General features: G+C 65.5%; 53 protein-coding genes and 1 pseudogene (1 of these 54 running past the window's edge). 29 read left to right on the top strand and 25 right to left on the bottom strand.

The window, feature by feature from the left end; translation table 11 throughout:
- The 3 genes from Y887_RS03135 to Y887_RS03125 form a co-directional block, all read right to left on the bottom strand.
- Positions 1-149 carry the beginning of a methyl-accepting chemotaxis protein gene (locus tag Y887_RS03135; RefSeq protein WP_046962960.1) on the bottom strand. Its footprint begins 1951 nt before the window's first position, so the window shows 149 of its 2100 coding nt (coding positions 1-149); the start codon lies at positions 147-149; the stop codon falls past the left edge of the window.
- Positions 146-643 carry a hypothetical protein gene (locus tag Y887_RS03130; protein ID WP_046962959.1) on the bottom strand — a complete coding sequence of 166 codons (498 nt, stop codon included), beginning with the start codon at positions 641-643 and terminating at the stop codon, positions 146-148. The genes Y887_RS03135 and Y887_RS03130 overlap by 4 nt, the downstream gene beginning before the upstream one ends.
- A gap of 479 nt (positions 644-1122) precedes the next feature.
- Positions 1123-1560 carry a winged helix-turn-helix transcriptional regulator gene (locus Y887_RS03125; protein ID WP_046962958.1) on the bottom strand — a complete coding sequence of 146 codons (438 nt, stop codon included), beginning with the start codon at positions 1558-1560 and terminating at the stop codon, positions 1123-1125.
- Between the two features lie 135 nt (positions 1561-1695).
- Between Y887_RS03125 and Y887_RS03120 the strand changes: the two genes are divergently transcribed.
- From Y887_RS03120 to Y887_RS03100, 5 genes are all read left to right on the top strand, one after another.
- Positions 1696-2583, top strand: a complete 888-nt coding sequence (locus Y887_RS03120; protein ID WP_046962957.1) for an SDR family oxidoreductase — start codon at positions 1696-1698, stop codon at positions 2581-2583.
- A 521-nt stretch (positions 2584-3104) separates the two neighbouring features.
- Positions 3105-4556: an OprO/OprP family phosphate-selective porin gene (locus Y887_RS03115; RefSeq protein ID WP_046962956.1), complete on the top strand. Its 1452-nt coding sequence runs from the start codon at positions 3105-3107 to the stop codon at positions 4554-4556.
- Positions 4557-5092: 536 nt separating this feature from the next.
- A complete protein-coding gene (locus tag Y887_RS18220) occupies positions 5093-5488 on the top strand; it encodes a hypothetical protein (RefSeq protein ID WP_052764926.1) in 396 nt (131 codons plus the stop codon).
- A gap of 201 nt (positions 5489-5689) precedes the next feature.
- On the top strand, positions 5690-6322 hold the full coding sequence (locus Y887_RS03105) for a dihydrofolate reductase family protein (protein WP_046962955.1): 633 nt from the start codon (positions 5690-5692) through the stop codon (positions 6320-6322).
- 8 nt (positions 6323-6330) lie between these two features.
- On the top strand, positions 6331-6804 hold the full coding sequence (locus Y887_RS03100; RefSeq protein WP_084725911.1) for a DUF4259 domain-containing protein: 474 nt from the start codon (positions 6331-6333) through the stop codon (positions 6802-6804).
- Between the two features lie 383 nt (positions 6805-7187).
- Here the strand turns inward: Y887_RS03100 and Y887_RS03095 are convergent, their stop codons facing one another.
- The 3 genes from Y887_RS03095 to Y887_RS03085 form a co-directional block, all read right to left on the bottom strand.
- The gene (locus tag Y887_RS03095; RefSeq protein ID WP_046962953.1) at positions 7188-8186 is read right to left on the bottom strand and encodes an NADP-dependent oxidoreductase; all 999 of its coding nucleotides are present in this window, start codon (positions 8184-8186) and stop codon (positions 7188-7190) included.
- Positions 8187-8244: 58 nt separating this feature from the next.
- Complete coding sequence (locus tag Y887_RS03090) at positions 8245-9084, bottom strand: oxidoreductase (protein WP_245879403.1); 840 nt, start codon at positions 9082-9084, stop codon at positions 8245-8247.
- 179 nt (positions 9085-9263) lie between these two features.
- Positions 9264-9857: a TetR/AcrR family transcriptional regulator gene (locus tag Y887_RS03085; protein WP_248827412.1), complete on the bottom strand. Its 594-nt coding sequence runs from the start codon at positions 9855-9857 to the stop codon at positions 9264-9266.
- Positions 9858-10442: 585 nt separating this feature from the next.
- On the opposite strand from Y887_RS03085, the gene Y887_RS03080 reads away from it, so the two are divergent.
- Both Y887_RS03080 and Y887_RS03075 read left to right on the top strand, forming a co-directional pair.
- Positions 10443-11378 (top strand): NAD(P)-dependent alcohol dehydrogenase, encoded by a 936-nt coding sequence (locus Y887_RS03080; RefSeq protein WP_046962950.1) that lies wholly within the window; start codon positions 10443-10445, stop codon positions 11376-11378.
- Positions 11329-12078: a helix-turn-helix transcriptional regulator gene (locus Y887_RS03075; protein ID WP_211256969.1), complete on the top strand. Its 750-nt coding sequence runs from the start codon at positions 11329-11331 to the stop codon at positions 12076-12078. Before Y887_RS03080 ends, Y887_RS03075 begins: the two co-directional genes overlap by 50 nt.
- Before the next feature lie 101 nt (positions 12079-12179).
- Here Y887_RS03075 and Y887_RS03070 read toward each other — a convergent pair whose 3' ends face one another.
- The gene (locus Y887_RS03070; protein WP_046962948.1) at positions 12180-12917 is read right to left on the bottom strand and encodes an SDR family oxidoreductase; all 738 of its coding nucleotides are present in this window, start codon (positions 12915-12917) and stop codon (positions 12180-12182) included.
- A gap of 754 nt (positions 12918-13671) precedes the next feature.
- Between Y887_RS03070 and kdgT the strand changes: the two genes are divergently transcribed.
- Positions 13672-14646 (top strand): 2-keto-3-deoxygluconate transporter, encoded by a 975-nt coding sequence (gene kdgT / locus Y887_RS03065; protein ID WP_046962947.1) that lies wholly within the window; start codon positions 13672-13674, stop codon positions 14644-14646.
- A 61-nt stretch (positions 14647-14707) separates the two neighbouring features.
- Here kdgT and Y887_RS03060 read toward each other — a convergent pair whose 3' ends face one another.
- The 3 genes from Y887_RS03060 to msuE all read right to left on the bottom strand — a co-directional run bounded on the left by Y887_RS03060 (position 14708) and on the right by msuE (position 17516).
- Positions 14708-15739 carry a methionine synthase gene (locus Y887_RS03060; protein ID WP_046962946.1) on the bottom strand — a complete coding sequence of 344 codons (1032 nt, stop codon included), beginning with the start codon at positions 15737-15739 and terminating at the stop codon, positions 14708-14710.
- A gap of 28 nt (positions 15740-15767) precedes the next feature.
- Positions 15768-16751, bottom strand: a complete 984-nt coding sequence (locus tag Y887_RS03055) for a DUF1852 domain-containing protein (RefSeq protein WP_046962945.1) — start codon at positions 16749-16751, stop codon at positions 15768-15770.
- Between the two features lie 168 nt (positions 16752-16919).
- A complete protein-coding gene (gene msuE / locus Y887_RS03050; protein WP_046962944.1) occupies positions 16920-17516 on the bottom strand; it encodes an FMN reductase in 597 nt (198 codons plus the stop codon).
- Between the two features lie 97 nt (positions 17517-17613).
- On the opposite strand from msuE, the gene Y887_RS03045 reads away from it, so the two are divergent.
- The 4 genes from Y887_RS03045 to Y887_RS03030 all read left to right on the top strand — a co-directional run bounded on the left by Y887_RS03045 (position 17614) and on the right by Y887_RS03030 (position 22411).
- Complete coding sequence (locus Y887_RS03045) at positions 17614-18528, top strand: LysR family transcriptional regulator (RefSeq protein WP_046962943.1); 915 nt, start codon at positions 17614-17616, stop codon at positions 18526-18528.
- Positions 18528-19193 carry an epoxyqueuosine reductase QueH gene (locus tag Y887_RS03040; RefSeq protein ID WP_046962942.1) on the top strand — a complete coding sequence of 222 codons (666 nt, stop codon included), beginning with the start codon at positions 18528-18530 and terminating at the stop codon, positions 19191-19193. Before Y887_RS03045 ends, Y887_RS03040 begins: the two co-directional genes overlap by 1 nt.
- A gap of 114 nt (positions 19194-19307) precedes the next feature.
- Positions 19308-20174, top strand: coding sequence for a methylenetetrahydrofolate reductase (locus Y887_RS03035; protein ID WP_046962941.1), 867 nt, complete (start codon positions 19308-19310; stop codon positions 20172-20174).
- Between the two features lie 284 nt (positions 20175-20458).
- Positions 20459-22411, top strand: coding sequence for a choice-of-anchor X domain-containing protein (locus tag Y887_RS03030; protein WP_046962940.1), 1953 nt, complete (start codon positions 20459-20461; stop codon positions 22409-22411).
- A gap of 62 nt (positions 22412-22473) precedes the next feature.
- Here Y887_RS03030 and Y887_RS18550 read toward each other — a convergent pair whose 3' ends face one another.
- The 7 genes from Y887_RS18550 to Y887_RS03000 form a co-directional block, all read right to left on the bottom strand.
- A complete protein-coding gene (locus tag Y887_RS18550; protein WP_084725910.1) occupies positions 22474-22821 on the bottom strand; it encodes an HIRAN domain-containing protein in 348 nt (115 codons plus the stop codon).
- A 153-nt stretch (positions 22822-22974) separates the two neighbouring features.
- A complete protein-coding gene (purU, locus tag Y887_RS03025) occupies positions 22975-23826 on the bottom strand; it encodes a formyltetrahydrofolate deformylase (protein ID WP_046962939.1) in 852 nt (283 codons plus the stop codon).
- A gap of 217 nt (positions 23827-24043) precedes the next feature.
- Complete coding sequence (locus Y887_RS03020; RefSeq protein WP_046962938.1) at positions 24044-24436, bottom strand: XVIPCD domain-containing protein; 393 nt, start codon at positions 24434-24436, stop codon at positions 24044-24046.
- A gap of 206 nt (positions 24437-24642) precedes the next feature.
- Complete coding sequence (locus Y887_RS03015; protein ID WP_046962937.1) at positions 24643-25518, bottom strand: NAD(P)-dependent oxidoreductase; 876 nt, start codon at positions 25516-25518, stop codon at positions 24643-24645.
- A 56-nt stretch (positions 25519-25574) separates the two neighbouring features.
- Positions 25575-26672, bottom strand: coding sequence for an NADH:flavin oxidoreductase/NADH oxidase (locus Y887_RS03010; protein WP_104611913.1), 1098 nt, complete (start codon positions 26670-26672; stop codon positions 25575-25577).
- 81 nt (positions 26673-26753) lie between these two features.
- Positions 26754-27635: an NAD-dependent protein deacetylase gene (locus Y887_RS03005; RefSeq protein ID WP_046962935.1), complete on the bottom strand. Its 882-nt coding sequence runs from the start codon at positions 27633-27635 to the stop codon at positions 26754-26756.
- A 271-nt stretch (positions 27636-27906) separates the two neighbouring features.
- Positions 27907-28833 carry an alpha/beta fold hydrolase gene (locus Y887_RS03000; protein WP_046962934.1) on the bottom strand — a complete coding sequence of 309 codons (927 nt, stop codon included), beginning with the start codon at positions 28831-28833 and terminating at the stop codon, positions 27907-27909.
- Positions 28834-28922: 89 nt separating this feature from the next.
- Between Y887_RS03000 and Y887_RS02995 the strand changes: the two genes are divergently transcribed.
- Positions 28923-29351 (top strand): MerR family transcriptional regulator, encoded by a 429-nt coding sequence (locus tag Y887_RS02995; protein ID WP_046962933.1) that lies wholly within the window; start codon positions 28923-28925, stop codon positions 29349-29351.
- Positions 29352-29445: 94 nt separating this feature from the next.
- Here the strand turns inward: Y887_RS02995 and Y887_RS02990 are convergent, their stop codons facing one another.
- Positions 29446-29826: a VOC family protein gene (locus tag Y887_RS02990; protein WP_046962932.1), complete on the bottom strand. Its 381-nt coding sequence runs from the start codon at positions 29824-29826 to the stop codon at positions 29446-29448.
- A 1-nt stretch (position 29827) separates the two neighbouring features.
- Entirely contained in the window at positions 29828-31102 is a 1275-nt protein-coding gene (locus Y887_RS02985; RefSeq protein ID WP_046962931.1) for an MFS transporter, read from the bottom strand.
- 97 nt (positions 31103-31199) lie between these two features.
- On the opposite strand from Y887_RS02985, the gene Y887_RS02980 reads away from it, so the two are divergent.
- The gene (locus Y887_RS02980; RefSeq protein WP_046962974.1) at positions 31200-32108 is read left to right on the top strand and encodes a LysR family transcriptional regulator; all 909 of its coding nucleotides are present in this window, start codon (positions 31200-31202) and stop codon (positions 32106-32108) included.
- A gap of 605 nt (positions 32109-32713) precedes the next feature.
- Positions 32714-33382: a VOC family protein gene (locus Y887_RS02975; RefSeq protein ID WP_046962930.1), complete on the top strand. Its 669-nt coding sequence runs from the start codon at positions 32714-32716 to the stop codon at positions 33380-33382.
- A 233-nt stretch (positions 33383-33615) separates the two neighbouring features.
- Here the strand turns inward: Y887_RS02975 and Y887_RS02970 are convergent, their stop codons facing one another.
- Both Y887_RS02970 and Y887_RS02965 read right to left on the bottom strand, forming a co-directional pair.
- The gene (locus Y887_RS02970; RefSeq protein WP_046962929.1) at positions 33616-34422 is read right to left on the bottom strand and encodes a TatD family hydrolase; all 807 of its coding nucleotides are present in this window, start codon (positions 34420-34422) and stop codon (positions 33616-33618) included.
- A gap of 272 nt (positions 34423-34694) precedes the next feature.
- Positions 34695-35612, bottom strand: a complete 918-nt coding sequence (locus Y887_RS02965) for a LysR family transcriptional regulator (protein ID WP_046962928.1) — start codon at positions 35610-35612, stop codon at positions 34695-34697.
- A gap of 126 nt (positions 35613-35738) precedes the next feature.
- On the opposite strand from Y887_RS02965, the gene Y887_RS02960 reads away from it, so the two are divergent.
- The 12 genes and pseudogenes from Y887_RS02960 to Y887_RS02920 all read left to right on the top strand — a co-directional run bounded on the left by Y887_RS02960 (position 35739) and on the right by Y887_RS02920 (position 48972).
- Positions 35739-36791 (top strand): Rieske 2Fe-2S domain-containing protein, encoded by a 1053-nt coding sequence (locus Y887_RS02960; protein WP_046962927.1) that lies wholly within the window; start codon positions 35739-35741, stop codon positions 36789-36791.
- A 17-nt stretch (positions 36792-36808) separates the two neighbouring features.
- Positions 36809-37768 carry a PDR/VanB family oxidoreductase gene (locus Y887_RS02955; RefSeq protein ID WP_046962926.1) on the top strand — a complete coding sequence of 320 codons (960 nt, stop codon included), beginning with the start codon at positions 36809-36811 and terminating at the stop codon, positions 37766-37768.
- A gap of 397 nt (positions 37769-38165) precedes the next feature.
- Positions 38166-39478 (top strand): annotated as a pseudogene (locus tag Y887_RS02950) (NCS2 family permease).
- 105 nt (positions 39479-39583) lie between these two features.
- A complete protein-coding gene (locus Y887_RS02945; RefSeq protein WP_046962925.1) occupies positions 39584-41128 on the top strand; it encodes an adenosine deaminase family protein in 1545 nt (514 codons plus the stop codon).
- A gap of 352 nt (positions 41129-41480) precedes the next feature.
- Positions 41481-42941, top strand: a complete 1461-nt coding sequence (locus tag Y887_RS02940) for an AtzE family amidohydrolase (RefSeq protein ID WP_046962924.1) — start codon at positions 41481-41483, stop codon at positions 42939-42941.
- On the top strand, positions 42941-44521 hold the full coding sequence (locus Y887_RS02935; RefSeq protein ID WP_046962923.1) for a gamma-glutamyltransferase family protein: 1581 nt from the start codon (positions 42941-42943) through the stop codon (positions 44519-44521). The genes Y887_RS02940 and Y887_RS02935 overlap by 1 nt, the downstream gene beginning before the upstream one ends.
- A gap of 211 nt (positions 44522-44732) precedes the next feature.
- Positions 44733-44966, top strand: a complete 234-nt coding sequence (locus tag Y887_RS20055) for a hypothetical protein (protein WP_146093392.1) — start codon at positions 44733-44735, stop codon at positions 44964-44966.
- Positions 44967-45251 carry a hypothetical protein gene (locus Y887_RS02930; RefSeq protein ID WP_046962922.1) on the top strand — a complete coding sequence of 95 codons (285 nt, stop codon included), beginning with the start codon at positions 44967-44969 and terminating at the stop codon, positions 45249-45251. It begins immediately after the preceding gene.
- Between the two features lie 6 nt (positions 45252-45257).
- Positions 45258-45623: a hypothetical protein gene (locus tag Y887_RS20050; RefSeq protein WP_146093393.1), complete on the top strand. Its 366-nt coding sequence runs from the start codon at positions 45258-45260 to the stop codon at positions 45621-45623.
- Between the two features lie 261 nt (positions 45624-45884).
- Positions 45885-46178: a hypothetical protein gene (locus Y887_RS20045; protein WP_146093394.1), complete on the top strand. Its 294-nt coding sequence runs from the start codon at positions 45885-45887 to the stop codon at positions 46176-46178.
- Positions 46179-46522: 344 nt separating this feature from the next.
- Positions 46523-46981 carry a gas vesicle accessory protein GvpU gene (gene gvpU / locus Y887_RS02925; protein WP_046962921.1) on the top strand — a complete coding sequence of 153 codons (459 nt, stop codon included), beginning with the start codon at positions 46523-46525 and terminating at the stop codon, positions 46979-46981.
- 398 nt (positions 46982-47379) lie between these two features.
- Positions 47380-48972, top strand: a complete 1593-nt coding sequence (locus tag Y887_RS02920; RefSeq protein WP_046962920.1) for a hypothetical protein — start codon at positions 47380-47382, stop codon at positions 48970-48972.
- A gap of 150 nt (positions 48973-49122) precedes the next feature.
- Here Y887_RS02920 and Y887_RS02915 read toward each other — a convergent pair whose 3' ends face one another.
- On the bottom strand, positions 49123-51627 hold the full coding sequence (locus Y887_RS02915; RefSeq protein ID WP_046962919.1) for a S9 family peptidase: 2505 nt from the start codon (positions 51625-51627) through the stop codon (positions 49123-49125).
- A 114-nt stretch (positions 51628-51741) separates the two neighbouring features.
- Positions 51742-52629: an alpha/beta fold hydrolase gene (locus tag Y887_RS02910; RefSeq protein ID WP_046962973.1), complete on the bottom strand. Its 888-nt coding sequence runs from the start codon at positions 52627-52629 to the stop codon at positions 51742-51744.
- Positions 52630-52994: 365 nt separating this feature from the next.
- Between Y887_RS02910 and Y887_RS02900 the strand changes: the two genes are divergently transcribed.
- Together Y887_RS02900 and Y887_RS02895 are read left to right on the top strand one after the other, a co-directional pair.
- Complete coding sequence (locus Y887_RS02900) at positions 52995-53885, top strand: LysR family transcriptional regulator (RefSeq protein WP_046962917.1); 891 nt, start codon at positions 52995-52997, stop codon at positions 53883-53885.
- A gap of 137 nt (positions 53886-54022) precedes the next feature.
- Positions 54023-54472 (top strand): nuclear transport factor 2 family protein, encoded by a 450-nt coding sequence (locus Y887_RS02895; RefSeq protein ID WP_104611798.1) that lies wholly within the window; start codon positions 54023-54025, stop codon positions 54470-54472.
- Between the two features lie 150 nt (positions 54473-54622).
- Here the strand turns inward: Y887_RS02895 and Y887_RS02890 are convergent, their stop codons facing one another.
- Complete coding sequence (locus tag Y887_RS02890) at positions 54623-55822, bottom strand: MFS transporter (RefSeq protein WP_046962916.1); 1200 nt, start codon at positions 55820-55822, stop codon at positions 54623-54625.
- A gap of 511 nt (positions 55823-56333) precedes the next feature.
- Entirely contained in the window at positions 56334-57227 is an 894-nt protein-coding gene (locus Y887_RS02885; RefSeq protein WP_046962915.1) for a LysR family transcriptional regulator, read from the bottom strand.
- Between the last annotated feature and the right edge of the window lie 294 nt (positions 57228-57521).

The following is a 57521-nucleotide window of genomic DNA, read 5'->3' as shown; positions in this document are numbered from 1 at the left end:
AACGTGGTCCATTGGCCCTGGCTCCAGGCCAATGCCAGCGAGCCTGCGCTCTGCAGCACCGCCAGCCACAGGAACAACCGGTCGGCCTTGATGGCCAGACGCGTGGCGTAGTTGGAGGTCGGCGGCGCCAAGGCGGACAGTTCGATCATGACAACGACTCCACGGCACACGGACAAGGGGAGGCCACCGCAGTACTTGTCGCGCGGCGTAATACGTCAGGCAGCCAGCGCGACCATGCCGCCGCGCCGGCAGCCCCGCAGACCGCGCCGCCGTCCGCGGGACCGGCATAGCGCGGTTGACCGTCGGCACCGAGCAGCCACACCGCGTAACCGCTGCCATGCAGGGCCGGGCTGTCGAGCAGCCGCACCTGGCCGCCGCGGGCGCGCACCGCCGCGCTGAGCACCGCCCAGGCGCGATCGGACGCGAGATCGGTACAGGCGCAGGCGCCCACCACGCCGATCAACATCGGTGCCGGCTGCGCGGCCGGCAGGCTCGCCTGGACCTGCGCCCAGGCGCTGCCCAGATCACCGGCCTGCGCGCGCGGGGTTGTCCAGGCCACGGCGATCCAGCCGCACCACAGCGCGAGCAGGGCAGCGCCCAGGGTGCGTCGCGACGCGGAGGACAGGCTGCCGAAGATGGGCATGGAGGATTGGCTCGGCGAGATAAGGTGAGCCCTTATCGGACGCGGCGGTTTGCGCTTGAGCCAGCTTGCGATTGAAGTTTGCGATGGTTGCGATAGCCGGAAGCGTGGCCATTGCGCTGCAAGGGTTTGCCGCTCTGCGGAGCGCTATCGAGGCCATCAGGCGTTTAGCTGACGCGGGATTTTGTGAGTACGCGTTCACACAATCGCGGCTGACCGCCTCCGTATGAAACACTGCTGCATGCGGGAGCGTCGTCGTCCTGCGCCGGTCATCCCTGATGCGCCGTTGCGGCCGCAGGTGCCACCATGAGTCGGCCCTTGGCCCTGCCATGCGCCACCGCAGCTGAGCGCTGGCAGCACGGTGCGCATCCCAGCCGGCCACTTGACGCTTTGCGGCAGCCGGCAGTCACCGCGCTTGGCAGAGACCAGCGGCAGCCATCCCGCTGCGCCGTCTGGCCGTCAGCGCAACGGCAACTGTCGCCTTACGCCTGCGCCATGGCCTCGTCGGCATCCAGCGCGACATGCGGCTGCTGCGCACGATCGAACCGTTCGCGGGCGGCGCGGATGCCGGCATGGTTTTCGCCGGCCCAGTTGAGCAGTTGCGAGACCGGGCCGAGCAGGGCGACGCCAAGCTTGGACAGTGCGTATTCCACGCTGGGCGGCTTGGTGGCGTAGACCTTGCGGGTGATCATGCCGTTGCGCTCGAGGTTGCGCAGGGTCTGGGTCAGCATCCGCTTGGAGATGTCCGGCACGGCGCGCTGGATGGCGCTGAAGCGGGACGGACCGGGGATCAGCGTCAACAGGATCAGCAAGGTCCACTTGTCGCCGATCTGATCGAGCACATCGCGCACGGGGCACTTGGTGGCATCGAAGGGGCCTTCCAGGGAGGGCGGCGGTGGGAACAAGGCAATCGCATTCACTGGGGTATCTCACAGTAACCAGGGGGAGTAAAACTGCCTCCTTGCGAAGGACCGGGCGGTCCTGACAATAGGCTCGCTGACCACAAGGTCTAGATACTAGACCAAACCTCTTCTCTAAACCTATTGGAGCACAACATGGCACATGCCTCCCCCCTGATTCTTGTCACCGGCGCCAGCGGGCAGCTGGGCGCGCTGGTCGTCGACGCACTGCTGAACCATGTGCCTGCCAGCCGCATCGTAGCAACGGCCCGCGATACTGCGTCACTCGCCGAGTTCGCAAAACGCGACATCACGGTGCGTCAGGCTGACTACGCCGACCCGCACAGCCTGGACCTGGCGTTTGCGGGCGTCGGCCGGGTGTTGCTGGTGTCGTCCAACGCGGTGGGCGCGCGCGTGGAGCAGCATCGCAATGTGATCGACGCGGCCAAGCGTGCGGGCGTGGAGCTGCTCGCCTACACCAGCGTCCTGCATGCCGATACCAGCACGCTGTCGCTGGCCGACGAGCATGTGGTCACCGAGGGGTTGCTGCGCGAGAGCGGCGTGCCGCATGTGCTGCTGCGCAACGGCTGGTACACCGAGAACTACACCGGCTCGATCGCGGCCGAAGTGGCGCACGGCGGGGCGATGGGCAGTGCAGGCGAGGGCAAGATCAGCGCTGCCACACGTGCCGACTATGCAGCGGCCGCAGCCGCGGTGCTGGCCTCGGATGCACCGCAGGCCGGGCAGGTCTATGAGCTGGCCGGCGATACCGCCTTCACGATGGCCGAGTACGCAGCAGAGGTCTCTCGGCAGGCAGGCAAGCCGGTTGCTTACCATGACCTGCCCGAAGCCGACTATGCCGCAGCGCTGGTGCAGGTGGGCGTGCCTGCCGGGTTTGCGCAGGTGCTGGCGCAGTGCTCGGCGTCCTCGCGCGGCGGCAGCCTGTTCGACGACAGCCACACCCTGAGCCGCTTGATCGGCCGCCCCACCACGCCATTGCGCGACGCCGTGGCGGCAGCGCTGGCAGCACAGCCGGCAGGGTGAGCCAGGGCCGGCCGCAAGACGCAGCGATGCGTTGAACGGCCGGCGGCGAAGACATCCAACGCCATGCCCGTCGGGTATGGCGTTTTTTTTTTGGCCAGTGCCTGTGCGATGCGGGTGACGCACTCGGTGGGACTGGTTGGGCACGGCGGTCGTGCCGACCGGGCATGGCGTCGCTTTGCAGTTGCCGCCCGCTGCGGGCTGGGCGGCCGTGCCACATAGGCATCAGGGCTGACAGCCTGGCCCGGGCTCCCGCCGTCGCGGGTCCCCACCCCCTTCTCGGCATGGCTGGCGTCGCCAGACTGACATCTACCGGACACGCGGTTGACACAGTCGCCGGTCGGTTGCCGACCCGGATGTCACCAAAATGACATCAAACCTAAATATAACTGCACCCCATCGCTGCTACGGCAGCAGTGCGGAGCGCCATGACGGTGCCCGGCGCCTGGCCGCACGCGCCCCCTGCGAGGGCGCCCTGACTGGCCACGCCACCGCCGCCCAGTTTCCCTTGCCGAGCCGTGTCCATGAAAAAACGCAATCTCGCCACCGTCCTGTGCGCCCTCAGCGCGACCGCCAGCGGCAGCACGCTGGCTGCCGAGCTGGAGTTGTACGTCGACCGCAAGACCAAGCAGATCTTCGCCGAGCCGGCGCCCGGGCGTGACAAGCTGGGCACCTTTGTGCAGGTGGACGAAAACGGCAAGCTACCGGCCTCGGCGATGCCTGCCGCGCCGGCGCAGGCCCTGCCACCGGCACCTGGCGCAACCGTGCCCGCCGATACCGCCATCGCGCAGGCCTCCCCTGCACCGGCGCCTGCCGCCGCACCGGCCAAGGCGGCCGATGCCGGCAAGAAGTGGTACGACAAGCTGAGCCTGCGTGGCTACACCCAGATCCGCTACAACCAGGGGATTGGCGGCGATGCGCAGGACTTGCGTGCGCCGGGCGATCGCTTCATCGGCAACGACCAGAGCCTGGGCATCCGGCGTGCGCGCCTGGTGCTGAGCGGCGATCTCAACGAGCACGTGTCGCTGTATTTCCAGCCGGATTTTGCGAGCACGCCGACCGGTTCCACCACCTCCAACTTCGCGCAGCTGCGCGATGCGTACGCCGACATCTTCTTCGACAAGAAGCGCGAGTACCGCGTGCGTGTGGGGCAGTCGAAGATGCCTTACGGCTGGGAAAACCTGCAGTCCAGCCAGAACCGCCTCACCCTGGATCGCGCCGATGCGCTCAACTCGGGCCTGCGCGACGAGCGCGATATCGGTGCGGTGTTCTATTACAGCCCCACCGTGGCCAAGGCCCGCTTCCAGGACCTGGTCAAATCCGGCTTGAAGGGCTCGGGCGATTACGGTGTCTTGGGCGCGGGCGTGTACAACGGTCAGGGCGCCAACCGCGCCGAGCGTAACGACGGCATGCATGCGGTGGTGCATGCCACCTACCCGTTCAAGTTCGCCAATGGCCAGTACCTGGAAGTGGGCGCCGATGCGTACAGCGGGCGCTTCGTGCCGACCGCTGCGGCGGTGAACATCGGCGGCCGCAGTTTCACCCCGGCCATCACCGACCCCAATGGCTATACCGACCAGCGCGTAGCCGCGCACGTCATTTACTACCCGCAGCCATTCGGCCTGCAGGCCGAGTGGACAGTGGGCCGCGGCCCGGAGCTGGATGTGGCGCAGCGCCGTATCCGTACCCGCTCGCTGAGCGGCGGTTATGTGCAGGCGATGTTCAAGCACGACTTCAATTACGGCACCCTGCTGCCCTACCTGAAATGGCAGACCTACCGCGGCGGCTCCAAGTTCGATACCAATGCGCCGCGCATGCGTCTGGACGAAGTGGAAGCCGGCGTCGAGTGGCAGCCGATGGATGCGCTGGAGCTGGTGTTTGCGTATTCGAAGATGAAGCGCACCGATGTCACCACTGCGCCGTATCCGGTGGTAGAAGGCGATCTGCTGCGGTTGCAGTTGCAGGTCAACTACTGAGGCAGTTCACGCGGCCTGCGCCGCACGCTCCAGATCAACGTTGGGCATGCTGCAACGCTGCCGTGCCGCAACGCAAACGCCCCGCTCCCTGCGGGGCGTTTGCGTTGCGGCGCATGGTGATGCCGATGCGGTGGTGTCACTTGCTGCATGCAGATTGCGTAGATCGCACGCGCCTCAGTCGGCGGTGCCTGGCATCGTGTGCCGGCGTGCCGCTTCGGCACCCCTCCGGCGCCTTCGCAACCGGCTCTGCCACACCGCTTGTCAAAGCGGCCGCGACTGCCTTTTCATCCCTGACGCTCTTCCCGGCTCGCCCTCGCCCTGCGCTCCTGTGTCCATTGCCTGGCCGCCGCGCGTGCACGCTCCCTGGCCGGAACCGCGTCACCGGTGCCTGTGGCATGCTCGCACGCATCGCTGGTCGTGGCGGTCGGCAACGCTCCTGTGCCAACGGTCGATGGCACGGCCTTTTGATTCTTCATTCAGGCCGATCCGCTTCGCGGTGCGGCCCTGCTCGGGCCTCGGACTCCACGGCAGGCAGCATGGCGACCACCAAGACACTCGCAACGTTCGACGACATCCTGTCCATTGCAAAACCGGAGCCGCGCCTGGTTTGCGAGTCGTTGCGCCGCACGATCGTTTCGCTGCACAGCGAGGTTGTCGAGCTTGCATGGCCAAAACTCAAAATCATCAGCTTCGGCATTGGCCCCAGGAAGATGACCGAGCACTATGCCTACATCTCGGTCCACGACGCCTACGTCAACCTGGGCTTCTATCATGGCACCTCGCTTGCGGATCCGCACGGCATCATGCAAGGGACCGGCAAGACACTACGCCATGTCAAGGTTCGAGATGTTTCGACGAGCAGCAGTGCACCCGTCATCGAGCTACTGCAGTTGGCGATCGCCGATCGCAAGCGGCATGCACATCGCGCCTGACCAGCCGCATGGGCGGACGGGCGCGAATCGGTGCGGCACGGCTGCGCGCGAACACGTGGCAACGATCGCCTCGCCAGGGCGTGAGGTTCGCAATTCATCCCCGCCAACCGCGGGGCTAAGCACGCATTCAAGCCGGCGTCGCCTCGCGCGCAGGCTGACGTCCGACGGTCGGCGATACACAGGCATCTGAGAGGTGAAACCATGAGCAAGGTATTCGTCAGTATCGGCCTGAGCCTTGATGGCTACATGGCGCCGGAGGGCATGACCATGGACGACCCCGAGTACAATAACTGGGGAGCCAAATGGGGTGCGATGATGGGTTGGCTGATCACATCGCAGTCCTTTCGCCAGAACGTCCTCAAGCTTGCATCGGGCGGTACGACCGGCCCGGTCAACGACATGGTCCGCAGCACCTTCGCACGCATCGGCGCCAACATCATGGGCAAGCGAATGTTCGACCAAGGCGAGGTTGCGTGGCCAGAGGAGGCCCCGTTTCACACACCGGTCTACGTACTGACCCACGAGAAACGCGAGCCCTGGGTGCGCCCCGGCGGAACGACCTTCCACTTCATCAACGACGGGCCGGAACGTGCGCTGGAACTGGCTCGCGAATCGGCAGGCAGCCGTGATGTCCGTATTGCCGGTGGCGCGGCTGTGATCCAGCAGTATCTGACCCTGGGCGTTGTCGACGAGCTGGAGATTGCGTTGGCACCGGTCCTCTTCGGCGGCGGACGACGTCTGTTCGAACACCTTGGCGAGCCCGGGACACAATTGCGTATCGACAAGGTTTTTGACGGGCCTGCGGCCACACACCTACGCTATGTGCGGCAGTGAGCTGAGGCATGCTCATCCATCAGGCGGGACGCCACCACGCGTCTGTTGCCAACCATTCGACCTGGAGAACGTTCATGGGGTGCTGGGGCATCGGTTCTTTTGAAAACGACACGGCTGCAGACTGGGTCTGTGACCTCACCGCGGCTGGCGACTTGTCGCTCGTTCGCGAGGCAGTTGCAGCAGTGCTTGCTGCCGACAGCGCTGTGGATGCGACCGATGCAACGACTGCGTTGGCTGCCATCGAGGTGATCGTTGCAGCCTTGGGACGCCCGACAGCGCAGGCGCTGGATGAGCCGGATGTCGTGGAATGGATCGCAAGGGTGAAGCCGCTCCCTGACGCCCGGCTGGCCAGCGACGCTGCGCAGGCGATCGATCGCATTCTTGGACCAACCTCGGAGTTGCGCGAGCTGTGGGAGGACACCGATGCCTTCGACGACTGGCAAGCGGACGTGCGTGGTTTGCGGTCCCGGCTGCAGGCCTGACGCTTCATGCGATCCGAGGCCGCCTCGCAGCGCGGCGGCGGCGCCAGACGCTCTTGATGCGGCGGCGGCCACCTTCCAGGATCCCTCCCGGCTGTTGCATCTGCCGGGAGGGCATTGGCGGCCCATCCGGACCGCTGGGTCAACCTGGGCGTTGCCGCGTCTGAGTACCTTGCTGACATCCGGGCGGTTAGGCCGGCGGTGTAGCCGGTCCCTGCCTGGTAGTTCCTTCCGGCCGAATTTACGTCGCGACTCGCCTGGCGCACCGGCTAGCCACGCAGGGAGCACAGATGCAAACGGGGTGGGCACCCTGCCCTGCCCGTTGTCGCTTCAACCCATGGCCGCATCGCTACCCCCGATGCTGCAGCAGCACGTAATCGCTGCCGCTACAACGTCACCACGACCTTGCCTTTGACGCGACCGGTGTCTACATGCGCCAGCGCTTCTTGCGCGCGCGCGAGCGGATACACCGTGTCGATCACCGGGCGCAATGCACCGCTGTCGAGCAGCGCTGCCAACGTCCGCAGCTGCGGACCATCGCCGCGCATGAAAAGAAACGTGTAGGACACCTGGCGCTGCCTGGCCTGCGCACGCACCTTGCGGCTGAGCAGGCGCATCACCAGCCTGAGCGGAAACGCCAGGCCCAGCTGCTGCGCGAATGCGGGGGTCGGCGGACCGGACAGCGAGATCAGGCTCCCGCCGGGCTTGAGCAGCTGCAGCGACTTGAGTAGCGTCGGCGTATCCAGGCTATGCAGCACCACGTCGTAATCGCGCACCAGCGCCTGGAAATCCTGCTGCGTGTAGTCGATCACCAGATCGGCACCCAACGACTTGACCAACTCCACATTGGCAGTGCTGGTGGTGGCGGCCACATACGCTCCCAGATGCTTGGCCAGCTGGATCGCGATGGTACCCACGCCGCCGGAGCCGGCATGGATCAACACCTTCTGCCCCGGCTTGAGCGCAGCCGATTCCACCAGTGCCTGCCAGGCGGTCAGGCCGACCAGCGGAAACGATGCGGCCTGCTCCATGCTCAGGCTGGCCGGTTTGGGTGCCACCACTGCCGCATCGATCGCCACGTACTCGGCCAGGGTACCGATGCGGCCCGGCTCGATCTTGGCGAACACCGCATCGCCGACCGCGATGTCGCGCACCGCGGTGCCGACCTGCGTCACCACGCCGGCCACATCGTTGCCCAGCACGAACGGCGTCTTGAACGGCAGCAGCATCTTGAATTCGCCATCGCGCACCTTGGCGTCCAGCGGGTTGAGACTTGCTGCGCTGACCTTGATCAACACATCGTTGGGGCGCAGCTGCGGCATCGGCATGTCGCCGATCCGCACCGGGCCATGTTTCTTGTACTGATCGACGATGACGGCTTTCATGCATGTCCCCCACGGGCGCGTGCGCCCATCTTGGCATCGGTGCGATCGATCCTGCGCATCATGCGCGCGCTCCGGCAGCGGACGCGCCGCTGGCGCGGGCCGGCGATGCGACCTGATCCAGCTTGAGTTCCTTGCGCAGCGCCTTGCCGAGCATGCGGTTGGGCAGCAGGCGACGCAGCAGGCTCAGCTGCCTGGCCACCTTGCCGGCGGTGTAGCGCGCCTTCGGTTGCGGATCCTGTGCTGCCTTCACCACGACCTCGGCCACCACACTCGGCGCATCGGCCTTGCGCATCACGTCAGCGACGTGCGCGGCCAGATGCGTACGCAGGTCACGGTAGATCTCCAGTGGCGCGTCCGGCTGCAGCGAATTGGCATCGAACGGCGTCCTGGTATACGCCGGCTCGATCACCGAGACCCGGATACCCCAATCGCGCAGTTCGTGATCGAGCGATTCGCTATAGCCCTCGACCGCATGCTTGCTGGCCACATACAGCGCCGTGTACGGAATCGGCACCAGCCCCAGCACCGAACCGATGTTGAGGATGCGCCCACCGCCTTGCTTGCGCATCTGGCCGATCACCGCATTGCTCATGCGCACGGTGCCGAAGAAGTTGGTGTCGAACACCGACTGTGCCTGCGCGATGGAGCTTTCCTCCGCGGCGGCGGGCGCGACGCTGAAGCCGGCATTGTTGACCAACAGGTCCAGACGGCCTTCCTTGCGCAGCAGGGTGTCGATGGCAGCGGCCACCGACGCGTCGCTGGTGACATCCAGCGACAGCATCTGCACGCCGGGCGTCGTGGAGCGGCCGCCGCGGCGGCTGGTGCCATAGACGGTATAGCCGGCCTGGGCCAGGTGGGCGGCGGTGGCTTCACCGATGCCGGAGGAGGCTCCGGTCACGAGCGCGATCTTGCGGTTCATAGGTGGCTGTTCTCAGGTGATGTGTGGAAGCAAGCCATGCAGGCGCTGCCGTCGCACGGGTGGTGGTGGAAAGCCGCGGCTGCGGCGGATGGCTGTCTGTACGTCTAAAATATTACGAACATCATATTTTTGACCAAGGACGAACGCGGGTGCATTGCTCAGGCTGCGTCGAAGTGTTCGAGTGCCGCCTTGCGCATCGCCGCCGCTAACGCGGGGTCGTCGACGGCACGCGCCAGCATCAAGGTGCCGGCCATGGCGCACACCGTCACCAGTGCCCGCGCATGCGCCTGCGGCGTTCCCCAGTCCGGCGACTGGCGGGCAGCCAGATCGACCATCTCCTTGATGCGACGGGTTGCCGCCTGGCGTACTGCCGGTGCCTGCCGGTGCATTTCCGAGCCCAGCGCGGCGATCGGACAGCCGGATTCGACGTTGCCGACGTGCCCATCGGAGAGATACGCCCGCATCAGCGCCTGCGCCGCCTGCTCCGGCGGCGCGGCGGCCGCGATCTGCGCGGAGATGGCAACCGTCTGCGCCCCGGCATGGTCGGCAGCCTCGGCCAGCAGCGCCTCGCGCGATGCGAAGTGCGCATAGAAGCCGCCGTGGGTCAGCCCGGCCTCTTTCATGATGTCGGCCACGCCGGTGCCGTCGTAGCCGGTGCGCCGGATCGCGCGCGCAGCGACTTCGACGATGCGTGCATGGCTGTCGGCCTTGCGGCCTGACGCTGCCCGGGGCCGTGACGAGGTCTTTTTCATGATGGTCATCATACATAAGATCGGTCGCGATGGAAGCTGCACCGGCTGCTGTCCGACGAGCGGTAGGAGGCGGGCTCGGGCCATCGCCTGCCTTCAGGAGCCAGAGGCACCCAGGCAGCACACAAGGCAATGGCAGTCGCACGTTTCCGTGAGGCGATGGCCTGGCCGAGCCCGGGTTTGCCGGCCAACCGCATGAGGAAGTCGGGCTTGCGGGCATGCAGTGGAGCCGGCGGCGCTGGCGCCTGCGACCGCTGTTGCGCATTGGCGAACCACTGGAATGCATGGTGCCGGAATCTGTCACCACCGACTCCTACACTGGGCGCCCCATCCGAGGAATGTCCTGGTGACCCTCTTCACCCGCTCCCGCATCAACGCCCCTGCAATCACGCCAGTGCTCGCCGCGCACGCACAGGCACCGATGCCATCGCGTCCAGCCACGTTTGCGTTCTCCAGCGCGGCCTGGCCTGTCGTTGGTCGCCGCACCGGGCCTGCCGCCCATGCCGGCGTTCCAGCCGACCGACCAGGCGTGCATCTCGCCCGCCAGGTCGCCCCTGCACGTTGCGCCGCCATCGGAGCACCGCGCCGATGAAGCGTCTTCAATACAACCGATATGGCGGCCAGGACGTCATGCAGCTGGCCGACGTCGCTCTTGCTGCGCCTGCAAAGGGCCAGGTCGCGGTGAAGGTGAAGTACGCCGCGGTCAATCCGGTCGACTGGAAGATGCGCAACGGCGTCATGAAGATCGTGACCGGTCGGCAGTTTCCGCGTGCGATGGGCATGGATTTCTCGGGCGTGGTGCTTGCGGTGGGCGAAGGCGTCGCCCGCTTCAAGCCAGGCGATGCGGTGTTCGGTCTGGCGCGTTTCAAGCAATGTGGCGCACTGGCCGAGGCGGTGATCACCACCGAAGAGAATCTGGTCAGGAAACCCGACAGCGTCTCCTACGAAAACGCCGCGTGCCTGGGCACGCCCGGAGTCACCGCGTGGAATGGCCTGGTCGACAAGGCTGCGCTGAAGAAAGGCCAGCATGTGTTCGTCAACGGCTGTGCCGGCGCGGTGGGCGAAGCGGCTGTGCAGTTGGCGCAGCTGCTGGGAGCGACGGTGTCCGGGAGTTGCAGCGCTGGATCGATGGAGCGGGCCAGATCGCTGGGCCTGCAACAGGTCTACGATTACAGGGTGACCCGACCAGAGGACATCCGTGAGCGCTTCGACGTCATCTTCGACACCTCCGCCGTCATGAAGGCAGCTGCGGGATTGGCGCTGCTGCGCGACAAGCGCGGCAGCTTGCTGGATCTGGAACCGGACCTGGGAAAGTTCGTCCGCGCCGTGGTGGACCGCCGCTTCAAGCTGGTGTTCTGCAAGCCCTCCGCCGCCATCCTGGCCCACCTCGCCAATGCGGCGGACGCCGGAACCTTCGGTTTGCCGATCGGGGAGATCGTTCCGCTGGAAGGGGCCATCGGCTTGATGAACGCACTTGAATCCGGCCAGAAGCGCCCGGGCAAGGGCCTGGTCAGAATGGACTGACATGTCGCGTAGCCAACGCCTGTTCGATCTATTGCAAGTCTTGCGTCGACATCGGGGAACGGTGTCCGGAAGCACGCTTGCGCAAGAGCTTGGCGTTTCGCTGCGCACGATCCGGCGCGATATCGCGACCCTGCAGGCGATGGGTGCCGATGTCGAGGGAGAGGCAGGCGTGGGATACATCCTGCGACCGGGCTTTGTGCTCCCGCCCCTGGCCTTTACCGAGGAAGAGCTCCGCGCGCTGGTCACCGGCGCGCAGTGGGTCAGCCGCCAGGCCGACGAGGCGATGACCCACGCGGTGCACAATGCGCTGGCAAAAATCGACGGAGTGATCTCGCAAGAGATGCGCCTGGCGCTGGACGACAGTGCGCTGTATATCAGCCGGGGACAGCGGCCAGAATCCATCGTCGACCTTGGCAAGATCCGCAAGGCGCTGCATGCGCAGCGCAAGCTGCGCATCGGCTATACGAGCAAGACCGGTGTGGTGTCCGAGCGCACGATCTGGCCGATCATGCTGGGTCTGGTCGAGGCACGGTGGAAGATCGCCGCATGGTGCGAGGCATGCGGCGATTTCCGCATCTTCCGCACAGAAGCCATCGACAGGATCGAGTATCTGCAGGAGCACTATCAGCGCAATCGCCGCCAGCTGGTGAAGCAATGGCGGGCCAGCGAACGTCATCCCTGCAAACAGGGCGATTGCTGAGGGCTCGAACGTCGGCGCCCCCACCGACCGCTATCGCAGCCAAGACGTCGCTGGTGGCGTTTTGCACGATGCAACCACCACCAGCGACGTTGCCCAACAAACTAGCGGTTATTCATCCGCTCGAACAAGGCTTCACCCAAGCGACGGGTGTCGGCCGAGATCCCGATCAGCACCTCGTCCTGGCCGGCTTCAAGCTGGGCGATCGCCTCCTGGGCGAACTGCTCGGCGGACATCATGTTGCGCGTGGCGGTGCCTGCACTGCGCGTACCGCCCCCCAGACCGGTATCGACGATGGGCGGCGCGATCTCGATCACGCGGACAGTACTGTCCTTCAGCTGGTGACGCAGACTCAGGGTGAAGGAGTGCAGCGCCGCCTTGCTGGCACAGTAGACCGGTACATCGGCCATCGGCGAGAACGCCAGCCCCGAGGTGATGTTGATGATGGCCGCATGCTGTTGCTGCTGCAGCAACGGCAGCAGCTCGGCAATCAGATGGATCGGCGCGGTCAGGTTGATGGCGATTTCCTGGTCGAGATCGGCCACAGCATCGGTGCCGGTGAAATCGCGATGCCGCTGCACACCGGCGTTGTTGATGAGCACGTTGCAGTTCGGATGGTGTACGCGCAGCCAGTGCACCAGTGCATGGCGACTTGCCGTGTCTGCGATATCGCAGACCTGGGTGATCAGCGCTGGCAGCGTGTCCTTGGCCTGGCGTAACGCAGCGGCGCTGCGCCCACAGATGATGACGGTGTTGCCCTGCTCCACCAGCGCGCGTGCGAGCGCAAGGCCGATGCCGGTGGCACCGCCGGTGATCAAGAGGGTGTTTGAGGTGAGATTCATGCGCAATATCCTTCCAGGGTCAGTGGAGGCGCGCCGATGATGGGTCGTGAGAGATCACCGGGCACACCTCGTTCCGGCAAGGCCGGTCTCGGTGTCGCGGATACCCTCGGCGGGAGAGCTGGCCACCCTGATCGGATGGATGACCGGGCTACCATCCGGCCTGCACTCTTTCGACCCCGCAACTGTAGCCAAGCCATGCAACGCAGGCAATTGGGCAGGGCGCAGTGACGAACGGGGGTTCAGCATCGGCACGGTGTCGGCTGCGCTCACCTAGCGCGATCGGCTGGCCGGCGATGGCGCCACGGGACACGAGCATCAGACCGACAGCGCGGGCGTGCACGCGCCGGGAATGACCAGGTGGTTCGCCACCGATGCGCCGCGTGTGCGCCTGGACGCGATGCAAGCCGCTGCCGCATGGCACCCGATACCGGCGGGAACGGGTGTTCGCATCCTCGAAGATGAAACGCCGTGACGTCCCGGCTGCGCCGCCTGCAGTGGTCGAAGACGACCTGCTGCGCTTGCAGTTGCAGAGCAATGATTGCGTCATCGAAGCCTGATTGATCGGGACACACCTGCCGGGCCATCGCACGGCGTATGTGTCTGGGCAGACTGGCATGCACCCCGTTCGCACGCGGCCGCATCGGTTCGCGCCGCACGCAGTTACCCCGCCTGGTGACACCGCATGCTGCGGCAATGGCCGATTGCCGCACGTGTAGACCACGCATGCGCCTGGCCGCGCGTCCCGAGGTGTTGTATGCGCATCAAAGCCACGCTCGATCGACTGCCTGGCGGCATGATGCTGGTCCCCCTGTTACTGGGTGCGCTATGCCACACGCTGTGGCCGACCGCCGGAACCACCTTGGGAAGCTTCAGCAACGGCTTGATCAGCGGCACCATCCCGATTCTGGCGGTGTGGTTCTTTTGCATGGGTGCGACCATCCAGCTACGTGCCACCGGTCAGGTCCTGCGCAAGTCCGGCACGCTGGTGCTGACCAAGATCGGCGTGGCATGGCTGGTGGCGGTGCTGTGTCAATCGCTGCTGCCACCCGGCGGCCTGCCCAGCGGCCCGCTGGCAGGATTGTCGGCGCTGGCGTTGGTGGCTGCCATGGACATGACCAACGGCGGCCTGTATGCCTCGCTGATGCAGCACTACGGCAGCCGCGAAGAAGCCGGCGCAGTGGTACTGATGTCGCTGGAATCCGGCCCCCTGGTGACCATGCTGATCCTGGGCGCCAGCGGTGTCGCCTCGTTCGAGCCGCGCCTGTTCCTCGGCGCCGTGCTGCCGTTGCTGGCGGGACTTGCGCTTGGGAATCTCGACGCGGAGCTACGGGTGTTCTTTGCGCATGCCACGCACACGCTGGTGCCGTTCTTCGGCTTCGCACTCGGCAACACGCTGGACCTGACCACGATCGCCATCACCGGCGTGCATGGCGTGCTGCTGGGCATGGCGGTGGTAGTCATCACCGGTGTACCGCTGATGCTGGCCGATCGCCTGATCGGCGGCGGCAATGGCATCGCAGGCCTGGCCGCCTCCAGCACTGCGGGTGCGGCGGTGGCCACACCGGCATTGATCGCAGCGATGGCGCCGCAGTTCGCAGCGGCCGCACCGGCCGCCACCGCGTTGGTGGCCAGCGCGGTGATCGTCACCTCGTTGCTGGTGCCGCTGCTCACCGCCTGCTATTGGCGCATGCTCAAACGTCGTGCGGCGGAGGCGGCCTCATCGGGCTGAGGGCCCTGCGGAGCACGCCGTCCCACTCCTGCGGCCGGCGATCCACGCAAGCACCCACGCACTACCGCGCCTGCAGTTCTGCACGAATGATCGCTGCGCCTGCACTCAGGGCCGTGAGTTTGCCTCTTGCGATGTGTCGGGCCAGAGGCGCCATCCCGCAGTTGGTGGACGGGTAGAGCTTGTCGGCATCGACAAAACGCAGCGCCTTGCGCAGCGTATCGGCCACCTCTTGCGGTGTTTCGATCGCAGTGCTTGCCACGTCGATGGCTCCGACCATCACCTTCTTGCCGCGTACCAGTTCGATCAGGTCGATCGGCACGTGCGAGTTGTGACACTCCAGCGAGACGATGTCGATCGTGGATGCCTGCAGCTTGGGGAACGACTCTTCGTACTGACGCCACTCCGACCCCAGGGTCTGCTTCCAGTCGGTATTGGCCTTGATGCCGTAGCCATAGCAGATATGGACGGCGGTCTCGCACTTGAGCCCTTCGACCGCCCGTTCGAGGGCGGCAACACCCCAGTCGTTGACCTCGTCGAAGAAGACATTGAAGGCCGGCTCATCGAACTGGATGATATCCACGCCGGCCGCTTCGAGCTCCCTGGCTTCCTGATTGAGGATCGTGGCAAATTCCCATGCCAGCTTTTCGCGGCTTTTATAGTGCGCATCGAACAGGGTATCGATCATCGTCATGGGACCGGGCAGCGCCCATTTGATCGGCTGCCGGGTTTGCTGGCGCAAGAACCTTGCATCGTCGACGAAGACAGGCTTGGGGCGGCTCACCGCGCCAACGACGGTCGGCACGCTGGCATCGTAGCGATTGCGAATCCTGACCGTCTCACGCTTTTCGAAATCCACGCCGCTGAGGTGTTCGATGAAGGTGGTGACGAAATGCTGGCGGGTCTGTTCGCCGTCGCTGACGATATCGATGCCGGCGTGCTGCTGTTCCTGCAGCGACAGGCGCAATGCATCCTGCTTGCCTTCGAGCAGTTCCTCGTCCTGCAGCTTCCAGGGAGACCAGAGTTTCTCCGGCTGCGCGAGCCAGGAGGGCTTGGGCAGGCTACCGGCGGTGGAGGTGGGGAGCAGCTTGTTCATGATGGGCGATGTCTTGGGTGCTGGTTGATCAGAGCGCGTGGCGGGAGGCCCACTGCGCGAGAAGATGTCCGTAGGGCCTGATGAAGTGCTCTTCGGTGAATTTCCCCTGTGTCACCGCGAGCTGACTGCGCTCTTGCCGGTCGTAGACGACCTGGGTCGCCGAATAATCCTGATGGGTCAGGCTTGGCTGGTAGATCGCCCCTGCCGCGGAATTGGCGTTGTAGATTTCCGGCCGGTAGATCTTCTGGAAGGTCTCCATGGTGCTGATGGTGCCGATCAGCTCAAGATTGCTGTAATCGCCGAGCAGGTCGCCGAAAAAGTAAAAAGCCAACGGGGCGACACTGTTGGGAGGCATGAAATAGCGCACCTGCAGGCCCATCTTCTCGAAGTACCGATCCGTCAACGAAAATGCGTCTTGCCTGTATTCGATGCCCAGGATGGGATGCCGGTTTCCCGTTCGGTGATAGACCCTGCTGCTGGAGACGCTGATGCAGATGACAGGCGGCTTGGCGAAACGCGCGCTATACGCCTCCGAGTTCACGAAATGCTTGAACAACTGTCCATGCAGGCTGCCGAAATCGTCCGGGATGCCGAATGCGGACCTGTCCTGGTTGTGGGCGGGCAGCAGGACGCTGAAATCGTAGTCGCGGACGTAGGAGGAAAAGTTGTTGCCTGCGATGCCATCGATGCGCGCGCCGGTCGTTGCGTCGAGGATGTTGGTCTTCAGGATCTCGATCAACGGAAATTCATCGCCCCGTGCGCTGCCGTCAACCGTCATCTGCACCGAGATGATGTCCAGTTCCACCGCGTAGCGGTCGCGCTTGGGGTTATCCCAATGCGCCAGGTCGTTGAAGCGGTTGTTGATCATCGCAAGCGTGTTGCGCAAGTTTTCCTGGCGACGCTCACCCCTGGCGAGGTTGGCAAAGTTCGTGGTGTTGCGCGTATTGCCCGCGGGACGATAGTCCTCGTCGAAGCGGAGGCTCTTGATGCCGAAGGTGAATTCCTGAGTCATTGCGACCTGACGCCTTGTTTCCGGGTTGAGACGGGCGGGCTTGCCTGCACGGGCAGCGATGCCCGCCGGAGGGAAGCCGGGAATCCGGACCGGCAGGCGCTCGCCTGCTGATCCGGTGGCCGGCAAAGGGCTGGTCGGCCCGCCGGCACGCCTGGGGCCGACCAGCCCTCAGGCTGCGGCTACGTTCTTTTCCGCAGCGATGGCGTTTGCCTGCCGCGTCAATGCGATCAGCGGTAGTGCGCGCTGGACCGCCAGCCTGGCGCGCTCGGCCAGTGCCTCGTTGTGCACGCGGTAGTCCAGGAAGTCGCGGTCGGTGGCGTAGACGCCGAGCGGCAACGTGCGCGCCTGGAAGAAGCTGAAAAGTGGCCGCAACTGGTGATCGATCACCAGCGCATGACGTTCACTGCCGCCGGTTGCCGCCAACAGGATGGGCGTGTCGATCAAGGCATCCTGATGAATGAAGTCGAAGAAATGCTTGAACAAGCCGGTAAAGGAGCCGCGATAGACCGGCGTGGTCACCACCACCACGTCAGCCTGCTCCACGGCAGTGAGTTCCTGCTCCACCGTTGCCGGCAGCTGCGCGCGCCAGAGCGCACCGGCGAACTGCGGTGCCAGCGCCCCGAGTTCGATCAGATGCGGCTGGCACGGCACTGCGTCGGCGATCAAGGCCAGCAGATGCTCGGCCAGGGCGACGGCCTTGGAGGGACGTTGCAGCCCGCCGGAGACGGCGACGACGCGGAGCGGGTGTGGCACGGTGACAGTCATGCGGGGCGACCTGGAACGACGAGCCCCGATGCTAGGGCTCGCGTTCGATGAAGTAAAATGGTGTTATTTCAACAATCCATGAATTCGGATCATCTGAATGCTTGAGCGCATCCATCTCACCATCGTCCAGCAGGTCGAGCAGCAAGGCTCGCTGACCGCCGCCGCAGGCGTGCTGAACCTGACCCAGTCGGCGCTGAGCCACAGCATGAAAAAGCTGGAGCAACAGCTGGGCACCGACGTGTGGCTGCGCGAGGGACGCAACCTGCGCCTGACCCAGGCGGGCCAGTATTTGCTGGCGGTCGCCAACCGGGTGCTGCCGCAACTGGATCTTGCCGAAGAGCGCCTGGGCCAGTTCGCGCAGGGCGAACGCGGTGCGCTGCGCATCGGCATGGAATGCCATCCCTGCTACCAGTGGCTGCTCAAGCTGGTGGCGCCCTATCTGGCCACCTGGCCGGATGTGGATGTGGACGTCAAGCAGAAGTTCCAGTTCGGCGGTATCGGCGCGCTGTTCGGCTACGAGATCGATCTGCTGGTCACGCCCGACCCGCTGTACAAGCCCGGGCTGCGGTTCGAGCCGGTGTTCGACTACGAGCAGGTGCTGGTCGTGGCCCGGAGCCACACACTGGCGTCGGCTGCCTACGTCAAGCCCCAGCAACTGACGCGGGAAGTGCTCATCAGCTATCCGGTGGACCTCGAGCGCCTGGACATCTACAGCCAGTTCCTGCTGCCGGCCGGTGTCACGCCCAGGCGCCACAAGGCCATCGAAACCACCGACATCATGATGCAGATGGTGGCCAGTGGCCGCGGCGTGGCCGCCATGCCGCGCTGGCTGGTGGAGGAATACGCCGCCAGGATGGAGGTGGTACCGGTGCGGCTGGGCGCGCGCGGCATCCCCAAGCAGATCTTCCTGGGCGCACGCGAGGCGGATATCGCCATCGACTACCTGCGCGCCTTCATCGAACTGGCCCGCCAGCCTGCCAATGGCATCGCCACGACATCCGGAGCCCACTGATGGATACCACCGCAACCCGCACGCCACTCCCACTGCCTGCCGGCCACGACAAGGTGTTGCTGCATTCCTGCTGCGCGCCGTGCTCCGGCGAGGTGATGGAAGCCATGCTGGCGTCCGGCGTCGACTACACCATCTTCTTCTACAACCCCAACATTCATCCGCGCAAGGAGTACGAGCTGCGCAAGGACGAGAACATCCGCTTTGCCGAGCAGTGCGGCGTGCCCTTCGTCGATGCCGACTATGATCGGGACAACTGGTTCGAGCGGGCCCGCGGGATGGAGAACGAACCCGAACGCGGCGTGCGTTGCACCATGTGCTTTGACATGCGCTTTGAACGCACCGCGCTGTATGCGCATGAGCACGGCTTTCCGGTGATCACCAGCTCCCTGGGCATCTCGCGTTGGAAGAACATGCAGCAGATCAACGACTGCGGCGTGCGCGCTGCGGAGAAGTATCCCGGCTTGATGTACTGGGACTACAACTGGCGCAAGGGCGGCGGTTCCTCGCGCATGGTCGAGATCAGCAAGCGCGAGAACTTCTACCAGCAGGAATACTGCGGCTGCGTCTATTCGCTGCGCGACACCAATCGGCACCGCGTGGAAAGCGGGCGCCATCGCATACAACTGGGCGTGAAATTCTACGGCGATGCGCAACAGGACGATTGACGGCCCGCAGGTCATGACGCCGCCGGGGTTTCAGCGTGCTCCCTGGCGTCCTTTCCGCCCGATCAGGGCTGACGCAGCGGCGCAGCCAATCACCACGACAGGACGGCAACACCCTTGATCGACCCGGACACGCCCAGCCTCGCCGACACCATCACCGAGGCTTATTCGCTGGAGATCAGCGCAAAGGACCTTGCCGGGCTGGCGACAGCGGCGCCTCGGATCATGCGTGGCTCGACCATTGCCATCCCCTACCTGCCCAACCAGGACGACGACGCGCGGCTGGCCGCGGCACGGATGGTGCGCGCGCTCGGCTTCCAGCCGATGCCGCACCTGTCCGCGCGCCGCATCGCCTCGCGCGAGCAGCTGCACGCGTTCGTCAGGCGCGCCGCCCAGGAAGCCGGCGTCGAGCGCTGCCTGGTGATCGCGGGCGATCCGCCTGCTCCGCTCGGGCCGTTTGCGGACAGCTTGTCGCTGATCGATACCGGGATCTTCGAGGACTCCGGCATCCGGACCATCGCCGTGGCGGGGCATCCGGAAGGCCATCCGACCATGAGTACAAGCGAGCGATTGGAGGTACTGGACCGCAAGTGTCGCAGCATCGCCGAGCGCGGCATGGCGCCGCTGATCGTGACCCAATTCGCGTTCGATGCCGACATCGTGCTGGCGTGGCTGGAAGCGCTGCGCGCGCGTGGCATTGCGCATCCCGTGCGTGTGGGCGTTCCCGGTCCTGCGGGCGTCGCGGTGCTCGCACGCTATGCCGCCAGCTGCGGTGTCGGCGCATGCGCATCGATGCTGTCCAAATACGGCATCTCGTTCGGCAAGCTGTTGGGTACTGCAGGGCCGGATCGTTTTGTTGAACGGCTGGCCACTGGCCTGACTGATGCGCACGGCGAGGTCCGCATGCACTTCTATCCCTTCGGCGGCATCGCACAGACTGTCGCGTGGGTGGAGCAGTACCGCTCCCGCTCCGCGCACGTTTAGGCGGGCTGAGGCACGCCGAATTCGGCGCTGTATAGCGACCGCAGACCTGTGAGTTGGAGCAAGCAATGCGTCGTGGACCTCGACATGTCCACGACCTCGATCACAGTCTGTACTTTCTATTCCTGGCAGTTTGTTTGCCGCGCGTGAGGTGCTGCAGCGCACAGCAGACCTGTCACAAGCGCGCGGTATAACCATCGGCGAATCGCGGCGAGGGGGCGCTGCATCCGATGCCGTTGCCATGCGCGGCGGCATCGCTTCTGCAACGTTCAAGGAGAGATGTCGCCATGCCGAAGCCGTCGCTGTTGTCCTTGCTGTGCACCCTGTCGCTGGTCTCCACGCCGCTTGCCGCGGCCGAGCTGCAACCCAAACAACTGGCTGGCCCACCGGAGGAGTTCGCGCAGATGCGCGCACCCGATCCGGCCGAGTCGGCGATCCTGTCCAAGAGCGCCTTGCTGCCGGTGGAGTTGACGCCGGCCGGCAAGTCCGCACGCTGGCAAGGCACCTTGCCGGTGGAAAACGGCCATCTGCGTTTCATGGTGCTGGCCGGCGACCAGCCGTGGGAGGCGGCGGTGACTGCACCACGCGTTGCCGGCGCACGTGCCGCTGCGGTTGCACCGCAACTGCAGGCACAACGCACACTGCTGGGCAGCGCCGAGAGCGGCACCAGCGGCATGCGTTACGCGGTGGAGTCCGCGCAGAACGGCAACTGGGCGCTGACGCTGCAATCGGCGGCGCCGGTGGCGCAACGCGGGTATGTGCTGATGGAAGGCGATGCGCGCACGCAGCTGGCCTCGTACCCGCGCCATCGTCGGCAGCAGGTCGGCCAGTCGCTGACGCTCAACGCGTTGCTCAGCGGCAACGATGCAGCCGGCGCGAGCTTGCTGGCCGCGCAGGCGGGTCAGATCGAGACAGCGAGCCTGCGTGTGATCGACCCGCAAGGCGGCATCCGCACGCTGCCGATGGCCGATGACGGACAGCATGACGATGGCGCTGCCGGCGATGGCGTGTATGGCGGCACGTTCCAACCGACAGCCGAAGGTACCTGGATTGCACAGGTGATCGTGCGCGGTCGCGACCAGGCCGGGCAGCCGTTCGTGCGTACCAGCGAGCATGTGTTGCCGGTGCTGGATACCTCCCTGCGTCTGCTCGGCAACGCGCTCAGCGCACGCGCTGCCGACGGCACCCGGCTCAGCATTGCCTTGCCGGTCGCCGCGCGCGGCAAGGCACCATCGCACTACCGCGTGTTTGGCCAGGTCTGGGGCACCGATGCCAAGGGCAAGGACGTGCCGGTGGCGTGGATCGGCGGCATGCTGACGCCGCAGCAGGGCCAGCTGCCGCTGAGCCTGGACGAACGCTGGATCGCGCGTGCCGGTGCGCGTGCGCCGTTCACGCTGCGCGGGCTGCGCATCGAAGACCCGGATCACTACATTCCGCTGGTACAGGCCGGCGCGCTGCCATTGCAGGTGCCCGCATTGCGACGTGCCAGCATCGCGCGCTCCAGCGCGGCGATCGACGAAAGCATGTGCATGGGGCCGCGCCCATCAACGCTGGCCACCGCGATGGCACAGCCGCAGGCAGCAGGCTCGCAACTGGTGCTGGTGCACGGCTATTGCTCCAACGGCGTGTGGCCGCAGGCGCAGTTCACCAATGCCTCGACATTCCTTGATGCCAAGCAAAACCGCAGCAACGATCAGTTTGCGCAACGCATCGCACAGTTCGCCAGCCAGTGGTCCTCGTTCTCCACGGTGGCGCACAGCCAGGGCGGCATGGCCGCGCTGCATCTGTATGCGTACTACTGGAGCGGCCTGGATAACGCCAGCGGCGGGCGCGTGATGCAGTCGGTGGGTACGCCATACCAGGGCACCAATCTGTCCGGTGTGCTGGCTGCGGTGGGCTCGTGGTTCGGGGTGGGCTGCGGCACCAACACCGACCTCACCTACGACGGCGCCAAGGCCTGGCTGGCCGGCATTCCCGCCGACGCACGCGCCAAGGTCAACTACTACACCACCTCGTTCGCCAAGACCAACTGGTACACCAACGACTACTGCAACGCCGCCTCGGACCTGGTCCTGAACGACCCGGAAGACGGCACCGTGGAGCAGGTCAATGCGCAGCTGCCAGGCGGCGTGAATCGCGGCCACACCACCGGCCAATGCCACACCACCGGCATGCGCGACCCGGCGCAATACCTGGACGCCAACCGCAACGCGGTGATGAACGCCAACGCGGCGAGGTGATGCTCAAAAAGACATGAGCGCACCTGGTGGTCGGCGCGTAGGCGCCGACCACCTGCGGTATCTCAAAATTTGGTGATCCTAAGATTGACGCCTAGTGACCGCTTGCTCTCAGATCCGCCAGTGATTTTAGAAACCACGGCCGCTACTTTCCCACCCTGATCCAGGTGTCTTGCTATTTCAGGTGCAAGGTCTGCGGGGAGATAGCCGATCTGCACGGATGCGGAAAAGAAAATCAGCACCCGTGCGGTAATGAAGACAGCGACGGCATTCGCGTCGTAAGGGTTTGCAGGCTCCCGGTTAAGCACGACAGGCATACCAATCCGACAGAATTTCGCGATATAGGCTTGTCGGGATATTCCATTTGCATTGGAGACCGAGACGCCAACAACCTTGGCATGAAACGTGCCCATGAAAGTTTCCAACTAGTCTTGGATGACTCAAGCAAGGGCCAGGCGCAGGGGTTATGCAGCGGCACTGGGCGTAGTACATCGATCAAGCATTGGATGCGTGCGCCAGTTTTCGCCCAGGTCGCCTTCTCCGTGCACCCTTTTTCGTAATCCTGTTTAGCGAAACACCACAGTGCGGTGCCCGTTGAGCACGATGCGATGTTCGACATGGCGGCGTACCGCGCGCGCCAGCACCAGCGACTCGGTGTCGCTGCCCAGGCGCACCAGGTCGCGCGGGGTCATGGCGTGGTCCACACGGGCGACGTCCTGTTCGATGATGGGGCCTTCGTCCAGGTCTTCGGTGACGTAATGTGCGGTGGCGCCGATGATCTTGACACCGCGCGCGTGCGCCTGGTGGTACGGCTGCGCACCCTTGAAGCTGGGCAGGAAGCTGTGATGGATATTGATCGCGCGCCCGGCCAGCGCGCGACACAGGCCTGGCGAGAGGATCTGCATATAGCGCGCCAGCACCACCAGATCGATGTGCAGGTCATCGACCAGGGCAAGCAGCTGCGCTTCCTGTTCGGCGCGCGTGTCTGCGCTCACAGGCAGATGATGGAAGTCGATGCCGTAGGACGCGGCCAGCGGTGCGAAATCGGCGTGGTTGGAGACCACTGCAGCGATATCCACCGGCAGTTGCCGGCTATGGGTGCGAAACAGCAGGTCGTTGAGACAGTGGCCCTGCTTGCTCACCAGCACCAGCAGCCGCGCGCGGCGACGCGCGTCGTGCAACTGCCATTCCATCTGGAACGCGCCTGCCAACACCGAAAACTGCTGCTCCAGGCTGGCGATATCGGTTGACGGCGGTTTTTCGAAATGCACGCGCAGGAAGAAGCGGCCGCTTTCGTCGTCGCCGAATTGCTGGGCATCGAGGATGTTGCAATCAAGATCGAACAACAGGCCGGTGACGCGGTACACGATACCGGTGCGGTCGGGGCAGGACAGCGTGAGAATGTAGTCGGAGCGCATCGGCGCAATGATAGCCAATGCATGGCACCGCAGGCGCAGTGCTTGCGTCGGTAACTTTTACAGTGCGACGCGGCGCAACGGACAAGGCCGACGCACCGCAGAGAAGCGCAACGACACTTGACCCGCCGTGCTGCGGATCAGCCGATCAGCGCATGGCGGGCGTTGCGCTGGTGGCGTACGGCGCCAAAGGCGATACGCATGCCACTGCCGATGCGGATCAGCGCGGCGGCAGGCGCAGCATCAGCCGGCGATTGATCTCGTCCAGTTGCGCCATCGAGGTCTCCACCGAGGTCTCCATCGCTTCCTGGGTGGTGATGTGCGCACGCAGATGCGCGGGGTCGGAGAGTTCGCCGCGTACCAGGAATACGTTCTCGCCCACCTCGCCGACGTGCCGGCTGAGCACCACGTAATCCACCTGATCGAAGCCGTGCTGCTTGGCCAGCGGCAGCAGGCGCGCGGCCATGCGGACGCTGGCCTCGTCGGTGGGTTTGTCCAGCTCGGCATCGAGCACGCCCACCGCTTCGCGGATCTGTGCAAACAGATAGTGGTCCGGGTGCTCCGGATGGTCCGGACCCACCGGACCCTGGTTGACGACCGGTTCGGCAGTCATCGTGCGCCACCGGCGCAGAGTGGTGCGCGGGGTGTGCGCTCGGTCGAACCGAGCGTGATATGCAGGTGTCGCATCGCATCCTCCCTGGAGCGGCGGCTGTAACGAGCCGGCATTTTAGAAGGTCCGCTGCATGTTCGGGTGAGCAAGAGGCATCGCATGTCGCTTTCGAGGAAAGCGCGCAACGCACCCGCACTCTTGCGTCGCGATCAGGCCTGCCCTGCCCGCCGCGCCGACACCTCTGCCAGCACGGCCCAGTCGGCGTTGCCGTCGCCGTGCGCGATGGCTTGGTCCAGGCTGGCGCGCAACAGTTCGCCCAACGGCATCGGCACCTGCTTGTCGGCGCCGGCCTGGATGGCCAGATCCACATCCTTGCGTCCCAGCGTGGCGGTGAAGCCGGCCGGTGTGTAGTGGCGCTGCATGATGAGCTTGCCGTAGCCCTGGTACGCAGGTGCAGCGAACAAGGTGGTGGTGAGCATGCCCAGGAACTGCGTGGCGTCCACGCCGTGCCCGCGCGCCAGTGCGCTGGCCTCGGCCATGGCGCCGATGGCGCTGGCCAGGCAGAAATTGGCCGCCAGTTTCACTGCGTTGGCCTGCTCCGGGGCATCGCCGATGTGCCAGGTCTTCTGCCCCAGCACATCGAACATCGGCTGCACCCGTGCCAGCGCCGCAGCGTCGCCGGCAGCCAGGATATTGAGCTTGCCGGCCTCGGCCACGTCGACGCGGCCAAGCACCGGCGCGGCGACGTAGGCGATGCCGCGCTCGGCGTGCAGTGCGGTCAACTCGTGCGCCAGCGCCACCGAGATGGTGGCCATGTTGACGTGCACGCTACCGGCCGGCAGTGCATCCAGCACGCCGCCGTCCAGCACGGTCTGACGGACCGCGGCATCGTCGGCCAGCATCGAAAACAACAGCGGGCCGCACGCAGCGCCCACCGGCGCATCCACCACCGTCGCCCCGGCATCGCGCAGGCTGCGCGCGCGTTCTGGCGAACGGTTCCAGACACTTATCTCGAAGCCGCCGCGCAGCAGGTTGTGCGCCATCGGCAGGCCCATCGTGCCCAGTCCCAGAAATCCTATCGGCATGCGTGTGCGTCCTCTTCGATATGACGTCGGTGTCGGTATGACGTCGGTGGCGTGCGTCAGCTGGCGAACACGCCGCGTGCATCGCGCGGTTCGCAGCGCAGATACTGCGGGGCCGGCGTGACCGATGCACCCAGCGCCGCGGCGGCATGCCACGGCCAGCGCGGGTCGTACAGGATGCCGCGTGCCAGCGCGATTGCGTCGGCCTGGCCGTCCTGCAGGATCGCCTCGGCGTGGGCCGGCTCGGTGATCAGGCCCACGCCGATCACCGGCGTGGCGACCTGCGCACGAATCGCCTGCGCAAACGGGATCTGATAGCCGGCCTGCACCGGAATCTGCTGGCGCGGATCGAGCCCCCCGCTGGAGACATGGATGTAATGCGCGCCGCGTGCATCCAGCGCCTTGGACAAGACGAGGCTCTGCTCCAGATCCCAGCCGCCCTCCACCCAATCGGTGGCCGAGATGCGCACGCCGACCGCGATGCGCGCGGACACCGCCGCACGCACTTCATCGAAGATGCGCAGCGTCAAGCGCATGCGGTTTTCCAGCGAACCGCCATATGCATCGTTGCGCTGATTGCTCAGCGGCGACAGGAACTGATGCATCAGATAGCCATGTGCGGCATGCAGCTCGATCAGATCCAGACCCAGGCGTTCGGCGCGGGTTGCCGCAGTGACGAACGCGGCCACCACCGCATCGATCCCGGCCTCATCCAGCGCCTGCGGTGCGGGCTTGCCCGGCTGGAACGGCTGCGCCGAGGCAGACACGGTCTGCCAGCCATGCGCCTGATCGGGGGCGATCGCCTGCCCGCCCTTCCACGGCACATCGGTCGACGCCTTGCGGCCGGCATGCGCCAGCTGGATGCCGATCGGCATCGGCGACCAGCGCCGCACCGACTGCAGCACCGCATCCAGCGCCTGCTCGGTGGCGTCGTCGTACAGGCCCAGATCGGCGTAGCTGATGCGCCCTTCCGGCACCACTGCGGCGGCCTCCAGGATCAACAGGCCAGCACCCGATTGCGACAGCGTGCCCAGGTGGATGCGGTGCCAATCGCTGGCGCGGCCATCCTGCGCGGAGTATTGGCACATCGGCGCGATCACGATGCGGTTGGCGAGCGCGAGCGGGCCGAAGGCGATGGGGGTGAACAACTGGCTCAAGGCAACATCCGGGCGCGGGGTGGGGGTGCCCATTGCACTGCGCCACGCGCCGCCGCACAACCGCTGCGATGGATCACTGCGTCATGCAGAGCGCGCACTGTCGTACCTGGCCGGCGCAGCCTGCAGCGGATCCGGCGGCTGCCGCAGGAAGGCCAGCGCCTGCGCGCACGACTGCTCCACCTTCAGGCTGAGCAACGCGTCGGCGCGGGTACGCCCGAAATTGAGCGCGGCGATCGGCAGGCCGTTGCGCGCGGCGGCCTGCACGAAGCGAAAGCCCGAATACACCATCAGCGACGAGCCCACCACCAGCACCGCATCGGCGGCCTGCAAATGCGCGAAGGCACGCTCCACGCGCTCGCGCGGCACGTTCTCGCCGAAGAACACCACATCCGGCTTGAGCACCCCGCCACACACCGGGCACGGCGGCACCACGAAGGTATCGAAGGCCACATCGTCCAGATCCGCATCACCATCGGGCGCCTGCACCGCGTCCAGCGCGGCCCAGCCGGGGTTGGCCTGCTCAAGCAGGATCTGGAACTCGGTCCGCGGCATGCGCCGCTCGCAGCCCATGCAACGCACCACATCGAGCCGGCCGTGCAGGTCGATCACCGCCTGACTGCCGGCCGCCTGATGCAGGCGATCCACGTTTTGCGTCAGCAGCAGTTCCAGCTGGCCGCGCGCTTCCAGCGCGACCAGTGCGTGATGGGTCGCATTGGGCAGCGCCAGCCCGAAACGCGGCCAGCCCACCAGGCTGCGCGCCCAGTAGCGCTGGCGCGTGGACAGCTCGCCCATGAAGGCCTGGAACGTCACCGGTTGTGGACGCTTCCAGCCGCCTTGCAGATCGCGGTAATCGGGAATGCCCGAGTCGGTGCTGCAACCGGCGCCGGTGAGCACGAACAGGCGCTGGTGGCGCTCGATGAAGTCCTGCAGCGTGTGATCGTCGTGGGCAAGGGCAGCAGTCATGTGGTCATTCCGGAAGCGATGGGATCACTTTGCGCCAACGGCAAGCGGTTCGCCCGCTGCGGCGCGGCGTCGACGGCCGTCACCGTGCGACGTGCGCGACGTGCGTCGCACTGTCGCATGACGCAGGGTCGCCGCAGCGTGCGGATCAAACCGTTGTATGCACGACGCGCCGGACTGGATGCATCCGTGAAGGCGGTACAGTATCAGGCCGTGTCCACGCAGCTGGTTCAGCCCTCCTGTTGCTGCAGGCCACGGGTGCGGTCACTGTCGCTCAGTGTGCAACCCGTGCCTGATCGACAAACTGCAGCAGGTCCCGGTTGAAGCGCACGCTGTCCTCCAGGAATGGCGCGTGCCCTGCATCCGGGTAGAGACGCGTCTGCGCACGCGGTTGCAATTGCCGTGCACGTGCCAGCGTCGGCTCGGCGGTCACCAGCGCATCGCGTGCGCCGTACACCAGCAACACCGGCAGGCGCGTGCGCTGCAGGCCGGCGACATCGATCGACATGCCTTGCACGGCGCGCTGCATGTCCCAGGAGGCCAGCGACGCGTTGGCCAGCAAGGTACCAAATACGGGCGCAGACGGTTGGGTGGCGAAGCACAGCCGCAGGAAGTCGTGTACCGCCTGCAGATGCGTGCGCAGGTCATCGGAGACCAGATCGCGATAGATCGCCGGATGCGAGCCCAGCTGTTCTGCGCGCAATTCGATCACGCCGTCGACATACACCACGCCGCCAAGCCCTTCATCGCCGTGACGTGCGAGGTAGTTTGTGACGACGGCTGCGCCCAGCGACCAACCGACCAGCACCGCGTCGCGCGCCTTTGCCGCTTTCAGCACCGCGTCAAGATCGTCGGCCCAGCGCATGCCATCCCGATAGGCCGACGCTGCAGTCGGCTTGCCGGACAAGCCATGCCCACGCAGGTCATAGGTGATCAATCGATAGTCTTGCAAGCGCGCATCGGCCAGCTGCGCGTCCCAATTGATGCGGCTACCGAGCAGGCCGTGCACGAATACGATTGCCGGAGCATCGCTGGCGCCGTGTTCCTGCACGGCCAGGGTGACGCCATCGGGCGCGGTCACCGTATAACTGCGCGAAGCGGGGGTGACCGCCGCGGCCAAGGTTGAAGAAAGCAGCAACAGGCAAGCCAGCGCGTAGCGCATCGGCTGCATGCCAGTGACCGGGAAGAAGCGAACAGGCATCGGAGTGAGCTCCAGACAATGAGAGCGGCCATCCTCCAGCCTGACACCAATGTGAGGGTCAAGCAGTGCTCGCGCCGTATGCTTGGCGCATGGCAACGCTTCCCGAACCCTCGCTGAGCATTGGCGCACTGGCACTGCAGACCGGCGCCAGCGTGCGCTCGATTCGTCACTACGACGCGCGTGGCCTGCTGACGTCCTCGCGCAGCGCCAATGGCTACCGGGTGTTTCCCGCCGCATGCGTTGCGCAGGTGCGGCAGATCCAGCGGCTGATCGCCACTGGCTTCAGCCTGGACGACATTCTCCGGTTTCCCGATTGCATGCGCTTGGTGGAAGGCGCGCAGATGTGCCCGGAAACCGCACACGTGCATCGCACGCGTCTGCAGCAGATCGAGCGCCAGCTGGCCGATCTGGAGCGGCGGCGTGGGCGCCTGCTGGAAACCCTGGCACAAGGTGCGGCCGATGCGATCGCCGCGCCGCCTTCTGCAGCGCAGACGGCACGCAGCAAGCGGGCACGCTAGCTCGGAAGGGTGAGCGACGGCCATCGCTTCAAGGTGCCTTGCATCGCGCCACCTGCCACGTCGCACAGCGCACACATGGCACGGCAATCGGCCGCTACAGCAGGTTGCTGACCTCGATCAGGTTGCCGTCCGGATCGCGGAAATAGATCGACAGCAACGCACCGGTTGCGCCGGTACGCTGGATTGGCCCCTGCTCGATGCTGACACCGGCGGCGACGATGTGGTCCTGCGCCTGCTGCAGTGGGGTTGTGGTGATCAGGCACAGATCTGCCGACCCGGGCGTCGGCAAACGCGCCTTGGGTTCGAACTCGCGCCCGGCGGCGTGCAGGTTGATCTTCTGTTGGCCGAAGGCCAGCGCACGTCGCCCTTCACCAAAACGCACCACCTGCATGCCGAGCACGCGCGCATAAAACTCGCAGGTGGCTTGCACGTCGGCAACGGTGAGCACCAGATGGTCGAGCCGCTCGATCTGCATGTCATTGCCCACGCGCAGGATGCGGCGCACACCGGCCGTACGGGCGTGCATCATCGGCGCGTTGGCGCAACACATGCGCGGCGGCAAACGCCAGCACCAGCAGGGTCAGGCACATGCCGACCAGCCCGGCCCAACCGCCGTGTTGCCAGAACCAGCCGCCGAGCGCACCGATCACGCTGGAGCCGGCGTAATAGGCCAGCAGATACAGCGAGGCGGCATGACTGCGGTGCGCGCCGCCGAGCCGGCTCACCCAGGCGCTGGCCGCCGAATGTGCGATGAAAAAGCCGATCGTCAGCAATACGATGCCGCCCACCACCAGCGCCAGCACATGCGCCAACGTCAATGCCACGCCGAGCACGCACAGCACGATGCCGGCACTGACCACCGGCCCACGGCCGAAGCGATCCGACGCGGCCCCAGCCACCGATGAGCTGACGATGCCGAACACGTAGGCGCTGAAGATCATGCCGATCTGGCTCTGGCTCAGTCCAAATTCCGGCCCGCCCAAGCGAAACCCGGCGTAGTTGTAGAGGCTGACGAACACGCCCATCAACAGGAACGGCAACGCAAACAACCACGGCAGGTTGCGATCGCGCAGATGCCCCGCCCAGGCACGCAGATGGAACCGCAGGTTGACCCCATGCCGGCGCACGAAATGGCGCGACGGCGGCAGCAGCCACACGAATGCGAAGGCACACAGCAGGTCGAAGCCGCTCAAGAGCGCCAGTGCGGTGCGCCAATCGGTGTGGTCGGTCAGCACGCTCATCATGATGCGCCCGCTCATGCCGCCGAATGCGTTGCCGGCCACGTACAGGCCGGTGGCCGCGCCAAGTTTGTTGGCCGGCAGTTCTTCGCCCAGGTACACCATCGCCACCGCAGGAACGCCGCCCAACGCGATGCCGGACAGGGTGCGCACCGCCACCAGCGCGCCCCAGTGCGGGAGGAACGCCGAGACCAGGTTGAGCACCGCAGCCAGCGCAATGGAGGCGAACATCAAGCCGCGCCGCCCCAGGTTTTCCGAGACCGCACCGGCGCAGAAGATCGCCACCGCCAGCCCGCCGGTGGCCAGCGATAACGGCAACGAGGCGACCGCCGCATCCACGCCGAAGGCACGCGCGAACTCGGGCAATACCGGCTGCACGCTGTAGAGCAGCGAGAAGGTGGCAAAGCCGGCCAGGAACAAGGCCAGCCGGATGCGGCCGCTGGCAGGTGCCGCGATCTCGGGAACGGCGGCAGTGGCCGGCAGGGCGCTGGGGCGGGAGTCGGAAGCAGGCACGGGTATCTGGATGAGACCGGGGACGGCGAGTATTCGCCTGTCACTACCCCCTGTCCAATATATGATGCTGGCAGTTGCCATATATGAAACAGATACCATGGAACTGCGTCACCTGCGCTATTTCCTGGCGGTTGCCGAGGAAGGCAATTTCACCCGTGCCGCTGCCCGGGTCGGTATCGGCCAGCCACCGCTGAGCCAGCAGATCCAGACACTGGAGCGCGAGCTGGGCACGCCGCTGTTCCGCCGCACCCATAGCGGTGCGGAGCTGACGCCAGCCGGCGATGCCTTTCTCGGCGAAGTGCGACGGGTGCTGGCCGATGTGGAGCGCGCCGCCGAAACCGCCAGGCGTGTGGCGCGTGGCGAATCCGGCCGCTTGCGCATGGGCTTCACCGCCTCGGCCGCCTTCAGTCCGGTGGTGCCGCGCCTGATCCGCGATTTCCGACGGCAGTGGCCGCAGGTCGAACTGCTGCTGGAAGAAACCAACACCGCCAGCCTGCTGGTGGGCCTGGCCGATGGCCGCCTGGATGCGGCGTTCGTCCGCTACGGCTTGAGCACGCCACCGGACCTGCTTCTGCTGCGCTTTGCCGATGAGCCGATGAAGATCGCGGTGCCGGCAGCGCATCCGCTGGCCGCCCACAACAGCGCGCCGCTGGCGGCGCTGGCGGGCGAGCCGTTCATCCTGTTTCCGCGCAGCTTCGGCTCCAGCCTGTACGACGAAATCCTCGCCGCCTGCCGCGAGTCGGGCGTGACCTTGCGCATCACCCAGGAGGCGCCGCAGATGTCGTCGATCATCAACCTGGTCGCCGCCGAACTGGGTGTCTCGGTGGTGCCCGCCTCCACCGCGCAACTGCAGCGGCCCGGGGTGCGCTACCTGGATATCCAAGGCCGCATGCCGCTGGCACGTCTGGCCCTGGCGGTTGCGCCGGGCGCGCTGGACAGCGCTCCGCTGGTGCGGCATCTGTGGGCGCTGGCGGAACTGATCACTGCCGATGAGGTGAGCCAGTGATCGCCACTGGGGGAGCTGGCATGCGCAATCCTGGCTGGTTCGGTCATGACCGCTGCGCGGTGGCGGCGTGCTGGATGCGTGGGTTCTGACCGCATCGCCCACCTTGCGGGGAGCGTGGGCGAGTGTCGAAGAGCGGCTGCGAAACCGTGGCGAGCACGCGTCAGCTGGGTGTGGATGGCGCACGGGAAGCACGTTGTCGGAGCGATCCATGCCGCGCCGAGCAGCGGCCGTGCCAGCGCAGCGGTGAGCGCGGTCGTGTTGTTTGCCGCACATCGTCGGCCCCTGATCGAAGGACAACGTTCCCGGTGCAGCGTGCCGTGTCACCTTCTTGCCTGAACGCATCGCTGCACGCTGCACGTTCGAAAAAGCCACGCCCGATCAGGATGGCAGGGCAGATCAATCGATCCAAGACCATCGATGTGATCGCACGTACACACGCCACCGGAAGATATCGCGCTGCGAGCGGCCATCGACACGACCGACGACGCGCAGCCCGCCCAAGCTGACACGGCGCAGCACCACCTGCACCGACGTCCGGTGGCAGGCTTGACCTCAACTGCGATTGAGGTTGTTCAATGCGGGCCTCTTCCATCGATCTGAGTGCCATGCATCTCCGTCATCTCCTGCTGCCCTGCCTGGATCCGGCACTGACCCGGCGCTTCTATCGCGATGTGCTGCAGCTGCCGCTGCACGGCAACACCGTCCACATCGGCTGGACCACGCTGGACTGCGTGCAGGCGCAACATCCGGTCGGCAGTGTGCATCTGGCCTTCAATGTCGCGCCCTCACGCTTCGAGGCCGCAGCGCGATGGATCGGCGCACGCGCCACGCTGCTCGCCGACCCGCAGGGCCGCCAGCGCTTCGCCCTGGACGGAGTGTGGCAATCGCAATCGGTGTATTTCGCCGGCCCGGATGGTGCGGTGCTGGAGCTGATCGCGCGCGATGCGCTGCAGGGTGTGGCCACCGGCGAGGGCGAGTTCCACGGCGAAGAGTTGCTGTGCCTGAGCGAGATCGGCTTGCCCAGCAATCATGTCGATGCAGTGACCAGCAGCGTGGCCCATCATTTTGGCGTACAGCCGTTTGCACCGGCCGTGGAGGGCTTTGTCGCGCTGGGCGACGATCATGGCCTGTTGATCGTGGTGGACCAGCGCCGGCGCTGGTTTCCGCAACAGCGCCAACTACCGTGGGCCGACGGCTTGCGCGTCAGTGTCGATGCACCGCAACCAGGCCTGCGGCTACGCGATGCGCAGGGCTGGGAACTGCTCGCTGCGTAAGCGACGGCCTTGCCTTTACGTGCCCTGGTCTCCCCGGCGAGATTGCCGTGCATCCTGCGGCGCTATCGCATCGCGCATGCACTAGCGGGCAATGTGTTATCCAACGGCAGCCATCATCATCTGCGGCACCGCCGTGCATGCACGCAACAGCGCGCGATGGTAGCGATAGCCAACGCACTCCCCTCCGCGATGCGCTGGTTCGCCAGTGCGGCAGCCGGTGCCTGCGTGCGTCTTCAACTGCCCCGCTGAGCTGCCGGCAAACGAAAAAACGCACGTGCCGCAGCGGTGCTGTTGGCAGCGGTCACGGCGACGTCTTCGCCGCGGTCGCGCGCCAGTTCTTCGACGATATGCGACAGAAACATCGGCTCGTTGCGGCGGTCCTTGGGCATGGGCTTGAGCGTGCGCGGCAACAGGTAGGGCGCATCGGTTTCGATCATCAACCGGTTGGCGGGGATATTGCGCACCAGCTCGCGCAGATGCGCGCCGCGGCGTTCGTCGCACAGCCAGCCGGTGATGCCGATGTAGTAATCGCGGTCCAGATAGGCGAACAGCTCTTCGCGCGTGCCGGTGAAGCAATGCACCACGGCCGCACCCAGCTTGCCGTCGAAGCTGCGCATGATGGAAAGGAAGTCATCGTGCGCATCGCGCTGATGCAGGAACAGCGGCTTGCCATTGTCGGCAGCCAGTTGCAGCTGGCGCTCGAACGCCTTGTGCTGTGCCGGCCGCGGCGCGAAATCGCGGAAGTAATCCAGCCCGCATTCGCCCACCGCCACCACCTGCGGATGCGCCTGCAAGGTGCGCATTTCAGCTTCGCATTCGGCGGTGAATTCCACGGCGTGGTGCGGATGCACGCCGGCGGTGGCGTACAGGAAGCCGGGATGTTGCTGCGCCAGTTGCAGGGCCAACGGCGAATGCTCGCGGCTTGCGCCGGTGATCACCAACTCCGCCACACCCGCCTCGCGTGCGCGTTGCAGCACGGCGTCGCGGTCGCGATCGAAGGAATCATGGGTGAGGTTGGCGCCGATATCGATCAACTGCATGGTGCGGGTGTCGCCTGAAAGAGCAGATGCGAGTGTACTGGGTGGGCGTTGCCCTCATCCGCCCTGCGGGCACCTTCTCCCGCAAGCGGGAGAAGGGATATCCACGGGGGAATCTGGACCTCCACGGCGGGACCTCCATGACGGGATATCCATGAGGGGATCTGCCCGCAGTCCGCGACACCTGCATCCCATCGGCCTGCACCAGCGCACTGCCTTTCCCCTCTCCCGCCTGCGGGAGAGGGGCAGGGGTGAGGGCCGCTTGCGCAGCACGCTCAACCCACCACAGGCACCGCCATCGCGTCGATCTTCGCCGCCAGCGCCTGGATCGCCAGCTGCGCCGAACGCGAGAGCTGACGCTGCGGGGCCACGCACAAGGCCAGCGTCATCGGTTTGGTCAGGTGCTGGCGGAACGGCACGAACGCCAGTCGCCCGTCGGCCACGTCGGGCGCAGCGTCCAGCCACGACATCAGCCCCACGCCGGCGCCGGCGCGCACCAGTCCGCGCAAGGTACGTACGTCGTTGCAATGGGTGAGCCGTTTCACGTCGATATGCTGGCGCTGGTACAACACCTTGGCGTGCTCGCCCACGATCAGCGGCGCGGCCGGCAGCAGCAATCGGTGCTCCAGTGTCTCGCTCAGCTGCAGTTCGGTGCGCGTGCTCAACGGGTGGCCCACCGGCATGGCAATCCCCAGCGGGATATCCGCAAACGCGCGCACCTCCAGGTCCACGCTGCTCACCGGGTCCAGCAGCAGGCCGATGTCCACGTCGGCCGAGGTCACCATTTCCATCACCCGCTGGTTGCGCGCGGTGGACAGGTTGAAGGTGATGCCGGGGTACTCCTGCACCAGCGCCGCCACCGCCGCCGGCACCACGCCCTCGCTGAGCGCGTCGATCATGGCGATCTCCACGTGCCCGCGGCGCAGCCCCTTGAGCTCGTCGAAGCGCTCCAGCGTGCGGGCGTAGGCCTTCTCCCAGCCGCGCACATCCACCAGCAGCAACTCGCCGGCAGCGGTGAGCCGCAGCCGGCCGGGCAGGCGTTCGAACAGCTGCGCGCCCAGCTCTTCCTCGGCCTTGAGGATCTGCCGGTCGATCGCCGAGGCCGACACGTGCAACACCTCCGAGGCCTTGCGGATGCTGCCGCAGCGGGCCACTTCGATGAAGTAACGGGTGAAGCGGGAGAAGGTCAGCATGGGACGGGACTCGGTTGGCGTTGCATTTTTTGCAATGGGTTGGCGGAAAAACGATGTTTGATCACACACCCCCGGCTTCCTAGAGTCAATCCGGCACCGCTCCCGCCTCACGCCAGAGACCGCCCCATGGATGTCGCCGTCCCCGCCCTGCCGCTGCACTGCACCTTCGAAGCCGCCGACTGGCAGCGCCTGGCCCAGCACTGGCACGCGGTAGCGCTGAGCAGCGAGGTCGGGCAGGCGCCGTTCAAGGCGACCCTGCTGGACGAGCCGCTGGTGCTGTACCGGCTAGGCGAGGAACTGGTGGCCGCGCGCGATGTCTGCCCGCACCGCGGCGTGCCGCTGAGCATGGGCACGTCCGATGGTGGCGGCGTGGTCTGCGCCTACCACGGGCTGCGCTTCGGTTCGGGCGGGCGCTGCAATCACATCCCGGCCAGTCCAAACCAGAACATTCCGGCCAAGATGCGCCTGCACACCTATGCGGTGGCCGAGCGCTACGGCTTGATCTGGGTCTGCCTGGCCAAGCCGGCTGGCGTGAGCGAGGCCGAAGTGCAGATCCCGCCGATGCCGGGCTGGGACGAGGACGGCTTCCAGCAGATCGTCTGCCCGGCGTTCGACATCGGCGGCAGCGCCGCGCGGCAGCTGGAGGGTTTCATCGACGTGGCGCATTTCGCCTTCGTGCATACCGCCACCTTCGCCCAGCCGGACAAGCGCGAGGTACCGGCCTATACCACCACCGAGACGCCGACCGGCTTCAACGCCGACTACCTCAGCAGTGTGGCCAACTATTCGGTGGACATGCCGCTGCCGGACGTGGACCCCGGCTTCCAGTGGCTGCGGCATTTCGAAGTGCATTTGCCGTTCACCGCCACCCTCACCATCCATTTCCCGGTGCCGGGCAAGCGGCTGGTGATCATGAACGCCGCAAGCCCGGTGTCCAAGCACAAGACGCGCCTGCTGGTGCCGATCGCGCGCAACTTCGACACCCATCTGCCGGTGGAAGACGTGCACGCGTTCAACCTGCGCGTGTTCGAGGAAGACCGCGCCATGGTGGAAGCGCAGCGCCCCGAATACCTGCCGCTGGACCCGCTGCTGGAGGTGCATATCCTGGCCGACCGCAGTTCCATCGCCTACCGCCGCGGTCTGCGCAGCCAGGGCTATAGCGATTTCTTCCTGCGCTGACCGCCAAGGAGCGCGCCATGAGCCTGCATGAAGTGCGTGTTGCCGCCGTGGCCGAGCAAGGCCACCGTCAGCGTGCGATCCGGCTGGAGCCGATCGACAGCGAGTTGCCCGCGTTCGAGGCCGGCGCGCATGTGGACCTGCACCTGCCCGATGGCTTGATCCGCCAGTATTCGATTGCCAGCGCACCGCATGTGCGCGACCACTATCTGCTCTGCGTCAAACTGGCTGACGCCTCGCGCGGCGGCTCGCGGCACCTGTGCGAGCGGCTCAGTGCCGGCGACCGCCTGCAGATTTCCAGCCCGCGCAATCTGTTCCCGCTACACCCCGGCGAGCGGCATGTGCTGCTGGCCGCCGGCATCGGCATCACCCCGCTGCTGTCGATGGCCGAGGCGCTGGAAGCGCGTGGCGAGCCATTCGTGCTGCATTACTACGCGCGCCGGCATGCCGACGTGGCCTTCGTGCAGCGGCTGCAACAAGGCTTCACGCATGGGCAGGTGCATGTGCATCTGAGCGATGGCGGGCAAAGCCCGCGCGTGCATGTGCCCGACGCGCTCGTCCAGGCAGGTGCGCACGACCAACTGTATCTGTGCGGGCCGGCCGCGTTCATGGACCACTTCACCCAGCTTGCCAGGACGCAGGGATGGACTGACGCGCAGTTGCACCGCGAACACTTCGCCGCCGCCGATGCCGGCCTTGCGCATGACGCCGACAGCCCCTTCGAGGTGGAGCTGGCCGCCAGTGGTCGCGTGGTGCAGGTGCCCGCCGACTGCAGCATCGCCAGCGCCTTGCTCGCTGCCGGTATCGCAGTGCCGTTGTCGTGCGAGCAAGGCATGTGCGGCGCCTGCCTGACCGGCGTGCTTGCCGGAACGCCGGATCACCGCGACAGCGTGCTCAGCGACGGCGAGCACGCCGCCAACACCCAGATCACGCTGTGCTGCTCGCGCAGCCGTTCGTCACGCCTGGTGCTGGATCTTTGAGCGCTGCGCGTGTGTTGCGCCTGCGCAGACAGGACGACAGCGGGCGCGCAGGTGGCTGATGCCGGTCGCGCTGCAGCGCGAAGCAGCCGCCGACGTTGCAGGGAACCTGTGGATGGGCGTGGGCCGCGCACCGTCTTGCACGATGCGGTTGCTGCACGCACCAGGCAACGCTGGCGCAGCCGCGCCAGGCGCTGGCGCTCATGCACCGTGCTGGCAACGGGCATTGCGCTCGCCACGCATTCCGTGCCCAAGGTCCGTGGCAACTGCGGTCGCACAGTGCAAGATATTCGGCCCGCGCGTCTGCGCAACGATCGCGTGTTCCCCCTGTGCCGATGAGATGTCTGCCGATGGTCGCTTGTGTGATCACCTTCCCCCACCGTTGCCGGAGCGCCCGCTGATGCGCTGGCCCGGATTTGCGCTGGCCGCCAATGGCAGCAGCGTGCGCACGGAGGTCCTGGCCGGTGCCACCACCTTCCTGACCATGGCCTACATCGTCTTCGTCAACCCGATATTCTGGCCACCACCGGCATGGACCACGGCGCGGTGTTCGTGGCGACCTGTCTGGCCGCCGCGCTCGGCTCGCTGCTGATGGGCGTGCTGGCCAACTACCCCATCGGCATGGCGCCGGGCATGGGCTTGAATGCGTTTTTCGCCTTCTCGGTGGTGGGCACGCTGGGCTACGGCTGGCAGCAGACGCTGGGACTGGTGTTCGTGTCCGGCTGCGTGTTCCTGCTGCTCAGCGTCACCGGCGCGCGGCGCTGGCTGGTGGATGGCATCCCGCTCCCCTTGCGCAGTGCGATTGCGGCGGGCATCGGCCTGTTCCTGGCGTTGATCGGCTTGCAGAAGGCCGGGCTGGTGGTGGCGCATCCGCAGACGCTGGTGACCCTGGGCGACCTGCATCGGCCCGAGCCCTTGCTTGCGCTGGCGGGACTGCTGCTGATCGGCGTGCTGGAGGTGCGCCGCGTGCGCGGAGCGATGTTGCTCGGCATCCTGGCGGTCACCCTCGCGGCTCTGGCACTGGGTCTGGTGCACTACCAGGGCGTGCTGTCGCTGCCGCCGAGCCTGGCACCGACGCTGCTGCAGCTGGACATTGCCGGCGCCTTGCAAGGCCATGGCAGCAGTGGCGCATTGGCCGCCGTGGTGCACGTGGTGCTGGTCTTCGTGCTGGTGGAACTGTTCGATGCCACCGGCACCTTGATGGGCGTGGCCCAGCGCGCCGGCCTGTTGCACACGCAGGCGCACCGTCGCCAGTTCGACCGCGCCCTGCTCGCCGACAGCACCGCCATCCTGGCCGGCTCGCTGCTCGGCACCTCCAGCACCACCGCGTACGTGGAAAGCGCTGCAGGCGTGCAGGCAGGCGGGCGTACCGGACTCACCGCACTGGTGGTGGCCGCGCTGTTTGTGCTGGCGCTGCTGTTCTCGCCAGTGGCGGCGATGGTGCCGGCGTATGCCACCGCTCCGGCGCTGATCTACCTGGCATCGGTGATGCTGCGCGAGTGCACGCAGATCCGGTGGGACGATGTCGGCGACGCGCTACCGGCCGCGATCTGCATGCTGGCCATGCCGCTCACCTACTCCATCGCCACCGGCCTGGCCTTCGGCTTCATCACCTACGCGGCACTGAAGCTGGGTAGCGGCCGCTGGCGCGCCGTGCATCCGGCCACCTGGGCGATTGCCGGCCTGTTCGTGCTGCGCTATGCGCTGGAGTGAGCGAAGCGCCGCGGTGGTTTCAGCCCATGCCTCACTGGCCACCCGACGCGGCGCGCGGCAAGCTGCCTCGCAACCGGCGCCGCCGCATCTTTTCAGAGCCATCGCATGCCACCTCTTCATCGCTGCCTGATCCTGGCCTTGTGCACCGTGTTACCGGGCATTGCGCTCGCACGCCCGGTGCAGGCGCCTGCGCAACAACGCCAACAGCAGGTGGCGCAGCTGTTTCGGGACGCGGCCGCGCAACCTGCGCAATTGCGCGCTTGGCTGCAGGCCATGCCCAAGGGCGGCGACCTGCATAACCACCTTTCCGGCTCGGTGTATGCGGAAAACTATCTGCACTGGGCCGGCGAAGACGGGGCCTGCGTGCAGCTGGACGACCTGAGCCTGCGCGCCGCGCCGTGCGGCAAGGGCCAGGAGCCCGCACGCGGCCTGGCCGCGCGCAATGCGGACTTGTACGGCCGGGTGGTCGATGCGTTGTCGATGCGCAAGTTCCTGCCCAGTGTGACCCAACCCACCGGGCATGACCAGTTCTTCAGCACCTTCGGCAAGTTCGATGCGGTAGTGCGTGCGCGGGTGGCAGACACCGTGGCCGCGGTACTCGAGCAGGCCGCACGCGACCGCGTGCCGTATGTGGAGATCATCGCCAACCCGCCGCAGATGGCGCAGGCCGCACAGCGCATGCAGTCGCTGCCGTGGAATGACGATGACGATGCGGCGAACCTGCACGCCCTGCAGGACGCCTTGCCGCCGCTGGTGCAGGCCGCGCAACGCGAGCTGGCCGCCACCGACACGCAGGTGCGCCGGATCCTGCGCTGCGACCAGGCCGATGCACGCCCCGGCTGCCGGGTGAGCTACCGCTACGTGCCGTATGTGCTGCGCGTACTGCCGCAACCGATGGTGTTCGGGCAGATGGCGTTGGCGCATGCCCTGATCGCGGCTGGGGGCAGTCGCGCGGTGGCGGTGAACATCGTCGCGCCCGAGGACAACCCGGTGGCCTTGGCCGATTACACCCGGCACATGGCGATGTTCCGCTTCTTCGCCCTGCGTTATCCGGGGGTGCCGCTGTCCTTGCATGCCGGCGAGCTGACCCTGGGGCTGGTGCCGCCTGCGCAGCTGCGCTCGCATATCCGCCAGGCCGTGGACGCCGGTGCGCGGCGCATCGGCCATGGGGTGGATCTGCCCTACGAAGACGATGCCGCCGGGCTGCTGCAACAGATGCACAGCAGACAGGTCGCGGTGGAAATCAACCTCACCAGCAACGATGTGATTCTGGGCGTCAAGGGCGCCGCGCATCCGCTGGCGATGTATCTGCGCGCCGGTGTGCCGGTGGTGCTGTCCACCGATGATGCCGGCGTCTCGCGTGCGGACATGACGCACGAGTATCAGCGCGCCATGCAGGAGCAAGCCATCGACTACCCGACCCTCAAGCAGCTGGCACGCAACGGCCTGACCTACAGCTTTCTGCCCGGCGCCAGCCTGTGGACCGCCGAGGGCGCCGCCGTACCGGACTGTGCGGCAGCGCTGCAGCACGACACCGACGATGCGGCCTGCAGCCAATTCCGCAGGACCAGCGAAAAGGCACGCCTGCAATGGCAGCTGGAAACCGATCTTGCGCAGTACGAGCGCACGCTGCTGGCGCAACGCAACTGAGGCCGACACCATCGCTCTCACATGCACGACCCAGGCACGCTGCGACGACGCGACGTCCGCCCCATCGTCGCCGCACTGCAGTCCTTCGCACGACCACAGCGCAGTGACCCACCGGCATGCCGCCAGTACCCCGGACATTCCCCACCTATCGGGCAGGCTTGCGCCCAATGCATCCGCCATCGAATGGGTGTGCAGGCCCGAGCCGGACGCGCTGAGACAAAACCGCCGCACTTTCCCGCCGCAGCGTGCTTTGATCGTGCGTCCGCAGCGTCGCCCGGCCGCACAGCCGCAGGCGCCGCGGTCCGGCAACGCACCATCCACCCGCCGCACTCCCAGCAACCCAAGGTGACCCATGCAACTCCCAGCGCAGTGGCAGGCCGGCATCGATCGCAATAGCGAGGTCCTACGCGGCCACGCGCAGTTACTCGCCAACTTCGTCGCTCCACGTCCCGCATCGCCGGACGCGGCCACCCCGCGCGGCCAGATCGCAGCGATCGTCAGCACCACCCGCAGCCAGCCCACGCTGGCCGCACGGCATGCCACCCAGACGCTGACGCGCATCAACCAGGCCAACGACCGGTTGTGCGCGATCACCCGCCTGCTACCCGCACGCACCGCTGCCGATGCTGCGCGCGTGCAGGCCGCACTGGCCGGTGGCAGCGATGGCGGTGCGTTGGCCGGGGTGCCGTTCGTGGTCAAGGATCTGTTCGACGTCGCCGGCCAGGTCACCACCGCCGGCGCCGTGATCCGCGCCCAGTGCGTCCCTGCCAGCCGCGATGCGGCGGTGGTGCAGCGCCTGTGCGATGCCGGTGCGGTGCTGGTGGGCACCGCCAACATGGACGAATTCGCCTACGGCTTTGCCACCGTCAACGCACATTACGGCACCACCGCCAACCCGCACGATCACCGGCATCTGGCCGGCGGCTCGTCGGGCGGCTCGGCGGCGGCGGTCGCGGCCGGGCTGGTGCCGTTTGCGCTGGGCTCGGACACCAACGGTTCCATCCGCGTGCCGGCCGCGTTGTGCGGCGTGTACGGCCTGCGCCCAACCCACGGTGCGTTGCCGCTGGAGGGGGTCTTTGCGTTCGTCGATGCGCTGGATGTGGTCGGCCCGTTCGCCACCTCCGTGGTCGATCTGCGCCGCGTCTACGAGGTCATGCAGGGTCATGCGCTGCGTAGTTGCAACGTCGCCAACCTGCGTATCGCCCGGCTTGGCGGCTGGTTTCAACGCAATCTCGACCCCGAGCTGGATGCCGGCATCGGCGCATTGCTGACCGCCTGCAACAGCGCCACGCACGTCGAATTGCCGGAAGCAGAACGCGCCCGCGCCGCGGCCTTCGTGCTCACTGCCGCCGAGGGCGGCCATCGCCATCGCGCAGCGCTGGGCACGCACGGCGATCAATTCGACCCGGCCACGCGCGACCGCCTGTTCGCCGGCCTGCAGCTGTCGGCCAGCGCGGTGGCCGATGCACACCGCTTCGCGCAGTGGTTTCGCCCAGCCATGCAACAGCTGTGGGACGAGGTCGATGTGCTGATCGCCCCCGCTACGCCCTGCGTTGCGCCACGCATCGATCAGGACACCATCGTGATCGATGGCCTGCCCGTGTCTGCGCGCGCCAATCTCGGCATCTTCACCCAACCGCTCGGCCTGGCTGGCTGCCCGGTGCTGGCCGCGCCGTTGCCGCGTCCGGGGCGGCTGCCGCTGGGCGTGCAGTTGATCGCCGCACCCGGCCGCGAAGACCGCCTGTTCGCGCTCGCCACGCAACTCGAGCGCGACGGCCTGCTCGCCTTCAACCCGCCACAGGAGACACCTTGATGCTGCATACCCTGCGCGCGCGCCGCGGCATGGTCGTCGCCCCGCACCATCTGGCCGCGCAGGCCGGTCGCGACATCCTGCGTGCCGGCGGCAACGCCATCGAAGCGGCCGTCGCTACCGCCGCCTGCCTGGCCGTGGTGTATCCGCACATGACCGGCATCGGCGGCGATGGCTTCTGGCTGATCCATGAGCCCGATGGCCGCGTGCACGCCATCGATGCCTGCGGCCGCGCCGCGCAGGCGGCCACGCTGGATTTCTATCGCGGTCACGCGCAGATCCCCTGGCGCGGCCCCGACGCAGCCAACACCGTGGCCGGCACCGTTTCCGGCTGGGCGCTGGCGCTGCAACGGGCCGGTGGCGCACTGCCCTTGCCGCAGTTGCTGCAAGAGGCCATCCATCACGCCGACACAGGCGTCCCCGTCACCCTGGGCGGTGCGCAGGTTGCTGCCAGCAAGGGCGATGCACTGCGCTGCCTGCCCGGCGCGTATGCGCGCATCTTCGAGCCGCGTGGCGCGCCCCTGCACGAAGGCGCGGTGCTGCAGCAGCCGCAACTCGCGCGCACCCTGCAGCGGCTGGCAAGCGATGGGCTGGACAGCTTCTATCGCGGCGCGCTGGCGGCCGACATCGCCGCCGATCTGCACGCGCTCGGCAGCCCGCTGCACGCCGACGACCTGGCCGCACACAGCGCCGAGGCCAGCGTGCCGCTATCGGTGGGGGTGACAGGAGCGCGGTTGTACAACCATGCACCGCCTACGCAAGGCTTGGCCTCGCTGCTGATCCTGGCCTTGTTCGATCGCCTGCATGCCGACCAGCCCGGCGCCTACACGCATCTGCACGGATTGATCGAAGCCACCAAGCAGGCCTTCCTGATCCGCGATGCGCACATCGGCGACCCGGCCTGGATGTGGCTCGATGCACAGGCGCTGCTGGACGACAGCGCCGCGCTCGATGCGCTGGCCGCTCGCATCGACATGACCACCGCGTTGCCCTGGCCGCAACCATCGCAGGCCGGCGACACCGTCTGGTTCGGCGCCATCGATGCGCATGGCCGCGTGGTCAGCTGCATCCAGTCCACCTACTTCGAATTCGGCTCCGGGCTGGTGCTGCCACGCACCGGCATCACCTGGCAGAACCGCGGCTGCAGCTTCCGCCTCGCTGCCGACGGCTGGAACGCCCTGGCCCCGGGTCGCAAACCGTTCCACACCCTCAACCCCGCCTTGGCCACCTTCGACGATGGCCGCGTCATGGCCTACGGCACCATGGGCGGCGAAGGCCAACCGCAAACCCAGGCAGCGCTGTTCTCGCGTTACGCCCGTTACGGCATGCCGCTACAGCAGGCCATCACCGCACCGCGTTGGCTGCTCGGCCGCACCTGGGGCGAAGACAGCACCACGTTGAAGCTGGAAGACCGCTTCGACCCGGCCGTGGTGCAGGCCCTGCGCGATGCCGGACATGCCGTGGAACTACTGCCCGCCTATACCTCGGTGACGGGGCACGCAGGTGCGTTGGTGCGCGAGGTCGATGGCGTGATCAGCGGGGCAAGCGATCCGCGATCGGATGGGGCGGTGGCTGGGTGGTGATGGCTTCACACATTGAGCAAGTCTTCCCGAAGCAACTCCGTGGTAGCGTCATACCTAGTTAGCCAGGGAAGCGCTAAACCATGGACACGCATCACGTTTTGCCAGCGACTGCAATGCTGTGCGCAGCCAGGAGTCTACCGAGACTTCTGGAACCACTGGGAATGACGTCTCTGCACGTCATGGTCTGCTGCAGAGCGGCGGACAAGCACCTATGAAATTCGGCCTGCGCATTTCGCAAAGCTGGACCGTCCAGTGTGCAGACGGCGCTGGATGGACGTTCGATACGTCCAAAGGCGCATGGTGGCCGCGACTGAACAGCATTGAACGCCATATATCAAATTCACTTGCACACAAGAATTTTGGTGCATCTGTCGAAAATTTCTATTTTGGTTTTGAACTGATTGATGTTGCAGGAGTATTCAATTTTGAATCGACACGGGGCTAAATGAGTTACAGGCCCAAGACCAAGTCATTCATCTCTATCGGCCAGCTGGATTGGAGTGACGTCAAACTCATGACAGCCTCGTCGCAACCACAACTTTTCAAGCAGGCACTCCTGGATGCCATCTCACGCATCTCCGTTGCCAGACGAAAACCCAAGGATTTCGACTTTGAACGCCTTCATGCTGTCCTGCCAAAGAGCCTGAGCACACTTTCCTTGGAGCATTGCACAGCCCCTCAAGACAGCATCGGCCCCATCCAACGCGAAGCACTCCATAAGGCCAACTGATCAAGCATGAAAACCACATGGGTAATTTCAGCTGCGCTCTTGTTGGTCGCGACACCAGCCACCGCAAGCAGCACAATGTGCACGTTCACTGTCCCGAGCGGCAGCTCAGCTTATGACCTTGAGTTTCTTGGCTACGGCGAAATTCAGCAAATTCTGTTCCGTCCACCAGGATCAGATGGGCCGAAAAGCCTGCCGAGCGGCTCGTATCAAGTGATTAAATTCCAAGAAAAAACCAGAACAATTGACTTGACTTATCGGAACCCTGGGACTACGGGCCTCCTACCATCCCTGACACTCAGGGGAGTTGGCAAGAGCACCGTGATGGAGATCGCAGGCAAGACAATTGTTGGAGAATTCAACTGCGACCACTAATCCCGACGACTCATTGGACAGCTTGTCTATGCAATTTTTCATTGTGCCCAATACACGGACACAGCAGGATCCGCTATTGGCTTGAGCCAAACCCATGTGAGCAAGGATATTCCCGGGAAAATTCATTCATTCCTTTCGCACCATCGTTCACGGACCACTCGCAAGGATGGATTGACGGCAGGACGTCTTTGCAAATTTCACAGATGGCATTTGATTCCAGTTCCATGCGAATCTAGCCTCCCGACTAAAACTGAATTTACAATGAAACAGTCCTTGAAGATTTTTAGCGCTGCATGGCAGTTTTTTGCAGCGCTTCGCATTACCTTCATTCTCACGCTGACGATTGGGGCTGCCCTACTTATATCAGGCAGAGATTATGGAATTTTTGTTGTAATGCTTTCTTTTATCGTCGGCTACGCCTCTACCTTCTATCGTTGCCGCAACTGCCACAAGCATGTGGCTCATGTCGATAAATTCTGGATCGCATTCGCCAATCCGTTTGCCACTCGTTGCATCCATTGCAGCCACCCAATCCGCAAGCCTGGTGACGCATAAGTTCGCTCAATCTTTCGCTCTGCGGAGTCGACTCAATTTGGACGTGAGGGGGGCGGCATGAAAGATCTTCTGCCCGGCTTGCGGCGCCAGCAGTGGTGCGCGCGATGATGCGTTGGTACCACAGTACAAGCTAGCGCCGAGGATCAAGGCTCCAACCAGAGCGGGCCAACAAGGAAAACATGTCATAGACTCTGGGCATGCTCTCCAAGGCGACGATAGCGGACCCAACCGCGTCACTCACTGGACAGGACGCACTTGCTTTCTTGGGCATGCGGGGCGATGCGCAGGCACTTCGTCACGCTTATTTCGACATTCGCGTTAGACCTTCCACAAAGGAGAGCCACATGACAGAGCAAGACGACAATCAACCCAGCCTGGAAGACGTCAAGCTGGCGTTCGACGGCCAGAGCCTGGATTGGTATTTGCAGAAGCTGGTCGCCACCGTCAACACGTCGAACGTGCAGTTCGGCATCACGCTGTTTGTCGAAGGCATCATCGTGTCCGGCCAGCTTGTCAGCGGGAAGCAGTATTTCGAGGCATTTGCACAGGAATTCTCTGCGGCCTATCCCGGCGATGCGGAGGAAAAAGAGGATATCCGTCGCGCGTTTGCCAGCCACGCCAGCATCTACGACACCGAGGACGATGCGCAGCAAAGCAGCAGGCCGCCGCAGTTCATTCACCTGATCGAATCGCGTTGCTTCTCGCCCGGTGGACAGCCGCTGCCCAGCAACCGCGGTGTGCTCTGGCGCGGCAAGGTGAATGCCGTGTCCGGCTTTACGCTGGGATCGCTGTCGGCAGATTGAGTCCGGCACGTTCGGCGCTGGTGTGAGGTGCGCGCCACCTCACACCGCACCGTTGGACAGATCGCCAGGCATGCTCCAGCGCTACGCAACGGCCCAAGCTGCCTGCGTTGCCGCCGTTCCAGGTCAGCGATCGCCGCATGGCTGCCGCGTTACCACCTGCCGCTAATGCCAATGGCATCCGGTTGTTGCGCCCGGTTAACGCAGTCGACCAGTGCCAGTCACGCGCCGGACTATGACTGAAGCCAGGGTTCTTTACGCCTTTTCATGTTCGACTCTCCCTTGCTGGATCACGCTCGGCATGCCGCCGTGCGCGCGCACATCGCGCAACGCCCGGCTGAAGAGCAGCCAGGCTTGCGACGACGCATTTGAAACGGTGAAGCACCACACGGGGAGAACACATGGCGACATTCAGCGTGGTAATCGATCCACTGGGCACCGGTCCAAGCCAGACGCCGTCGACTGCGGTCGGTATTTGTCTCTCCGGCGGCGGCAGTCGTGCGCTGTCATGTGCGCTGGGCCAACTGCGTGGTTTGCGCTATCTGGGGCTCCTGGACAAGGTGGCCGCAATCTCCTCGGTGTCCGGCGGGACATGGGCCAATGTCCTGTTCAGCTATCTGCCGGAGTCGATCAGCGACGACGACTTCCTGGGGCCGGTGATGCTGGATCCGTCGACGCTGACGCTGGACGTGCTGGGTCAGATGGGGGACAACAATCTCGGCCAGGTGCCGTATCGGCTTGGCACGCTGCCGATCGTCGATGAACTGGCAGAGTATCGGCTGAGCAAACGCTACGCGCCATCGGATATGTGGCAGGCGGTGATCGGCAAGCTGGTGCTGAAGGATTTCGGCCTGTGGAATCCGGATATCACCGGCGTCGATCCGCGTTATTTCACCGGCACGACGAAGTATCTTGCGGAAGGCCCGCTGGTGCGCAATCCGCAGCTGACCAAGGACGACTTCTACACCGTGCGCGACGGGCGGCCGCTGCCGATCTTCAATACCTCGGTCTTCCTCAACGATAGTGTGGGCTCGGATCTGGTGCCGTTCGAGGCCAACTGGTTTCTCGGCGTGCGCAGCGTTTTCAACCAGCCTGAGCAACTCGGCGTCATCGGGGGAGGCCTGATCGAGTCGTTTGCAATGGGCAGCGATTATTTTGCCGACACCGGTGGTGACGAGGTCACCGTCAGCGTGCCGCCACGTGCATTCAGCCTCAACGATATCGCCGGTTGCAGCAGCATGGCGCCGGCCGAAGATTTTGAAGAGAAGTTTCTCGAGATCAGTGGCCTGGTGCCACGTTATCCGTACTGGCCGGTCGATGACCGTGCTAGCCAACCGACGCAAAATTACCGCTTCGCCGACGGCGGCAACCTGGAGAACCTGGGCATCATGCCGCTGCTGGCGCGCGGTGTTCCGCGTCTGCTGGTGTTCGTCAACTCCGATCAAGGGGTCAACATCGATCCGGAATCGGGCGAGACGGTGGTAGCCGACGACCTGCCGCCGCTCTTCGGGCTGCAGCCATTCTGCGACAAAACCCGCAGCTATCTTGCATACGCAGACGAGCAATTATGCGTGGACGCCAACGGCATGTTCCGGCACAACCAGGTGTTCGACACTGCCGCATTCGATGCACTGAAGCAGGGGCTGTTGGCGGCCAAAAGATCCGGCGGTTCGCTACTGGTGCGGCAGACGTTGACTGTGCTGGCCAATCCTTGGTTCAACGTGCCTGCGCAGCAGTCGGTCGAGGTGCTGTGGGTGTACAACGACCTGGTGCGTACATGGTGGAAGCAATTGCCCGATGAAACGCAGCTTGAGCTGGATCTGCAAAGCGTGGACGATTTCCCGCTCTATGGCACGGTCACCCAACTGCATCTGTCCTACACGTTGGTCAACGCACTGGCGCACCTGAGTTGCTGGAACCTTGCCTCTGACAGCACGGTCGGCAATCCCGATGGGCAACGCAATGCCGATGTGGTGCGTGGCATGTTTGCGTGATGCGTGCACAGCGATGTGGCTGCCAGTGCAGCCACTTACCAAGCGGAGCCGGAGCGTTCTTTACCAGACGGCATCTGCCTGCAAAGAACGCTCCAACCCCGCACTGATGCCAATGCCGGCTTTGAACAACACGCTACATTGGCGCACCACTCACTGCTTTGGCTTGCCGGTGGTGTCGCGCGGCGGGGCGTTTTTCACGTAGCGGTCGAACCACTCCAGCATTTCGGCAACCACGTCCTCGGTGGATTCGCGCGCGGTATACCAATGCGGTTCAAACGGCAGCAGTACCAACCGCGCGGTGCCGCCGTTGCCGCGGATCGCCTGGAACAACCGCGGCGCCTGTGTGGTTTCGGTGCCGGGGTTGGCGTCGTCCATGCCGTGCACGATCAACAACGGCTCGTTGATCTTGTCGGCGTGGAAGAACGCTGAAGCCTGCGCATAGACCTCCGGTGCGGCCCAGAACGAGCGGCGCTCGTTCTGGAAGCCGAACGGCGTCAGCGTCTTGTTGTAGCTGCCGCTGGTGGCAGCGCCGGCGCGGAACAGATCGGTCTGTGCGAGCAGGTTGGCCGTCATCAGCGCGCCATGGCTATGCCCGGTGACACCGATCCGCTGGCGATCTACCACGCCCAGCTCCACCGCCTTGTCCACCGCAGCAGTGGCGTCGTCAACCAGTTGCTGCAGGTAGGTGTCGTAAGCGGTCTTGGGGTCGCCCACGATCGGGAAGGCGGCATTGTCGATGATCGCGTAACCGGCCAGCAACAGCAGTTGGTAGGAGCGCAGGCGAGTGAAGTCACGCTCGCTGGCGCCACTGACCTGGCCGGCCTTGGAGGGATCGGCATAGTCCAGCGGATAGGCGTACAGGATCGCCGGTACGCGCGTGCCTTCGGTGTAGCCGGGCGGCGTGTACAGGGTGAACGATAGCTCCACGCCATCCTTGCGCTTGTAGGTCACCAGGCGCTTTTTGATCTGCCGCACCAGCGGGGTTGGATCCGGAAAATGGGTGACCGGCGTGGCGGTGGAGGCAAGGATCGCCTCACCCGTCGCCGCCGTCGGCAGCGGTTGGCCCAGCGTGCGCAGATATAAATTGGGCGGGTCGGTCAGCGACTGGTGCCAGGTCAGCAGGCGCGAGGCATCGTCGCCGGCAAACCCGAAAAACAGCTCGTCCACACTTGCATCGCTGCGGAACAGCCGCTGGCTCTTGCCGGTGGCCAGCGTATAGCGATCCAGAAACGGACGGTCGCCCGCCGGCGAGGCGCCCTGCCCGCTCAGGAACACCGTGCCCTGTTCTTCGCGCAACACGGACTGGCCGTTGGCCAGCACACGCAGCTGCGGCACGCCGGAATAGGCGTACAGGTCGTCGGTGGACAGATCGAACAACACGCGTCCGGCAGTGCCGGGGCGGTCGACATCCAACAAGGTGGTACGACGCCAGTGGCGGTTTTCGTCGTACTCGTCCAGCAGCGACCGACCGCCTGCGGCAAACCACGACAAGCCGGCATAACGCCGCTGCACGCGGGTCAGTTCACGCGGCTTGGCGGTGAACGGTGCCGCCAGCGTCATCAACTTGTCGCGTGCGGGCACATCGGTTTTCCAATCCCCGCCATCCAGCGCCTCGGCCCAGACCAGTGTGGCCGGTTGGTTGGCACGCCAGGAATAGGCACGTGGACCGACAGGCACGCCTTGCACCGGCACCCGGTCGGCAACCGGCAGCTCGGCCAGCACGCGCGCATTGCCGTTGGACAGATCCAGCACCGCCACGTCATGGGCGAAACGCGCATAGGTGGTGACGTAGGAATACGGCTGCTTCAACCGCTCTACCAGCACGTGGCGACCATCGGGCGCACCATCCACAACGCTATAGACCGCAGGCGAACTGAGCTTGCGCTGACTGCCGGTGCTCGCATCCACCGTGAGCAGCTGTGAGGTGGCGTAGTAGGTGAACAAGGCCTCGTCTTCAGGGCTGGAAAGCGTGTCGCGCGCCTCGTAGGTGCTGCTCTCGCCTTTGCCCTCAATGGTTTCCTTGACCTCAGGGCCCGGCGGCACCACGGCCTTGCGCGGGGCGGCGCCCAGGTCTTGCGGTACGGTCTTCAACAGCAGCGTGTCGCTGCCGCCCAGCCACTGGATCTCGCCGCCCAGCACCGGGTTGAGTTGCACACCCTCGATCTTGCGCACGGTGCCGGTCGCGACCTCGCCCACCCAGAGCTCGACGCGGTCGGCGGCAGTGTTGTTGAAGGCGAAGCGGCGCCCGTCCGGCGACCACACCGGCGACGCCGGACAGGCGCCGGCCGGCAAGCGCACGGCGGTCTGCCTGCCACTGGCGACATCCACCAGGCTGAAGCCCTGCAGGCAGGCACGAATGCCGTAGCCGTTGGACATGTCGTGACGGCTATGCGTGCGCGGCTCCACACGCACGCCGGCCAGCTTCAGGTACGGCTCGGCCACCCGTGCGATCGGTGGGTACTGCATGCGCTGTACCAGCAGCAGGGTCTTGCCGGTGGGATCCAGCCGCGGCGATGGATTGAGCGGCGCGCGCATTACGCTCAATAGCGGCTCCGGCGGCTGTCGGTAACCTCCATCGGGCGTGCCGGCCAGGGCAGACACGGGCAACAGGCTGGCAAGCACCAGCAGCCCGCTCCATCGGTACGTGCTGAGCATCTTGGCAATCTCTGGGGGGAGTGATCGCGGCAAATTAGCACGCGCATGCAGCCTCCACCCGCACGCGGACGCAGCCCCGTCGCCGCGCCCGCAGTCCCGGTGCAAACACACCGTTTACGCCGATACGGTCAGTGTCCGCCGCAGGAAATCCTCGATGTACTGCGCGATCTCGGGCGCGTGCGTTTCCAGTGCAAAATGGCCGGCATCCAGCAAATGCACTTCGGCCATCGGCAGGTCCGTGCGATACGCCTGCGCACCCGCCGGAATGAAGGCCGGATCGTGCTTGCCCCACACCGCCAGCAACGGCGGCTGATGCTGGCGGAAATACGCGTGGAATGCCGGATAGGCGGCCACATTGCTGCGGTAGTCCAGGATCAGATCGAGCTGGATGTCTTCGGCACCCGGTCGCGCCATGTATGCGATATCCAGCGTGTAGCCATCGGGCGAGAGCTTGCGCGGATCGGCACCGGTGCCGTATTGCCAGTCGCGGATGGTCTGCGGCGACAGCGAGGCACGGCATGCCTGGCGATTGGCCACGGTCGGCTCGCGCCAATACGTCTGCCACGGCCCCCACTGATCGCTGAAACCTTCCAGATAGGCATTGCCGTTCTGGCTGATGATGGCACTCACCTTGTGCGGGTTTGCCGCAGCCAGACGAAACCCGACAGGTGCGCCGTAATCGAACAGATACAGCGCGTAGCGACTCAGTCCCAGTGCTTCGGTAAAGCCTTCGATCACCTTGTAGAGCTGGTCGAAGGTGTAGGCAAACTGCCTGCGTGGCGGCGCCTTGGTATTGCCGAAGCCTGGCAGGTCCGGCGCAATCAACCGGTAATGACGCGCCAGCAGCGGCATCAGATCGCGGAACATGTGGCTGGCGCTGGGAAAGCCATGCAGCAACAGCAGGACAGGCGCATCCGCGCGCCCGGCCTGGCGATAGAACACCTCGACATCGCCAACGCGTTGGGTCCGGTAGCTGATACCGATGCTCTGGTCATGGGACATGGCGGTTCCTTGGTTGGTCTGCGTGTGCCCGGAGCGTTCGCCTGCACGTACCGCACAGACGCCCAGTGCAAACGCCGTTCCGACACTCGAGACGAGCATCTGGCGGCGGCCGAGTTCAATCGGAAGATCGGCGCTGCGCGGCATGGATGAATCGGAGTGCGTCATGGCAAATCGGGGACCGGATGGAGTAGCCGACATGCTAGGCATCGTCCGCCGGCAGCAGAACCGCCATGCCCTTCAATTGATCATTGCGGCTGACGCAATGCTGCAGCCTTGCCTGCACCGGGTATCGACGACCCGGCGCTGCGCACTGCTACTCTGTAGCGATCGCCAGGCGTGAGACACCCGTGGATCGCATCCAGGAAATGACGCTGTTTGCAGCACTTGCAGAGCAAGCGAGCTTTGCCGGCGTCGCGCGTCGCCTTGGCATTTCCACCGCCACGGTGACGCGCACCATCGCGCAGCTGGAAAAACGCCTCGGCGTGCTGTTGGTGGTGCGCACCACCCGCAACATGCGGCTCACCGAGGCCGGCCACCAGTACGCCATCGACTGCCGACGGCTGCTTGCCGATCTGGAGGATGTCGAAAACACAGCGGCCGGATTGCACGCACTCCCCAGCGGATCGCTGACGGTGACGGCTCCGCAGATGTTCGGTACGTTGCATGTCATGCCCGTGTTGACGCGCTTTCTCGGCCGCCACCCCGCGGTGACCGCACGCGCCATTCTGGTGGACCGCGTGTTACCGCTGCTGGAGGAGGGCATCGACGTCGCGGTGCGTATCGGCGCACTCCCGGATTCATCGCTGACCGCGATCCCGGTGGGCAGTGTGCGTCGCATGGTCTGCGCCTCGCCCGGCTATCTGGCAGAACATGGCAGTGCGCAGCATCCGGACGATCTGGCGCAGCACGCCACCATCTCCACCGCATCGTCAGAGCGCGCACCCAGGTGGCCGTTTCGCATAGATGGGCGCGAGTCGCTGGTCGCGGTTGGCTCACGCCTCAGCGTGACCTCCTCCGGCGCCGCCATCGCCGCCGCAGTGCAGGGCTGGGGGCTGACGCAAGTGCCCGCTTACCAGATCCGCCAACACCTGCGCAGCGGCACACTCAGCTGCATCCTCGAGGCCTTCGAAATCGCACCGCAACCGGTGCATGTGGTCTATGTGGAAGGCCGTCGCGGCTCATCCAAGGTGCGTACGTTTGTCGACGACTGCGTGGATGCCCTGCGGCAGGATCTGGGTTGTTCCGTCGGCGTTTGACCTGACGATGCGATCGAGCATCTGCACCATCGAACGCCGGGCATAGGTTTGATGGTGCGCTCTCATGACTTTCGACGCATGCGCATCTCCTGCATCGCGTGGGATGCTGGGCATCCTCGATGCGCGAAAGGATGCACATGCTCGCCTCCCGTTGGCCAAGCGCAACTGGCCTGAGCGTCTTGCTGTGTGCTGTCGCCGGAACCAGCCTCGCGGCGACACCATCCACCGCGCAGCAGGCGCTGCGCCAGTACGTGAGTGCCGAAAACACCTTCGATCTGGAACGCCTGGATGCAGTGCTGGGCCCGCAGTTCGTGGAGATCAGTCCGCTGGGCCAGGTAGACACGCGCGCAGCGGTGCTGTCGTTCTATGCACCGGACAAGAAGGTGGCTGCACCGCCAGTGACGCTGGGCGAGATCGTGCGGCATACGCAGGCAGACGTGGCCGTCATGACGACCCAGATCAGCTACCGCATGGGCGAGCGCAGCATGACGCTCGCCATTGGCGCGGTTGCCCAGCATGCGCCCTCGGGCTGGACGCTGCTTTCGGTGCAGTACACGCCGATCCGGCCAAAGCAGAACACGCCTTGATGCTGTTGTTGCCGGCTTGAGGTGCTATCTACGATGTCGGGCTCTGCTAGCCATCAAGCCAACACGAAAGAGCCGGCACCGGCTCCGGCATCGTTGCCTGGTACGCGCTGATTCGGCGCAATGCGCGCGGCATCGTGCAGTCGCCATCATTCACGGCTGCAAGCGATCGCCCCGCCCTGCCACCAACGACGATGCCAGCAGCAATACGCTTGCGCCGACGAAGGTGGCGCCGATCGACAGGTGATCCAGCAGCACGCCGCCCAGCGCGCCACCGAGCATGATGGACAACTGGATCGCGGCCACCATCAGGCCGCCGCCGCTTTCGGGCGCATCCTTGATGCAGCGGCTCAACCAGGTGGACCACGCCACCGGGATGGCTGCGTTGAGCATGCCCCAGGCGATCATGGCCATCGCAACGGCCCACAGCAGATGGCCGCCCAGCAGCATGCCAAGCGTGACGATGCCCAGTGCGGCCGGCAACACCGTGAGCAGCTGGAACAGACGCTTCGCGACCAGCGCGGTTGCCGCGTAGGTGCCAGCGAAACCGGCAAGGCCCAGGCCAAGCAACAGCAATGACAACTGCGACACATCGACCTGCGCAACGGTTTCCAGGAATGGGCGGAAGTAGGTGAACGCGGAGAATGCGCCAGCAAAGCCGAGCATCACCGCAAGCATTGCGCGAGCAACGTAACGACGCTTCAACAAGTGGGCGATGTCGCCCAGCGAGCTGGCGCCTTGCGCCGGCATCGACGGCAGGCTGCGCCATTGCCAGGCGATGGCCAGCACCACCAACGGCACCATTCCCCAGAACACACCACGCCACCCGATCACCGCGCCGAGATAACTGCCCAACGGTGCAGCGAAGGCAGTTGCCACGGCGTTGCCGATGTACACGATGCCCAATGCCTTCGGCACCGCATGCTCGGGCATGATGCGCATCACCGTGGCGGTGGACAGCGCCCAGAAGCCACCGATGGTGATGCCGAGCAGGGCACGCGCGGCCATCAGCATGCCAAAGCTGTGCGCGCTGGCAATCAGCAACAACGACAGCAACATCACCGCACTCAGGCCCAGCAGCACATGTCGGCGGTTCAAGCGCGACGACAGCGGTGTAATCAGCAGGCTGGCAATGACCGCAAACAGACCGGAGATGGAGATCGCCTGGCCGGCCATGCCGGCGCTTGCGTGCAGGTCCGCTGCGATCGGCGTGAGCAGGCTCACCGGCATGAATTCCGATGCAATCAGCAACGCAACGCATAACGACATCGAGCCGACCGCATTCCAGGTCTGGCGCGTGGCAACGACGGTATCGGGCTGGGGGGTGTCGGCGATCAAGGCATTGGCTGGCATGGATGGAGCCTTATGTAGGAGACAACACGCACGGCGCATCGGGAGGGCGCGCAGAGGCGGGCGCTGTTCGGGATGGGAGCGCCATGGCAGGCGACGGACTGCATCGGCCCGCGCTTGCTTGGGCCGCATTGGGAACGTGACACAGCGCGTGATCGCGGCACGCGCGTGCGCGTCTGTGCAGGTAGCGCAGGTTACGTGGTCCGCATGCAGCGAGTAAGACGCCCGCGCCGCACGGGCTTATGAAGCGCACTCATGAGCGTGGCGGGAGGTCGATCGTGAAGAGGCGCGGGAGGCGCAGCAGTTCGATGGTGCCTCCATGCGAGTTTGGACGCCCGGCATCCGTGCAGGCATCCTGTTGTGGAGGCTTTGCATCTGCACCCTCCAGCTTGGGCACGACACCCTGGCCTGCGGCACCATCGTTCGACTCACGTCGGCAACGCCTTGCCGAGCCATGCAAGCCACGCAATGCGATGCGCGGCTGACGCGCACGCTCAACCACCACGCTTTCGCATCAGGCTTTGTAGCGCAAGGCATCCAGCACCAGATTGAAGGCTGGCGAAGAGTGCCGGCGGCTGGGGTAGAACGCATGCAGGCCCGGCCAGGTCGGCGACCAATCCTTCATGATCCAGCGCAGGCGCCCGGCCTTGAGATGCGGGCGTACCAGATCTTCCTGCACGAAGGCGATGCCGAAGCCGTCCACCGCTGCATCCAATGCTTCGTAGGTGCCGTTGAAGGTCAGCTGGCCCTGCACGCGCACGATGACTTCGCGCCCGTCCTTCTCCAGCTCCCAGGCGTAAATGCCGCCGGCAGTTTTCATGCGTAGATTGATGCAGCTGTGCGCGGTGAGATCCTGCGGTGTCTTGGGGATGGGCCGACGCGCGAGATAGGAAGGCGCAGCGACGATCGCCATGCGCATGTCCGGCGCGATACGTGCGGCGATCATGTCCTTTTCGACCTGGTCGCCCAGACGCACGCCCAGGTCGTAACGATCGGCGACGATGTCGGTCAAGCCGTTGTCGACCACGATTTCGACCTTGATCTCGGGGTATTGGTGCAGCAGCGTGGACAACTTCGGCCACAGGATCACGCGTGCGGCGTAGTCGGTGGCGGTGATGCGCACCGTGCCTGCCGGGGTATCGCGCATTTCGCTCAGCGCAGACAACGCCTCTTCGATTTCCGTAAAACGCGGCGCCACGGTCTGGATCAGTCGTTCGCCCGCTTCGGTCGGTGCCACGCTACGGGTGGTCCGCGTCAGAAGACGCAAGCCGAGGGTGGCTTCCAGCCCACGGATGGTATGGCTCAGCGCCGACTGCGAAACACCTAGCTTGGCCGCTGCCCGGGTAAAGCTGCCTTCGCGAACGATGGCGATCAGCGCCAGCAGGTCCTTGAAATTGTCGCGGGCCATTAGTGAATCTCTTTCATGGAATGCGCCGACTGTAGCAGCCGCTCGGATGCGAGGCGCGCGGTGATTGCCCCTCACCGACCGGGTGCCAACCTGCGACCCGCGCGCCACTGGCGCGCGTGCATTGCTGCGCCCTCGCCGCTAGCGCGGGACGGGCCTGGGCCGAAGCGGTGGTTGGAGTGAGGGGGCGGGTGTGTCACTTCCGAAGAAGCGTTGCGATGCGTATGTCATGGCAAGCACCGGCAACTCTCTGCGGCGCATCCGCGTCCGCCCCACAGGCACCTTCTCCCGGCGGGA

It is taken from the genome of Xanthomonas pisi DSM 18956 (genome assembly GCF_001010415.1).
Taxonomy (GTDB): domain Bacteria; phylum Pseudomonadota; class Gammaproteobacteria; order Xanthomonadales; family Xanthomonadaceae; genus Xanthomonas; species Xanthomonas pisi.
The sequence above is the reverse complement of the archived record's forward strand: the minus strand, read 5'-3'. Positions and strand labels throughout refer to the sequence as shown.

Coding starts and splice junctions, on each gene's coding strand:
- Y887_RS03085 (WP_248827412.1), bottom strand. CDS start 9,857: ATGAAAAAGACCTCGTCACGGCCCCGGGCAGCGTCAGGCCGCAAGGCC.
- Y887_RS03055 (WP_046962945.1), bottom strand. CDS start 16,751: ATGACTCAGGAATTCACCTTCGGCATCAAGAGCCTCCGCTTCGACGAG.
- Y887_RS03100 (WP_084725911.1), top strand. CDS start 6,331: ATGCTCATCCATCAGGCGGGACGCCACCACGCGTCTGTTGCCAACCAT.
- Y887_RS02915 (WP_046962919.1), bottom strand. CDS start 51,627: ATGCTCAGCACGTACCGATGGAGCGGGCTGCTGGTGCTTGCCAGCCTG.
- Y887_RS03030 (WP_046962940.1), top strand. CDS start 20,459: ATGCCGAAGCCGTCGCTGTTGTCCTTGCTGTGCACCCTGTCGCTGGTC.
- Y887_RS02910 (WP_046962973.1), bottom strand. CDS start 52,629: ATGTCCCATGACCAGAGCATCGGTATCAGCTACCGGACCCAACGCGTT.
- Y887_RS02940 (WP_046962924.1), top strand. CDS start 41,481: ATGCAACTCCCAGCGCAGTGGCAGGCCGGCATCGATCGCAATAGCGAG.
- msuE (WP_046962944.1), bottom strand. CDS start 17,516: ATGACTGTCACCGTGCCACACCCGCTCCGCGTCGTCGCCGTCTCCGGC.
- Y887_RS20050 (WP_146093393.1), top strand. CDS start 45,258: ATGAAAACCACATGGGTAATTTCAGCTGCGCTCTTGTTGGTCGCGACA.
- Y887_RS02955 (WP_046962926.1), top strand. CDS start 36,809: ATGAGCCTGCATGAAGTGCGTGTTGCCGCCGTGGCCGAGCAAGGCCAC.
- Y887_RS20055 (WP_146093392.1), top strand. CDS start 44,733: ATGAAATTCGGCCTGCGCATTTCGCAAAGCTGGACCGTCCAGTGTGCA.
- Y887_RS02990 (WP_046962932.1), bottom strand. CDS start 29,826: ATGCAGATCGAGCGGCTCGACCATCTGGTGCTCACCGTTGCCGACGTG.
- Y887_RS02975 (WP_046962930.1), top strand. CDS start 32,714: ATGCATCTCCGTCATCTCCTGCTGCCCTGCCTGGATCCGGCACTGACC.
- Y887_RS02995 (WP_046962933.1), top strand. CDS start 28,923: ATGGCAACGCTTCCCGAACCCTCGCTGAGCATTGGCGCACTGGCACTG.
- Y887_RS02960 (WP_046962927.1), top strand. CDS start 35,739: ATGGATGTCGCCGTCCCCGCCCTGCCGCTGCACTGCACCTTCGAAGCC.
- Y887_RS03045 (WP_046962943.1), top strand. CDS start 17,614: ATGCTTGAGCGCATCCATCTCACCATCGTCCAGCAGGTCGAGCAGCAA.
- Y887_RS03120 (WP_046962957.1), top strand. CDS start 1,696: ATGGCACATGCCTCCCCCCTGATTCTTGTCACCGGCGCCAGCGGGCAG.
- kdgT (WP_046962947.1), top strand. CDS start 13,672: ATGCGCATCAAAGCCACGCTCGATCGACTGCCTGGCGGCATGATGCTG.
- Y887_RS02980 (WP_046962974.1), top strand. CDS start 31,200: ATGGAACTGCGTCACCTGCGCTATTTCCTGGCGGTTGCCGAGGAAGGC.
- Y887_RS18550 (WP_084725910.1), bottom strand. CDS start 22,821: ATGGGCACGTTTCATGCCAAGGTTGTTGGCGTCTCGGTCTCCAATGCA.
- Y887_RS03040 (WP_046962942.1), top strand. CDS start 18,528: ATGGATACCACCGCAACCCGCACGCCACTCCCACTGCCTGCCGGCCAC.
- Y887_RS02935 (WP_046962923.1), top strand. CDS start 42,941: ATGCTGCATACCCTGCGCGCGCGCCGCGGCATGGTCGTCGCCCCGCAC.
- Y887_RS02965 (WP_046962928.1), bottom strand. CDS start 35,612: ATGCTGACCTTCTCCCGCTTCACCCGTTACTTCATCGAAGTGGCCCGC.
- Y887_RS18220 (WP_052764926.1), top strand. CDS start 5,093: ATGGCGACCACCAAGACACTCGCAACGTTCGACGACATCCTGTCCATT.
- Y887_RS03095 (WP_046962953.1), bottom strand. CDS start 8,186: ATGAAAGCCGTCATCGTCGATCAGTACAAGAAACATGGCCCGGTGCGG.
- Y887_RS03020 (WP_046962938.1), bottom strand. CDS start 24,436: ATGACTGCCGAACCGGTCGTCAACCAGGGTCCGGTGGGTCCGGACCAT.
- gvpU (WP_046962921.1), top strand. CDS start 46,523: ATGACAGAGCAAGACGACAATCAACCCAGCCTGGAAGACGTCAAGCTG.
- Y887_RS03130 (WP_046962959.1), bottom strand. CDS start 643: ATGCCCATCTTCGGCAGCCTGTCCTCCGCGTCGCGACGCACCCTGGGC.
- Y887_RS03105 (WP_046962955.1), top strand. CDS start 5,690: ATGAGCAAGGTATTCGTCAGTATCGGCCTGAGCCTTGATGGCTACATG.
- Y887_RS02895 (WP_104611798.1), top strand. CDS start 54,023: ATGCTCGCCTCCCGTTGGCCAAGCGCAACTGGCCTGAGCGTCTTGCTG.
- Y887_RS03060 (WP_046962946.1), bottom strand. CDS start 15,739: ATGAACAAGCTGCTCCCCACCTCCACCGCCGGTAGCCTGCCCAAGCCC.
- Y887_RS02945 (WP_046962925.1), top strand. CDS start 39,584: ATGCCACCTCTTCATCGCTGCCTGATCCTGGCCTTGTGCACCGTGTTA.
- Y887_RS20045 (WP_146093394.1), top strand. CDS start 45,885: ATGAAACAGTCCTTGAAGATTTTTAGCGCTGCATGGCAGTTTTTTGCA.
- Y887_RS02890 (WP_046962916.1), bottom strand. CDS start 55,822: ATGCCAGCCAATGCCTTGATCGCCGACACCCCCCAGCCCGATACCGTC.
- Y887_RS02930 (WP_046962922.1), top strand. CDS start 44,967: ATGAGTTACAGGCCCAAGACCAAGTCATTCATCTCTATCGGCCAGCTG.
- Y887_RS03005 (WP_046962935.1), bottom strand. CDS start 27,635: ATGACTGCTGCCCTTGCCCACGACGATCACACGCTGCAGGACTTCATC.
- Y887_RS02970 (WP_046962929.1), bottom strand. CDS start 34,422: ATGCAGTTGATCGATATCGGCGCCAACCTCACCCATGATTCCTTCGAT.
- Y887_RS03000 (WP_046962934.1), bottom strand. CDS start 28,833: ATGCCTGTTCGCTTCTTCCCGGTCACTGGCATGCAGCCGATGCGCTAC.
- Y887_RS02920 (WP_046962920.1), top strand. CDS start 47,380: ATGGCGACATTCAGCGTGGTAATCGATCCACTGGGCACCGGTCCAAGC.
- Y887_RS03115 (WP_046962956.1), top strand. CDS start 3,105: ATGAAAAAACGCAATCTCGCCACCGTCCTGTGCGCCCTCAGCGCGACC.
- Y887_RS03080 (WP_046962950.1), top strand. CDS start 10,443: ATGAAGCGTCTTCAATACAACCGATATGGCGGCCAGGACGTCATGCAG.
- purU (WP_046962939.1), bottom strand. CDS start 23,826: ATGCGCTCCGACTACATTCTCACGCTGTCCTGCCCCGACCGCACCGGT.
- Y887_RS03015 (WP_046962937.1), bottom strand. CDS start 25,518: ATGCCGATAGGATTTCTGGGACTGGGCACGATGGGCCTGCCGATGGCG.
- Y887_RS02885 (WP_046962915.1), bottom strand. CDS start 57,227: ATGGCCCGCGACAATTTCAAGGACCTGCTGGCGCTGATCGCCATCGTT.
- Y887_RS03070 (WP_046962948.1), bottom strand. CDS start 12,917: ATGAATCTCACCTCAAACACCCTCTTGATCACCGGCGGTGCCACCGGC.
- Y887_RS02900 (WP_046962917.1), top strand. CDS start 52,995: ATGACGCTGTTTGCAGCACTTGCAGAGCAAGCGAGCTTTGCCGGCGTC.